Here is a 57,671-nt window from a genome sequence, read left to right as displayed (position 1 = left end):
GAGTCCCGCGGAAACAGCTGCAAGCGCCGTCGCGAAAACCAGAAAACCTCCGGCCGAATCACCAACGAAGACAACCTTTTCCGGCAAGGCTCCCTGTTCGAGAAGCCACCGGTACGCATCCAGGCAGTCGTCGACGGACCCGCTGATACTCGTCTTCGGCAACTGCCGATACGCGATGTGCAGGACCGGAAGGCCGGTTCGCTTGGCAATGCCGGCAACAACCGGCCGATGCGTGTTGAGCCCGCAGCACATGAACCCGCCGCCGTGCAGGTAGAGGACAACACCGTCGCGCAGATCAGCCGTCGAGCCTGCCGTCCGGACGAGTTCACCGTCGAAACCCGGAAAACGAATCGCCTCCCGATCGATCCCGGACGGAATGCGCACACCCGCGGCCGAGTCCAGAACTGCGGCGCGGCGCATCGCGCCAGGCGTCAGCGGGGCGATCCCGACCACGGGCCGAAGCATCCATCGGCACGCGTTGTAGAGGACCTGCGATTCGATACTCGGCCTGCCGTATCGAGTTCCGGTCCTGCGACTGACAGTCGGCAACAGAGACATCTGTCCAGATTAGAAGCGATCAGGCACCGAAGAGGTCGACTTCGTCGAGATCGTCGACGATCGTGACCTTTCGTTTCCGCCCGCCGATGACCTTGCCCAGACCGCGCAATCCGCCGGACTGAGCTTTCGGGGCGGGTTCTATGCGCTGAGGCGCAACTCTCGTTCGCGCTGCGCGCTGAACGGGCTTGGGTGCGGGAGCTACTGCCGGTGCCGCGGGTTCGGCAACCTCTGCGGGAGCCACGGGTTCGGGAATCTCTGCGGGAACCACCGCTTCCGGCTCCACAAAACCCTGAACAACCTGGGCCTCGGGGGTCGGCTCAGCGACTTCCTCCACCTGAACCGGTCCGTCGATCACCGGGATGTCCGACGCCCACCGGACCCGATACTCGAGGCCACGCGCCGCAAGTTCACGCGTGAGATCGCCATGCCAGACCCCGTCTTCGCCGTCGCCATATGCCCGTGCGTCGGAGCTGACCCAGATCACGTCGACGCCCGGGTTCCGGTCGGCGAGATCGAGCACGGTCAGCCAGTTCAGCGTCGCCGGATATCCGTCTCGCTTCTTCTTGTCGGTATAGGGCCGACGCAGCGAGATCGCCCTCTCGGCCACCTCGAGATGCGAAACGTCGACTGGATCGACCACTTCGACGCCGATCGCCACGAGGTCTTCGATCACGTCGTCGACGTAGCCGTCGGCCTTGTCGTGAGCCGCGTCGACAAACCTCGTGAGGTCGCGCCGCAATCCCAGTCGGTCGTACATGCGCGCCTGGACGCTCAGGGCCGCGATCATCTCCGCCGATTCCTCGCGGTAGCGACTCGCAACCTCGAGTACGACCAATCGCGGCACGACGACGCGGTGTCCGAGTGCGCGAGCGTCGGCGATTGCGGTGTCGAACCGTGCACCCCTGGTCAGGGCCGAAGAATCGAGAACGATGATCATGGGCTCGATTCTCTCTCGAGAAACCGGACGAATGCGCTAATCCACCCCGAACCGTTACTTGATCTTGAAGATCACTGCCCGCTGAACGATGAAGTTGATGACCGTCGCGGTGCCCTGCGCGATGATGAAGGCCAGCGGCATGCGCCACCACTCGTCGGCGAGCACATGCACCAACAGCGCATTGAGCCCGACCTGAACCGCAAAAGTGATCGCGTACAGCACGACGACAGCGATGAAGCGGGCGCGAGAAGGCTCGGCCTTGAACGTCCACCGCCGGTTGATCAGATACGCCGTCGTAGTGCCGGCGATAAAGCTGATCGACTTGGCCACGCTCAGATCGAGGCCGACGACCTTGAACAGGAATGCGTACAGCCCGTAGTCCACGACCGCCGACAGCCCACCCGTCGCGACGAACCGGACGATCTGCGTTTTCAGGTCCATCGCGTCGTCGGCGATGTCCGTCGTGACAGGAATCTCGACGGGCAGCGGGACGTGGGGTTCGTGCTGGTGACTTGCAGGTGTTTCGGGCACGACGACGAGAGTAACCACTCGAGTCGGAGCCGTCGGCACTACTCCCAGGTAACCTCTACCTTGATGTCCACGACAGCAGAAGAGACGCCGAAGCCGGCTCTCCACACCCAAGCCCGCACCCTCACCGGTTGGGGACGCACCGCCGCCACCACTGCACAGGTGCTGTCCACCCCCGACGTGGAAGTGATCGCGAACGCGGTCGCCCAGGTTGCGGAACAGAACGATTCCAAGCCCTCGCATCTGCGACGCGGCGTCATCGCGCGCGGCCTCGGCCGCTCGTACGGTGACCCAGCGCAGAACGCCGGCGGCCTGGTCATCGACATGAATGCACTCGACCGCATTCACCGCATCGATCGCGACACCGCTCTGGTGGACGTCGACGCCGGCGTGAATCTGGATCAGCTGATGAAGGCTGCTCTGCCGTTCGGCCTGTGGGTTCCGGTCCTGCCGGGTACTCGCCAGGTCACGATCGGCGGCGCCATCGGCTCGGATATCCACGGCAAGAACCACCACAGCGCGGGCAGCTTCGGCAACCACGTCGTGTCGTTGGATCTGCTGACGGCCGACGGCAAGGTGCGCACGCTCACCCCCAAGGGCGGACGCAACGACCCCAAAGCCGCGTTGTTCTGGGCCACGATCGGCGGCATGGGCCTGACGGGCATCATCTTGCGGGCGACCATCAAGATGACACCGACCGAGACGGCGTACTTCATCGCCGACGGCGACGTCACCAACAGCCTCGACGAGACCATCGCGCTGCACAGCGACGGCAGCGAAGCCAACTACGAGTACTCGAGCGCCTGGTTCGACGCGATTTCCGCGCCCCCGAAGCTCGGTCGTGCGGCAGTCTCACGCGGATCGTTGGCGAAGCTCGATCAGCTTCCGGCCAAGCTGCAGAAGAACCCGCTCGCGTTCGACGCACCGCAGTTGTTGACGTTCCCCGACGTCTTCCCGAACGGGCTGGCCAACAAGTTCAACTTCACCGCGATCGGTGAGGTCTGGTTCCGTAAGTCCGGCAAGTACCGCGGCAAGGTCCAGAATCTGACGCAGTTCTACCACCCGCTCGACATGTTCGGTGAGTGGAACCGCGCGTACGGATCCAACGGATTCCTTCAGTACCAGTTCGTGGTTCCACCGGAGGCCGTCGACGAGTTCAAGAAGATCATCGTCGACATCCAGCGCAGCGGGCACTACTCGTTCCTCAACGTGTTCAAGCTCTTCGGCGAGGGCAACCAGGCGCCGCTGAGCTTCCCGATCCCGGGCTGGAACATCTGCGTCGACTTCCGCATCAAGCCGGGCCTGAACGAGTTCGTCACCGAACTCGACAAGCGTGTCCTCGAATTCGGTGGGCGCCTGTACACGGCCAAGGATTCGCGGACGTCCGCGGAAACCTTCCACGCCATGTACCCACGCATCGACGAGTGGATCGCGACGCGCCGCAAGTACGACCCCACAGGCGTTTTCGCCTCCGATATGTCCAGAAGGCTGGAACTGTGATCAACGCTGTAGGTAACCCGCAAACCGTTTTGCTTCTCGGTGGAACCTCCGAGATCGGCCTCGCCATCTGTGAGGAGTACCTGAAGAAGGCGCCGTTGCGCGTCATTCTGGCGGCGCTCCCCGGCGATCCGGGACGCGAAGCTGCGGTCAAGCAACTTGAAGCCAAGGGCGCCACCTCGGTAGAGCTCATCGACTTCGACGCCGTTGATTTCGAGTCGCACCCGAAGGTGATCGACCAGGCGTTCTCGAACGGTGACGTCGACGTCGCCATCGTCGCGTTTGCGTTGGACGGTGACTCCGAAGAGCTGTGGCAGAACCAGCGCAAGGCTGTTCTGGTGGCAAACGTCAACTACACCGCTTCCGTCTCGGTCGGCGTTCTTCTCGGCGAGAAGATGAAGGCTCAGGGCTTCGGCAAGATCATCGCGATGTCGTCCGTAGCCGGGGAGCGCGTCAAGCGTGCCAACTTCGTCTACGGCTCCACCAAGGCAGGCCTCGACGGTTTCTACCTCGGGCTCGGCGAGGCTCTCGCGGAATTCGGACCGCAGGTGACCGTCGTTCGCCCCGGCATGGTGCGCACGCAGTTCAGTGCCCACGTCAAGGAAGCTCCGCTGACGGTCAACAAGGACATCGTCGCGAAGCTCGCTGTTGCCGCCTCGGACAAGGGCAAGGAAATCGTCTGGACTCCCGGCCCCTGGCGCTTCGTCATGATGGGCCTGCGCCACGTGCCGCGCCCGATCTTCCGGAAGTTGCCGGTTTAAGCTCCTCCCGTGCCAGAAACAACAACTGCTCCGAGTACAGACCTTTCGACCCCGTCGCCGTGGCGTAATGCCGCGGCGACGGTGGTGGAAATGGCCCTCGGAGCGCTGGTCGCCGCTGTTGTAGCTGCAGTCGGGCTCTTTGCTTTCGGCCGAGTGCAGTGGCCGGCGTTCACCTCTTCCAACGTCACGCAGGCAGTCACGACCGTGCTGCAGGTGCTCTGCATCGCAGTGGTCGGCGTTGCGGTTCTGATGTTCCGTGCCCGCAAGGCCGAGCGGGTCGCAAAACTCCTCTCGTGGGCCGGGCTCTCCGGCTTCGTCACCACGACGCTCGGGCTTCCCCTCGCCGCGACGAGTCTGTATCTGCACGGCGTCTCGGTCGATCAGCAGTTCCGGACCGAGTACCTGACCCGGCTGACGGATTCGGCTGCGCTGCAGGACATGACGTACGTGGATCTGCCGCCGTTCTACCCGGCCGGCTGGTTCTGGGTCGGTGGACGCGTCGCGAACCTGCTGGGTATGGACGGTTGGGAAGCGTTCAAGCCGTACGCGATCGGCTCCCTGGCGGTCGTCGCCGTCGTAGCACTCGTGTTGTGGACCAAACTGATTCGACGCGATTGGGCCGTCGTAGCAGCATTGGCCGTCACTGCCGTCGTGTTGGCGTACAACTCCCCCGAGGCATACGGCGCCGTCATCAACCTCCTGATCCCGCCGGTGCTGATCCTGGCGTGGGGTGCGCTCGATCGCCCGGGTGCTTCTCGATTTGCCGGAGCCGGCGCAATTCTCGGGACGGGCCTGTTCCTCGGTTTTGCCGCAACCGTCTACACGCTGTATCTCGGATTCGCCGCGTTCGCAGTGACTCTGATGGCCGTCGTTGCCGCAGTACTTGCCGCCCGCGCCCAGAACACGTGGAAAGCCGCACTGGGACCCCTCATTCGACTTGCAGCAATTGCAATCATCTCGGGTCTGGTTGCTCTGACCGTTTGGGCGCCGTACCTGCTGAAGGCACTCTCCGGTGCCACTGCAGAGTCCGGCACCGCAATGCACTACCTCCCAGATTCCGGTGCGGTGCTGCCCTTCCCGATGCTGAGTTTCTCGCTCGTCGGCGGCCTGTGCCTGCTCGGCACGGTCTGGCTGATTTCGCGGTTCCTGTTCTCCCGCCGCGCCCGAGCACTCGGTATCGGCGTCATCGCCGTGTACCTGTGGGCGCTGCTGTCCATGACGTTCACCGTTGCCGGCAGCACGCTCCTCGGATTCCGGCTCGAGCCGGTACTGATCGGACTTCTCGCGGCCGCCGGCGTGTTCGGTTTCTTCGAGTTCGCGGGCTGGATCGTGCTGGCCACCAGCGAGAATCCCCGAGTCAAAGCGGTACTCGTTGCACTCGGTGTCATCGGAGCCATCGCTTTCGCGCAGAACATCCCGCAGGTGCTGGCGCCGGATATCGCTGTGGCATACAGCGATACCGACGGCAACGGCGAGCGCGGCGACAAGCGGCCCCCGGGTGCCGAGGCCAATTACGCCGACATCGACCGGATCATCCGCGAGCAGTTGGGACGCGAACCCCGTGACACGGTGGTGCTCACCGCCGACATAGGCTTCCTGAGTTTCTACCCGTACTTCGGTTTCCAAGGGCTGACGTCGCACTACGCAAACCCCCTCGCCGATTTCCGTGCGCGCGCCGCGCTGATCGAGCAGTGGTCGGAACTGAAGACCCCTGACGAACTGATAGCTGCGCTGGACTCGGCGCCGTGGCGCAGCCCCGACGCCTTCGTCTTCCGCCAGGGCGCCGACGGGTACACACTGCGGTTGGCCGAGGACGTCTATCCCAACGACCCGAACGTCCGCCGCTACACGGTCACGTTCCCCAAGGAACTGTTCGACGATCCTCGTTTCACCGTCACAGAGCAGGGTCCGTTTGTGGTCGTTACCCGCTCTGACGCGAACTAACCAGGAGATACGTCACAAAAGGCTTACCGTCGGGGTCGTTGACGCGACCCCGACGCACCCCTAACTTCATACCGTGACCCGAACCGATGCCCGAGCGGCAATGATCGATGCAGCCGAGCGTCTGGTTGCCGAACGAGGCCTGGCCGCTCTGACGCTTCGTGACGTTCAGACCGAAGCCGGGCAGGCCAACAAGTCGGCCGCGCAGTATCACTTCGGTTCACGTGAAGGTTTGCTGGCGGCAGTCGTCGAGTCCAGAATGCGACCTGCCGCTGACCGTCGGCGTGAGTTTCTCGACATGATCGATCTCGACCCGAATCCGCCGACGATGCGTGCCCTCGTCGAGGCTCTCGTCCTGCCGTTGGCAGAACAGACCATCTACCGCGAGGGCACTTTGTACGCGCGGTTCCTGGTGCAGTCGATCTTCGACCCGGCAATGTCGTCGACCATCCGCGATCACATGCAGGCCGAGAGCTTCCGCGAAGTTCAGCGGCGGATCATCGCCGCATCTTCATTGCCGACAGACATCGCCGAACTTCGGGCGGGAACTCTGACCGTGCTCACCGTCGTCACGTTTGCCACGTGGGAGGGTCGCGTCGACAGCCGCGATCGGGCTCACGTGATCGCTGCTGACCTGATCGAAAGTTGCCTCGGAGCACTCTCGGCCCCGGCTGCGCAAATCTGACACGCCACCCGGCGAGTTTGTTTCCGAAACTGCCGGGGTACTCAGCCCCTCCAAGCGCAGTCGAGCAAACGGCCGCATCAACCACCGGCGGGGTAGGTGATGACAGTGAGCGAACTCGTTGCGCAAAGCCGCGAGCTAGTACCGCATCGTGCAGTTCTCGATTCCGCAGAGCATGTTCTGGTCATTGCACGCGGCAAACCGTTCGGGCGCGAGCAGGCCTTTCACGAAGTGTTGAGCGTCGCGATTCGCAACCGCATCGAAGTCCTCACTCTGGCAAGGGCTCTCATCGACGTTTCCGAGTCTCGCGATTACCGCACGATCCCGACCGACACCGCGCACACCGTTGCGGTGCTCGAATGGGGTGAGCTACTCGAGATCCCGACCGAACACCACGAGAGGTCCAAGGCTGAATCGGCCGGGGACATCGATGAATCGAGCGAACCCGACGATCCGGTCGAGCCCGAGTACCTGGTCGAGACCGATGTGGGCGGACGTGTCGTCTTTGTCGCCCTCGCGTTCACGGTCGGCGGGATAGTCGGATTCTTCGCGCACGACTGGGCACTCCTGCTTCTGATCACCGCCGTGTACCTCGTGTGGATCGCGGCACGGTTGGTCGCGAAACTCGTCAGTGTTTCCCGCAGTGCCCATTGGGCAGACGCTTCGCCTATACGCGGCACCGATTCGACCATACGCAAGGCGGAGAGCCCCCACCATCACGCTGTTGCAGCGTGACGGCGGGAGCACCCGCTTCCGCTAAAGCCTCTGCGGTACACCGTAAGTGACGACTGTATCGCCATTCGACGTGACTGCCTTCGCGTACGGTCTGATAGTCACCGGCCCGATTGCTCCCTGTACGTATCCGTGAATACCGGACAGGCGGACAGCGGCCTCGGGACCGTCGAATGTCTGATCCTCGAGTAGCGCGACGTCGGTGATACCGCCCGGCGCCAGATCGACATCGAGTTCCTGCGACGGAATGATGTCACCGCCGAGAATGAAGTGATTGGTGAAGTCCACGCCCAGCGCCGGGTCTGGTATGAGTCCGATGCCGATGTCGGTGCCACTGTCTATCGCCCAGTCCAGACCGGGACTGTTGAGAACGACCGTCGCGCCGGTCAACGCGATCGGGTAACCGATCTGATAGCCGATCGTCAGCTTGGTTCCGGTGAAACTTGCTGCATCCGGCCCGTCGATCTTCACGCCGGCAACCCCGTCGTGGAAGAACTCGACGCTCAGCGGCGAGCTGTCGAGTGGCGGAAAGACGTGGATAGCGGTATCAGCCTGGTAGACCTCTATCCGATTTCCTTTGACGTCGGTGATCGAACTGGTGTTGTCGACGCCTGCCGACGCCGTCCCACCCCCCAGGACAACGGCCAACAGGGCCACTGCTCCCACTGCGCTACTACGAACTGCTGTCTTCGACATGCACAAGCACCATCCCATCCGGTATAGGCCCCGGACGTAGGTTCCAACTCTTCGTCGAGGATGGGATTCGTCGGGGCTGCCTGAACAAACGCGAGCAAGATCCTTGTTGCGATACCCCGGTCACGAACCCGTCAAACGATGCACGAAAACATTACTTTCCGGACAAGTCGGGCGGACCGGTTTGTCTCGCTGACTGCGCCCGCTCGCGGACGCGAACCGTTTTGTTCGTTACTCTGACAGTGGAAGTTATCGAATCGAGACCTAAGTAGGCCACCCCGAACTTCTGAGAACGCCACTTCAGGGATGGGCGCCAGAACCGAAAGGCACCGACTGCATGACCGAGACCCTGCCCGACGTCCAACTGCTCGAAGAAGCACGTCCAGGGCGAGTCCGTTCAGCAATCAGACGCTCGGTCGTCCAGCGCGGCCGTCTGGTCGATCTCGCGATCATGGTGACGTTCACCGTCGCGGCGATCTACGTGATGTCGAACCTGTGGAGCGATCTGCAGTCCGGCTACCTGTTCAACGCGGGCCGCGACCAGGCGATGTGGGAATGGTTCTTCGCCGACACCGCCCACGCGCTCGCCCAGTTCCGCAGCCCGCTGTTCAGTGACCTGCAGAACTACCCGCTCGGCGTGAACCTGATGGCCAATACCGCCATGTTCGGCATAAGCATCCCGCTGGCCCCGATCACGCTGATCTTCGGACCCACGGCCACTTATGCGATCGGGCTGACTGCCGGCCTCGGCGGCACCGCTATCGCCTGGTACTGGGCATTCTCGCGGCACGTACTGACCGGCGTCTCGGTCCGCTCCAAGGTCGCCGCCGCCGTCGGCGCGGGGTTCTGCGGATTTGCACCGGCCATGATCTCGCATGCCAACGGCCATCCGAACTTCGTCGCGTTCTTCGTGCTTCCGTTCATCTTCTTGCAGGTAGTGCGCATCTCGAACGGCAAGCGTCCGGTTCGCGACGGAATCGTTCTCGGCCTGCTCGTCGCGTGGCAGATCTTCCTCGGCGAAGAACCGCTCCTCATCTTCACGATGTCGGCGATGGTGTTCGGCGCCGCGTATGCCCTGCCCGACCTGGCCAAGTCACGCGAGGCGATCAAGCGCGCGATGCCCGGCCTCGTGATCGGCGGCGCGGTCACACTCTTGATCACCGCAGTGCCGCTGTGGTCGCAGTTCTTCGGCCCAGCGAGCTACGACGGCGTCTCACACGGTCAGGCAGGCAACGACACCGCTGCCCTCACCACGTTCCCGACCGAATCCGTTGCAGGAGATCCCGAGGGCGCCGAGTTCCGGATGAACCCGACCGAGGAGAACGCGTACTTCGGGTGGCCGCTGGTGATCCTGCTCCTCGGTGCCACGGTGTGGTTGTGGCGCATCCGTCTGACCCGCGCTGCCGCCGCCGTGATCGTGGTCATGGGTGTGCTCTCGCTCGGTTCCGAACTGATCATCGACGGCGACAGGACCGGCATCACCCTGCCGTGGAAACTTCTCGCCGACCTGCCGCTGTTCGAATCGGTGCTCGAATCCCGTTTCGCCATGGGCGCGATTCCGGCGATCGGACTGCTGCTCACCCTCGGCACCTACCGCGCTTTCGTCGAACTTCGTGGACCGCGCCGCACTGCTGCCGGTGTCTGGCTGGTGACACTCGCCGTCGCCATGATTCCTCTCATCCCGACACCCATCGACGCCGATCAACGATCTGCGACGCCCGAATTCATCACCAGCGGCTCGTGGGAGAACTACGTCAGCGACGGCACCCTGGTGACGGTCCCCGTCGCGAGCGCGGAAGACGCCCGCGCACTGAGCTGGCAGGTCGACGCCGACTTCGGGTTCCCGATTGCCGGCGGATACTTCGTCGGCCCGGATTCGAAGACCCGCGCCGGAATCTACGGCGCCGAGTCCCGACCCACCTCGACCCTGCTGGTCAATACCAAACAAACCGGCAAGGTCCCGTTGATCGACGTGGGCACCAGGGCGAACGCACTGACCGACCTGCGGTACTGGCACGCCGACGTACTAGTGCTTCCGCGATTCAAAGGTGACGACGCGCTGCGTCACACGGTCGACGAACTGGTCGGCTTCGATGCCAAGCGCGTCGACGACGTGTGGGTGTGGGACGTACGAGACCTCGTGAGCGGCAAGACCTCGAACCAGGGTTAGCCAGAAGGAGGTTAGTCAGCGGGTCATGATCACCGGACCGTCTTCGGTGATCGCGACCGTGTGCTCACTGTGCGCAGCCCTGGCGCCCGAAACGGTACGAAGGGTCCACCCGTCGGCGTCGTGCCGGTAGTCGTCGGTTCCGTCGGCGATGAGCATCGGTTCGATGGCGATGACCAGGCCGGGACGCAGCCGGAAGCCTTTGCCTGCTCGACCTTCGTTGGGCACGTCCGGCCCTTCGTGCATCTCACGGCCGATGCCGTGACCACCGTGATCGGCGAGCATGCCGTATCCGAGGCCGCGCGCGTACTGTCCGATCGCGGCTCCGATGTCGCCCAATCGGTTTCCGGGCTGGGCGGCGGCGATGCCGCGGGCAAGTGCCTGATCGGTCGCGTCGATCAGTGCCTGATCCCCACTGCTCCCCTGCCCGACAGTGAAGCTGATGGCAGAGTCACCGCACCATCCGTCGAGTCTCGCACCGCAGTCGATGCTGACCAGGTCACCGTCACGGAGTCGGTACCCATTCGGGATACCGTGCACCACAGCATCGTTCACGCTCGCACAGATGACACCGGGGAACGGTGTCGGCGCCGTTGCCGGCCGGTAGTTCAAGAACAGTGCCGAGGCACCGGCCGCCGAAATAACCTCCGCGGCAACGGCGTCCAATTCGAGCAACGTCACCCCGACGCTCGCCGCCTCACGCGCTGCAGCCAGAGCCTGCGCCGTGATTCTTCCCGCCGCCGCCATCGCGTCGATTTCGCCTGCGGTCTTGATTTCGACCATCTCGAACACCTTCCTTGTCGAATAACTATACCGGTATTACTATAAGCACATGGTGCGCGTACCGCTGACGGCGGAAGAACTCGAACGAGGACTACGACTGGGTGAACTCCTGCGATCGGCGCGGGGAGACCGAAGCATGGTTCAGGTAGCGCTCGACGCCGGCATCTCGGTCGAAACGCTGCGCAAGATCGAAACCGGCCGCATCGCGACACCCGCCTTCTTCACCATCAGCGCGGTCGCGGAAGTGTTGGGTATTTCACTCGACACCATCGCCCGAACACTTGAAACACCACAATCCGAACAGGAAGTTGCATCCTGAGTAGTTCTCTCAGGATGTGCGGGCCCACACTCGCCTAACATCGTTCCTTGTGCCGTCTGAAGTAGTAGTGCCCCCGAAACCCGTGCCCACTGGCCCCGAAGCTCCCCGAGAATCGGATTCCCAGAGAGTCCGGACGGCACGACTCATCGCGATAGTCACCGGCCTTCTGGGCCTGCTTCTCGCACTGGCAACGCCGTTCCTGCCCGTCAAGCAGGAAGCCGCAAGCATCGACTGGCCGCAGGGTGGGACCGTCAACAGCGTTTCGTCGCCGCTGATCTCCTACTCGCCCACATCGCTCGACATCACCATCCCGTGTTCGACCCTCGGCCAGTTGGGCGGCAGCGGCGGCACACTGCTCTCGACCATGCCGAACGGGGCGCCGGACCGAAACGCCCGCGGCCTCACCGTCCGCACCACTGCCGACCGCCTCGAAGCACTCACTCGCGATTCGGTTCTGATCTCGGTTCCGCTCGATCAACTCGGCGGATGCACCGCGCTCACCATCACGACCAACTCCGAGCAGACCGTCGCGGCCGTCACCGGTGTCGACGGCGTCGGCACCACCCTGACCGGCGACTACCGCCCACAGGTTGTCGGCATCTTCACCGACTTGCAGGGCGCAGCGCCCGCCGGACTGTCCGCCCACATGGACGTCGACTCCCGGTTCTCGTCCAGCCCCACACTTCTCAAACTGTTCGCGATGATCGTCGCGGCACTCTCGACCATCGTCTCGCTGTACGCACTGCACCGGATCGACGGCGTCGACGGCCGTCGTGCACGACGCTTCCTGCCGGCGCGATGGTGGAAGTTCACCGGCATCGACGCCCTGGTGATCGGCACGCTGGCACTGTGGCATGTGTTCGGCGCCAACACTTCCGACGACGGTTACCTGCTCGGCATGGCCCGAGTCTCGGAGCACTCCGGGTACATGGCCAATTACTTCCGCTGGTTCGGCGTCCCCGAAGCGCCGTTCGGTTGGTACTACGACGTGCTGGCCCTGTTCGCGAAGGTCAGCACCGCGAGCATGTGGATGCGCCTGCCCGCGTTGATCGCCGGCATCCTGTGCTGGATGGTCATCAGCCGCGAGGTGATACCGCGACTCGGTGTTGCGGTGCGCCGCAACAAGGTTGCCATCTGGACCGGCGGGCTCGTGTTCCTGGCCTTCTGGTTGCCGTACAACAACGGCCTGCGTCCCGAGCCCATCATCGCCCTCGGCGCTCTGCTCACGTGGTGCTCCATCGAACGCGCCATCGCCACCGGACGTCTGTTGCCCGCCGCGATGGCCGTGCTGATCGCCGCATTCTCGTTGGCCGCCGGGCCTTCCGGTCTGATCGCGATCGGCGCGTTGATCGCCGGCGCCCGGCCGATCCTGCAGATCCTGATCGCCCGCGGCAAGCGTGTCGGCTTCCTGTCCCAGATCATGCCGATCCTCGCGGCCGGAACCGTGGTTCTCGTCGCGGTCTTCGCAGATCAAACCCTCGCGACAGTTCTCGAGTCGACGAGGGTGCGAACGGCCGTCGGGCCGAACGTTCCGTGGTTCGAGGAACGGTTGCGTTGGGACGCATTGATGACCATCTCCCCCGACGGTTCGTTGGCGCGCCGCTTCGGCATGTTCGTCATGATCGTCGGGCTCGTCTTCTGCGTCATGATGATCCTGCGCAAGGGCCGGATCCCGGGCACCGCGATCGGGCCGTCGCGCCGGATCCTCGGCATCGTGTTCGCGTCACTGCTCCTGATGCAGTTCACCCCCACCAAGTGGACTCACCACTTCGGTGTGTACGCCGGTCTGGCCGCCACGGTTGCCGTGCTCGCCGCCGTCGGCGTGAGTGCGTCGAGCATGCGTTCGAAACGAAACCGCGCGCTGTTCGCCGCGGGCATCCTGTTCATCCTCGCTGTGGCGTTCACCAGCTCCAACGGCTGGTGGTACGTCTCGAGTTACGGCGTCCCGTGGTGGGACAAGCCGCCGTCAATCGCCGGCAAGGGATTCTCGACGGCCTTCCTCGGTCTGACAATCCTCGCGCTGCTGTTGGCCGCGTGGTACCACGTCATGGAGCCGCGCGAGCGAAACGGCGCGGAAGACAGCGTCAAGAAGACCAGGCGACTTCGCCTTCTCGCCCCGTCACCGTTGACCATCGCCGCCGGAGCGGTAGTGCTGTTCGAGGTGCTGTCCCTACTCAAGGGCGCGGTTGCTCAGTACCCCGCGTATTCGATCGGCAAGTCCAACATCGAATCGGTCTTCGGCGGAAGCTGCGGTCTCGCGGGCGAGGTACTCGTGGAGTCCGATCCGAACGCCGGCGTTCTGCAATTGACGGATCGGCCCACCGATCTCGCCGGCGCGGGTGCGTTCGGCGCGAGTGAGTCGACCGGATTCTCGCCGGACGGAGTCGCCGGCGACCTCACGGCCGACGCCGAAGATTCGACGGCAGGCAGTGCAAACAGCCTCGACACCTCGACCTCGCAGTCCGGCACCACCACGCCGGGAACCGGATCCGGCACCGCCGGTGGCTCGCAGTCGACGGCAGGCGTCAACGGCAGCAATGTCGCGCTCCCGTTCGGGCTCGACCCCGCAAAAACCCCGGTGCTCGGTAGTTACGGGGCGGCGCAGGCCGCTGCGCTGACCACCGGTTGGTACTCACTGCCCGAGCGCAACGACGCCGCACCGCTCCTGACCGTCGCGGCCGCCGGACGCATCCGCTACGTCAACTCCGACGGCATCGTCACCCCCGGTGCGGTCCTGCAGGTCGAGTACGGCAAGAAGCAGGCAGACGGGAGCGTCGACGCCCTGGGACGTGTCGATCCGATCGACATCGGCCCGTCGCCGTCGTGGCGCAACCTGCGCGTTCCGATGGATCAACTGCCCGCCGACGCCGACACCGTGCGTCTGGTGGCCAGTGACACCGACATCAGTGCAGATCAGTGGTTGGCGGTGACACCGCCGCGAGTGCCGACCATGCGCACGCTGCAGGACGTCGTCGGATCCACCGATCCGGTGCTGATGGACTGGGCTGTCGGCCTGGCCTTCCCGTGCCAGCGCCCGGTGGATCACCTGTACGGCGTCGCCGAGATCCCCGAGTGGCGCATCCTGCCCGACCGGATCGGCGCGGAGTCCACCAACGCCTGGCAGGACCACTACGGCGGCGGACCGCTCGGCTGGACCACCGAACTGCTCTCGGCCAGGGCATTGCCGACCTACCTGGACAACGACTGGGATCGGGACTGGGGTTCGCTCGAGCAGTATGCACCGCTCGATTCGGATGCAGTTCCCGCGCAAATGAACGTCACCACCGAGACGCGTTCGGGCACCTGGACGCCGGGCCCGATTCGTTACCAGTCGTAACTGTTACGCGTGGACCTACCAACCACCTGGGCACGGTAGGTCCACGCTCAGCCCTGACATACCATCGGTAGCCGTGCCCGACGCAGTGACAGCTTCACCTCAGACTTCGAGTTCGCCGCCTCCTGCTGGTCAGGATGCCCGCGAGCGTTTCCATCGCACTCGATGGGTAGCGATCATCGCCGGCTTGCTCGGCTTCGTGCTCGCACTGGCAACTCCGCTGCTTCCCGTCGTGCAGACGACGGCGTCGATCAACTGGCCGCAGAACGGCGTGATCGGCGACGTCGAGGCACCTCTGATGGCGCAGGTTCCCATCGACGTCAACGCGTCGATCCCCTGCACCGCGGTCAGCTCGCTGCCCGAGGGTGGCGGCATCCTGCTGTCGACGGCACCAGCGCAGGGCGACGGCGCGGCACTCTCGTCGATGTTCGTCCGGGTGTCCGCGACCAGCGTCGACGTGCTCGATCGCAACGTCGTCGTCGCTTCGGCGGCGCGCGAGGACGTCGAGTCGAGTCGCTGCGGCGCCATCGCGTTCAGTTCTGACGTCAACCGGACCACGGCAGAGTTCGTCGGTCTGACCTATCCCGACGGCAATCCGATTCGTGGTCAGCTCGACGGTGACTTCCGCCCGCAGGTGGTCGGCGTCTTCAGCGACCTGCCCGACGGCGCTGCTCCCGAGGGCCTCGGCTTCTCGATGACGATCGACTCACGTTTCTCGTCGAGCCCCAGCGTCTTGAAGCTGGTCGCGATGATCGTGGCCGTCCTCTCGACCATCGTCGCTCTGGTCGCCCTTGCCCGCCTCGACGGCACCGACGGCCGCAAGCACCGACGCTTCCTTCCCGAACGCTGGTGGAAGTTCTCCGGCATCGACGGTGTTGTGGTCGGAACGCTGGTCGTCTGGCACTTCATCGGCGCGAACACCGCCGACGACGGTTATCTCCTCACCATGGCCCGAGTCTCGCCGGACGCGGGATACATGGCCAACTACTTCCGTTGGTTCGGTGTTCCCGAGGCCCCGTTCGGTTGGTACTACGAAGTGCTGGCCGTGATGGCGAAGATCTCGACCGCGAGCCCGTTCATGCGTCTGCCCGCTCTGCTCGCCGGAATCCTCTGCTGGATGGTCATAAGCCGCGAGGTCGTCCCGCGTCTCGGCCGGGCGGTTCGCCGGAGCAACGTCGCCCTCTGGACCGGCGGGCTGGTGTTCCTGTCCTTCTGGTTGGCGTACAACAACGGTCTTCGCCCCGAGCCCATCGTGGCTCTCGGCGCACTGCTCACCTGGTGCTCCATCGAGCGCGCCATCGCCACCGGACGCCTTTTCCCTGCGGCGACCGCGATCTTGATCGGCGCCTTCACTCTTGCCGCGGCGCCCACCGGATTGATGTGTATCGCAGCCCTTCTCGCCGGTGTGCGCCCATTGGTGCGCATCGTCGTCAAGCGTCACCGGCTGGTCGGCACACTGCCGCTTCTCGCTCCGATCGCCGCCGCCGGAACCATCGTGCTGGTGGTCATCTTCGCCGATCAGACCTTCGCCGGCGTCATGGAAGCCACCCGCGTCCGAACGATCATCGGCCCCAATCTCGAGTGGTACCAGGACTTCCTGCGCTACTACTACCTCTTCGTCCAGACGGTCGACGGCTCGGTTGCCCGACGCTTCGCGTTCTTGACAATGATCCTGTGCCTCTTCACGACACTCTTCGTGTTGCTGCGCCGCGGCCGCGTCCCCGGCGCCGCGACAGGTCCGTCGTGGCGCCTCGTCGGCGTCGTCTTCGGCACGATGTTCCTGATGATGTTCAACCCCACCAAGTGGACTCACCACTTCGGTGCGTACGCGGGCATCGCCGGTTCTCTCGCCGCGCTGACCGCGGTCGCCGTGTCCGCGTCGGCCCTGCGCTCGCGTCGTAACCGATCGGTGTTCGTGGCCGGACTGCTCCTGATGCTGGCGTTGACGTTCGCCGGCATCAACGGCTACTGGTACGTCTCGAGTTACGGCGTGCCGTGGTTCGACAAGACCATCTCCTACGACGGCCGTGAATCCAACACACTGTTCCTCGCACTCTTTGCTCTCGCCTTGGCTTTTGCCGCATGGCAGTACCTGCGTGAGGGATTTGCAGCCCCGCCCGAAAAGCCGAACACGGCCAAGGGCAGACGAATTCGCAAGTTCGCGGCCGCCCCGCTCACCGTGATTGCCGGTCTGATGGTCCTCTTCGAGGTGCTCTCCCTACTCAAGGGCGCAGTGTCGCAGTACCCGGCGTACTCGCTGGGTCGAAGCAACATCGAGGCACTCGCGGGCAAGACCTGCGGCATGGCCGAGGACGTACTGGTGGAGACCGACGTCAATTCCGGGAATCTACGACCCCTGACCGCACCCGGATTCAACGCCGAGGATCCTCTGTCCGGAGTTGATTCGAAGGGCTTCTCCCCCAATGGAGTTCCCAGCGATTTGACTGCGGATTACATCGAGGTCAAGCAGGGCATGGGTAACACCGACAACCAGAGTGTCGGCCCCAGCTTCGCCACCGGCTCCGGCGCCGGGACCAGCGGCGGCACCGGCAACGTCGGCGTCAACGGCAGCACGGCCAAGCTCCCCTTCGGTCTCGATCCTTCGAAGACGCCGGTCATGGGCAGCTACCAGCCCGGCGTACAGGAACCCGCTTCCCTCATCTCGAGTTGGTACGGATTGCCCACTCGCAGTGAGGAATCACCGCTGGTGGTCATGTCCGTCGCCGGGCGCGTGTGGTCCGTCGACAACACCGGTGCCATCACGTACGGCCAGTCGCTGCTGGTCGAGTACGGCAAGACTCAGCCCGACGGAACCGTGCAGGTCCAGGGTTCGTACATGCCGCGAGACATCGGACCCGCACCGTCGTGGCGCAACGTCCGTATCCCCATCGACGAACTCGCGCCGGACGCCGACGCCGTTCGGGTGGTCGCGTTCGATCCCAACCTCACGGGCGATCAGTGGATGGCATTCACGCCACCTCGCGTGCCCAAGCTCGAGTCCCTGAACTCGTACATCGGCAACGAGCAGCCGGTTCTCCTGGACTGGGCTGTCGGCCTTCAGTTCCCGTGCCAACGTCCGTTCACACATCAGAACGGTGTGGCCGAGATGCCGAACTTCCGCATCCTCCCGGACCGTCCTCTGGCCGTCAGCTCCACCGACACCTGGCAGTCCGCGGACAACGGCGGCCCGCTCGGGTTCACCGAGGTCATCGCCGGTGCGACGACGGTTCCGACGTACCTGAAGGACGACTGGGCACGGGACTGGGGATCGCTCGAGCGCTACGACCGGTACTTCCCGAATGCTGTTCCGGCAGAGGTGGAGACGGGGACCGCAACCCGCTCGGGCATGTGGATGCCCGGCGAGATGCGGGTGCACTAGCCGGCACTACCTACTCGGGTGACTGCTCGGGTGCGACGTACGGAGACGGCCGAGACTGCTCCGACAACGACGACGCACCCGAGTAGCTGCCCGATACCGGGCCGTTCGCCGAGCAGCACAACCGCCAGCAGTACGGCGAGGACCGGTTGCATGAGCAGGAGCGTCGCGCCCACCTCGGCGGGAAGTCGAGGGAGCGAGTGCCCCATCAGCATCCAGCCGAACACCTGGCCGACCAGCGCCAGTGCCGCGAGCCAGCCGAATGCTTCCCAACCCGGGACGAAATCGATCCGGCCCCAGAGTGATCCGATGATGGACCCGGCGATGCCCGCGGACGTCGTGGAGATCAACACCTGGCTCGCTGCCCGATCCGCCTCGCCCGTACGGCCGACAACGAAGATGTAGCCGCCGTAGGCGATTCCGGAGACGAGCGAGAGCGCCGTTCCCCACAGCACGTCGTCGCCGGTTTCCCCACCTCCGAACACGCCGCCCGCCAAGGCAATTCCCGTGAACATGAACGGTAGGGCAAAAACGAAGCGCATCGGAACCCGATTACCGAACACCAACCAGGACAGTGCAGGCACCACGATCACCTGCACGTTCACGACGACGCTCGCCATCCCCGCGCCGATCATGAGAATCGACTGCGACCACAACGCAAAATCCAGCCCGAGCAGCAGGCCGCCGAACACCTGCAGAACGACCGCCCGCCGGCTCGGCTTGCCCACCCGGCGGTATTCCCGCCACGCCAACCACGCCAGTGGCGGCAGGGCCAGGAAGCAACGGAAGAAAACGGCCGTCGAGGGCCCGACATCGGCCAGCTTGATGAGGAGCGAACTGATCGAGATCGCGGCCGCGCCTCCGACGACCAGCAATCGAGGGTCGATACGCCCCCGAGGAATTCGGGTGGGTGTCGGTGTCTGCGCAGTCGCGGAGGTCAGAGTGGTCACCCGACAATGTTCCTGCCGCTAACTATTCAGCACAAGCAAATGTTCAGACCGTATATTCGGTAGCATCACTACTGTGTTGAATCTCGAGAGACTCCGCGCCCTGCACGCTGTCGCCGAGAACGGATCAGTGGCGGCAGCTGCCCGCACCTTGCATGTCACACCGTCCGGAATTTCGCAGCAGTTGAACAAACTCGAGCGCGAAGTCGGTGTTCCGCTCCTCGAACCACAGGGCCGCGGTGTGCGACTCACCGAAGCCGGCCGGATCCTCGCGCGCCGAACCGCAGAGGTTCTCTCGACGCTCGCCCAGGCCGAGGCGGAAATCGCGTCGCTGCAGAGCGAGGTGACGGGCCGGGTGCGTATCGGCGCCCTGGTCTCCCCCAGCAGGACGGTGCTGCCGCGAGCCATCGCCGAGATCAGGCATGCGCACCCCCAACTCGAAATCACCTTCAACGAAGGCGAATCCGAAGAACTGCTCCCCGCACTGATTCGCCGCGACCTCGACGTCGTGGTGGTCGACAGTTGGAGCACTCTGCCCGTCGAACTTCCCGACGGACTCTCCTTCACTCCCGTGTACGACGACGTGGCTCTGCTCGCTCTCCCCGCGTCGCATCCGCTGGCGGAGAACAAGGTTGTCGCGCTCAGCGAGCTGTCCGAGCACGCCTGGGCGACGTGGACGCGGGGAACGGACTTTCACACCTTCACCGTCAGGACCCTGCGCGCGCAGGGGTTCGACCCTCGAATCGAGTACGAGGTCGCCGAGTTTCCCACCCAGGTCGAATTCGTCGCTCAGGGCCTCGCGGTCGCCCTGATCCCGCGACTGGCGAGAGTTGTACCACCGGAAGGTGTTCGAATGCTCGACACTGTTCCGCCGCTCAGCCGAGACATCTACCTCGCCTGGCGGACCGACAGCGAGAGGCCCGCCGTCCTGGCGACGATAGAAGCGCTACGCCGCCAGTTCGACGCCCTCGGTGACAAGAAGAATTAGAGCGGCATCAAGTTGTGCTTGCGCGGGTTCTTGAAGATCGTCTTGTCCTTGAGCAACCTCAGAGCCTTGCGGATTTCGAGACGCGTCTGCGAAGGCTCGATCACCGCGTCGATGTATCCGCGCTCAGCCGCGATGTACGGCGTCGCGACGAACTCGTTGTAGAAGTTGATCAACTGAGCACGCACCGCGGGTGCGTTCTCGCCCGCCTCGGCGAGCTGACGACGTCCCATGATGTTGACGGCACCCTCGGCGCCCATCACGGCGATACGTGCGGTCGGCCACGCGAGGTTGATGTCGGCACCGAGCTGCTTGCAACCCATGACGGCATAACCGCCGCCGTACGCCTTGCGAACCACCACCGTCACCTTCGGGACAGTGGCTTCGATGTACGCGAACAGGAAACGCCCGCCACGCTTGATGACGCCGACCTTTTCCTGATCGACGCCGGGAAGGAAGCCCGGTGTGTCGACGACAAAAACGAGCGGGATGCTGAAGGCGTCGCACAGGCGCACAAAATGGGCGGCCTTGTCGGAGCTGTCTGCATCGAGGGCGCCACTGAGGTACGTGGGCTGGTTGGCCACGACACCGACGGGCAGGCCGTCGACGCGGGAGAACCCGGTGATCACGTTGTGCGCGACCTGAGCTCCGATTTCGTGGAAGGTTCCGTCGTCGAAGATCCGCAGAATGATGTCGTGCATGTCGTAGCCGGCGTTGTCGGCATCCGGCATGAAGGCGTTGAGTTCGAGATCCGACTCGGTGATCTCGGGTTCGAGGCCCGGGTTGATCAGCGGCGCCTTCTCCGTGCACGAGGACGGCATGAAGCTCAGGTACTCACGGACCCAGTCGAATGCAGCCTTCTCGTCGGGAGCGACGTGATGGATGTTTCCGTACTCCGCCTGCTTGCGCGCTCCGCCCAGATCCTCGAGGCTGACCTCTTCGCCGGTGACCGACTTGATGACGTCGGGTCCGGTGACGAACATGTACGACTCTTCGGTCGCGACCACGACGTCGGTGTTGATCGGTGCGTACACGGCACCGCCGGCGCACTTACCGAGGATGACCGAGATCTGCGGGCAGACGCCGGACAAGGGCTCCTGACGTGAACCCATGTTGGCGTACCAGGCCAATGAGGAAACGGCATCCTGGATTCGAGCTCCACCGGAATCGTTGATACCGACGACCGGGCAACCAACCTTCAGCGCAAAATCGTTGACAGCTGCGACCTTACGGCCGAACATCTCTCCGGCGGCACCGCCGAACACAGTCTGATCGTGCGCGAACACGGCAACCGGCCGCCCCTCGACGGTTCCGTGACCGGTCATGACGCCGTCGCTGTACGGATTGTCCTCGCCCGCCATCTTCACCAGGGCGCCGACCTCGACGAAGCTACCGGGATCGAGCAACATGTCGATGCGCTGGCGCGGCGTACTGTGCCCTGCTGCATCGCGCTTGGCAATGGCCCGAGCCGAGCCGGGTTCCTTTGCCTTCTCCAACTTTTCGCGGAGTTCAGCGAGCTTCTCCGCGGTGGTTGTCGTCACTTCTGAACTCCGGTTTCCGATGCTTTGGTCTGGGCTGTCTCGATCTGGGCCAGCTTTGTGGTGAGGTCTGCCGCGACCTTCGCGATGTACGGCTCGTCGACGATCTGCAGGTGATCCCCACCGATGTAGACGACCTCGAGGTTCTTCACGTAGTCACCCCAACCACCGTCTGCCTTGCGGGTCTTGAATGCAGGCTCGAGCGTCATCAGCTCGTCGTGGTACTTGTCGGCCATGTAGAGCACGACGTCTCCGTCGTAGCTGCTGAACGCGGCAGTCTGGATGGCGCGGTTGTCCAACCAGGACGTCCGCTGATGCTCGATGATTCCGCCGGGAATCTTTGCGCCGCTCATCTTGATCATGTCCATCAAGATCTGGATCTGATCCTCGTCGGCTTCGGTGGAGGCCAGAACGTCAAGCGGCAGCGGAACATCGAGGTTGTAGGTGCGCTTGGCGAACTTGCCGTAGCGCTCCCAACGCTTGCGACGTTCCTCCTCGGTGTCCGGCACGACCTCGCCGGCCATCACGGTGTCGAGAAGTCCGACCACACGCACGTCGGCGCCCTGCTCGCGCAGCAACTTCGCGACCGCATACGACATCACGCCGCCGAACGACCAGCCGCACAGCACGTACGGCCCGTCACCCTGGATCTCACGAAGCAGCGGAACGTAGGCAGCAGCACGGGTTTCGATCGAGCCCTCGACCCGCTCGAACCCGTACATCGGCGTGCCGGCGGGCAGGCGCTTGAGCAAAGGCTCGTACGTCACCGTCGAACCACCGGCAGCGTGGAAGACGAATACCGGTACGGCCGTGGAACCTTCAGGACGGGCACGCAGAGTACGAACGAGTCCGTCGATCTTTCCGTCGTCCTCGAGGTACTGGCGAACGACGTCCGCAAGCTCTTCGATGGTGGTGGAGTCGAGAACGTCGTCGAGAGTGATCTCGCCGCCCGCACGCTCGGAAAGCCGAGCAGCAAGCTTCTCGGCGACCTCGTCACCGACGATCGGCAGATCGTTGAAGATGCCCTTGGCCGACTTCCCGGTGACGACGGCCCACGTCGCAAACGTCAAGCGCTCGGCCGCATCTCGCGGCGGAACGTCGGAGCCGGCGTCGTCGGCAGTTCCGGCACGCGAAGGATCGGCGGGCGCGGCTGCCGGTACAGCCGCCGCAACGGGAGCAGTGGCAGGTAGTTCCACCGCCACCTCGGTGGGAGCAGCGTCCTCGTCGTCAGCAGCATCGGCCGCCAACTTCTCCGCGGCCTGCTTGTCGGCCATCGCCTGAACCTCTTCGCGATTGTCGATCGCGTAACGCAGGTACTTGTTGACCTCGTTGAGGCTCGCGTCCTTGACTGCCTGGAGCTGGAGCTGCGGAATGTCGAACTCGTACTCGACGCGGTTCTTGATACGCATCGCCATGAGCGAATCGAGACCCAGTTCGATGAGCGGAACCTCGGCCGGAAGATCCTCCGGCGAGTACCCCATCGACTCGGCCACAACGATCTTGAGGCGGTCGTCGAGGCTCTGCGAACCGTTCGGATCCCACTTGTCTCCGGCGTCTTCGACGACCTCGGCCAGGGTTTCCATCGGCGCGCTGGTCTTGACCGGCGCGCTGACGACCAGCTCGGGCAGCGGCTCACCGGACGTGACGACGGCGTCGAACAGCAGACGGAACGTAGCGCCCTCACGAGCGTGCACCTGCACCGACGCTCCACCCGGGTGCGGGTTGAGTGTCGTGGTCAGGGTCGCAGCACCGGCCAGCTCACCGTGCGGAACAGCAGCGGTCAGAGAGACATCCGAGAGCACCTGTCCGGCAGCGGCGCTCACGAGCACCGCCAGGTCGGTGACGGCGGATGCGTCGACCTCCCACACGTGGCGGCCGTCGGGCAGGGCGACGTGCGAACCGGGAACGCGAGCCGAACCACCGGCACTGACGCGAATGTCGAGCCAGTACGGCTTGCGCACGAACGCGGTACGAGGAACCGAAGCGAAATCGCCTGCGGGAAGCAGAGACTCGAGGTTCACGGCATGGCCGTGAACGTACAGCTGCGCGAGAGCGGCAAGCACACCTGCGGACTCGTCTTCCTTACGCTTGAGCGTCTGGATGAGCTCCATGTCGTGCAGGCCCGAATCGAAAGCGGTGGCTGCCACCGACATCAGCGTCACCGGGTTGGGTGCAAGCTCGACAAAAGTGGTGTGGCCGTGGGCAACTGCACCGCGCACCGCATTGGTGAAGTACACGCTGTGGCGAAGACCCTTGACCCAGTACGCCTCTTGATGGATCGGCTCGTGACCGGGACGGTAGAAGGTGTCCTTGTCGACGGACGAGTAGACACCGAGCTTCAACGTGGCCGGCTCGATACCGGCCAACTCCGCGGCGAGTTCGCCGAGCAACGGATCTACCTGCGAAGTATGGCTGGCGCCCTTGGTCTGCAGGACACGCGCCATCTTGCCGTCGGCCTCGGCGGCAGCGACGATCGCCTCGATGTCCGGCTGCGGTCCACCGATCACCGTGTGCGTCGGAGCTGCGTAGACGCAGACCTCGAGCTTGGGGTACGTGGGCAGCAGCGCCTCGATCTCGGATGCGCTGTACTCGAGCAGTGCCATCAGACGGATGTCGTCACCGACAAGTGCGCCCTCGGCCTCACCCATCAGCCGTGAACGTGAACAGATCACGCGGACAGCGTCTTCCAGGTTCAGACCGCCGGAAACGTACGCGGCCGCGGCCTCACCCATCGAGTGCGGAACCACGGCTTCGGCTTCGGCGCCGTGGTGGCGCAGCAACGCAGCCAGACCGACCTGGATGGTGAAGATTCCCACCTGTGCGGTCTCGACGTTGTACTCGATCGAATCGTCGAGGAACATCTCGACCATCGAGTAACCGGCCTCGTCCTGGATCAGCGCGTCGACCTCGTCGACGGCTGCCTTGAAGGCCGCGTTCTCCGTGTACAACTGCTTGGCCATCTTGCGGTGCTGCGAGCCGAAGCCCGAGAACACCCACACCGCACCCTTGGGCGACGGCGAGTCGGCCGAGAAGACGCCCTGGGCCGGCTTGCCCGCGGCGACGGCGCGCAGCGAGCTGATGGCCTCGGACCGCGTCTTCGCCACAACAGCGGCGCGCGAGCGTCCGTGGTTGCGACGCGAAAGTGTGCGGGCGACGTCGGCGAGGGGCGTCTTGCTTCCCTCTTCGGTTTCGAGCCAGTCGGCCAGATCGGCAGCTGCGCGGCGACGACGCGAAGGCAGCGCGCCGGACACGGCCAGCACAACCGTGATCTCGTCCTCTGCTGCCGGTTCATCCACGACTGGGACATCCACAACCGGTTCTTCGACTACGGCGTCGGCAGGCACGTATTCCTTGACCACGACGTGGGCGTTGGTTCCGCCGAAACCGAAGCCGGAAACACCGGCGACGGCCTTGCCGGTGTAACGCGGCCAGTCGGTGGCCTCGGGCGTCACCTGCAGGTGCGCCTTCTCGAAGTCGATGTGCGGGTTGGGGCCCAGGTAGTTGATCGTCGCGGGAATCTTGTTTTCCTGCATCGCCAGAACGACCTTGATCAGGCCGGCGGCGCCTGCAGCTGCTTCCAGGTGTCCGAAGTTGGTCTTCGCGCTACCGAGCAGTGCCGGCTTGTCGTCGTCACGGCCGCGACCGACGACCCGGCTGAGAGCGTCTGCCTCGATGGGATCACCGAGATCGGTGCCCGTTCCGTGGGCCTCGATGTAGTCGACGGTGGTCGGCACGATGCCGGCGTCGCGGTACGCGAAACGCAACACGTCGGCCTGGGCATCGGGGTTGGGTGCGAGCAGACCGTTGGAACGGCCGTCCTGGTTGATCGCGGATCCGGCGATCACCGCGAGGATGGAATCGCCGTCACGCTCGGCGTCTTCGAGGCGCTTGAGCACAACGAGTCCACCACCCTCGCTGCGAACGATTCCCTGAGCCTGAGCGGAGAAGGCACGCAGTTTGCCGTCGGGAGCGAGCATCCCGGTCTGATCGAAACCGAGAGTCCCGGGAGGGGCCAGCAGCATGTTGACGCCACCGGCCAGCGCGATGTTGGAATCGCCGCTGCGCAGCGAGCGCACAGCCTCGTGAACGGCAACCAGCGAAGACGAGCACGCGGTGTCCAGAGCGATGGACGGTCCGCGGAAGTCGAAGAAGTACGAGACCCGGTTCGCGACGATGGCCGTCGACGTTCCGGTCAGCGCATACGGGTGCGCCGTCGTCGGATCACTGACCGCGAGCAGCTGGTAGTCGTTGGCGGAACTGCCGATGAAAACACCGACCTGCTTGCCCTTGAGCCCACTTGCCGGAATGCGAGCGTGCTCGAGTGCTTCCCACGCGAGTTCGAGAGCGAGGCGCTGCTGCGGATCTACGTTGACGACCTCGAGCGGAGACATCGCGAAGAACTCGGCATCGAAGCCCTTGACGTCGTCGAGGTACCCGCCCTTGGTGTTGGCGTTCTCGACCGCGGCCTTGATGGCGGGGTCGGACATGAACTCGGCCCAGCGGTCCTCGGGGAGGTCGCTGATGCCGTCGCGTCCGGCCGCCAGCATTTCCCACATGTCCGAAGGCGTGTGCCCGGCACCGGGGAATCGTGTGGAGAGTCCGACGATGGCGATGTCGTGAGCGTCCGTCGCGGCGCCTGAGACGTAGTACGACGCGTCGATGGTCTCCTCCGGCGCCTCGGGCTCACCTTCGATGATCCGAGTCGCCAGCGAAGCGATGGTGGGGTGTTGGTAGGCAACCGTGGCGGTCAGCGTGACGCCGAGCAGATCCTCGATGTCGCCGCTCAGCGCAACTGCGTCGCGTGAAGCGAGCCCGAACTCTTCCATCGGGCGGTCGTCCGTGATCGTCGACACCGGCTGACCGGTCGCGTTGGCGATCCAGTTGCGAAGCCACTCACGCAACTGCGCGACACTCATCTCGCTCACAACGTCTTTGCTCTGCGCACCATCTTGTTCAACCATCAACTCACCAAGCCACCGATCATGAAGGGACTGCTCCTCAAACGCTATCGGGGAATGCGGTCTGCTGATAGCCGCCTCGCAACGTTCCCTCGATATAGCTCGCTTTACACGCGCGGCGAGCGATCTTGCCGCTGGACGTACGCGGAATCGAACCGGCAGGAACGAGCAAGATGTCTCGGGCCGTGACGCCGTGACGGGAAGAAATCGCCGCACGCACGGTGTCCGCGATCGGCTGCGGATCCGCCTTGCCTGCACCGGGAGCACGCTCGGCCACGATGACCAGCTGCTCCGAGGAATCGTCGTCGTCGAACTTCAGACCCGAATGCGTGTTGGAGAACACGACAGAAGGCAACTGGTTGGCCGGTACGGCAAACGCAGCGATGAATCCGGGACGCAGAGCCGGGCTGGCTTCCTGAGCCGAAGACTCGAGGTCCTGCGGGTAGTGATTGCGGCCGTCGACGATCACGAGGTCCTTGACGCGACCGGTGATGTACAGCTCGCCGTCGACGTAGACGCCGAAGTCGCCGGTTCGCATCCAGTTGGCATCCGCCGGTGTGCCCTCGGTGTGGCTGTCTTCGCTCAGCCGGTTGTTCAGCTTGTTGTGGAAGGTCTCGGCCGTCTCGTCGGGGCGTCCCCAGTAGCCGATGCCGATGTTCTCGCCGTGCAACCAGATCTCGCCGACGTGATTGTCGGGGACCTCGGTCAGCGTCTCGGGATCGACGATCGCCGCCCACTGACTGCGCGAGACGTACCCACAGGAGACCTGCGCGATCGCGTTCTCGGAGTACTGGTCGACGATGACCATGCGGCCCTTGTTGAGTTCCGTGCGGTCGACGTAGATGACCTTGGCCTCGTCGGAATGCTTGGTCGAGGAGACGAAGAGCGTCGCTTCGGCCATGCCGTACGACGGCTTGATCGCAGTCTTGGGCAGACCGTACTGAGCAAAAGCCTCGTTGAACTTGCGCATCGACGACGTCGTGACCGGCTCACTGCCGTTGATCAGTCCGATGACGTTGCTCAGGTCGAGTGTCTCGCCGTCCTTCGGCAGGCCGCGCGCGGCGGCGTGCTCGAACGCGAAGTTGGGAGCAGCAGCAAAAGTGCCGGCACCGTCGGACACCGCAGCAAGTTCCTTGATCCACCGGTACGGCCGCTGCACGAAAGCGCGCGGGCTCATGATGGTGATGTACTTGCCGCCCAGAGCAGGCAGGATGACCGTCAGCAGGCCCATGTCGTGGAACAGCGGCAGCCACGTGACGCCGCGTGAGTCCTCGTTGAGCTCGATGGAATCGACCATCTGGAGCGCGTTCGTTCCCACAGCGCGGTGGGTGATCTCCACTCCGGCGGGAACTCGGGTCGAACCGGAGGTGTACTGCAGGTACGCGATGTCGTCTAGCTCGATGTCGGGGCGAACCCACGTTTCACCGACGGTGTCGGGAATCGCATCGACGGCAATGATGCGCGGTCGCTCGGCAGCGGGAAGCGAGCGGAACAACTGACGAACACCGGCTGCCGACGATGCGGCAGTCAGAATCGCGGTCGGCTTGCAGTCACCGAGAACAGCGTGGAGACGGTCGCTGTGACCGGGCTCGTCCGGATCGAAGAGCGGCACCGCGATGGAACCGGCCTGAATGGCCGCGAAGAACGAAATGACGTAGTCGAGCCCCTGCGGCGCAAGAATCGCAACACGGTCCCCGCGCTTGGTGACCTGCTGCAGACGGGCTGCAACAGCCCGCAGACGCACACCGAACTGCTCCCAGGTCAGCTCCAGGGCTTCACCGTCACGCTCGCGTGAGTAATCGATGTACCGATACGCGAGCTCGTCCGCGTTGACACGCGAGTGTTGCTCGACGTAGTCGACCAGCGTGAAGCCTGGTTGCAGGCGGATCTGGCCCTTCTCGTCGAGAAAGCCATCGAACAGCGCGTTCATTCCATCTCCTCCGAAGCGATCACACAAGCACTGTCCTTCATGCCTGCGCCCCAGACTTCCTTCGCTCTCTCGGGTCCATCTTCGATCAATCGAATCGCACTTTGTGCGCAACTCACCTGAATCACTTCATCGATCCCAAACCATCGATATGTTACAGATTCGCATCGTCCGTATTCTCCGGCCTACTCGCCCGCCAGTAACGGGATGATCGGGGCGAACGCTTCCATCTGCGTCGGGAAGACCCCGACGTACGACATCGACGTCTTTTCGCGGACCAGTCGAATCTGGTCTGCGATTTCCTCGAAAGTGCCCACAGCCAGGTAGGGAGAGTTCAGCAACTCCTCCACGCTCAGCTTACGATCCACTTCGATGTTCGGCGGAAAACCTTGGTCCAGAGCGGCGATTGCCATCTCGGCAGCCTGCTCTCGATCGTCGGTGATCATGATCATGGTGATGGTCCAGTTGAGTTCGATCTCATCGAAACGCTCGCCGGCGGCTTCGCGGATCCGCTCGACACGTTCGATGGTCTTTTCCATCGTGATTCCGGAGAGCAGAAGGCGCCCGTCACGGTTGGTCGGTGTGGCGACCGAGATGATGTCCGCGTACTCCGCCGCGAGAGCTAGCATCTTCGGGCCGCCGCCGCCCACGATGATCGGTGGCCGCGGGCCCTGCCGCGGTCGGGGGCTGCCCTTGAGGCCGCGCACCTGATAGTGCTTGCCTTCGAAAGTGCATTCCTGCCCGCGCAGCAGAACGTCGAGAATCTGCAGAGACTCCTCGAGCTTCTCGATACGAACGCCCGGGCTCTCGTAGGCGATGCCGCCCTTGTCGAACTCTTCCTTCATCCAGCCCGCACCGATGCCGAGTTCGAGTCGGCCGCCGGACAGCACGTCGATCGTCGCCGCGTCCTTCGCCAGTACAGCTGGATGGCGGAAGCCGTTGGCCAACACGGCGGTGCCGAGACGGATCTTGTCCGTGGCCACCGCGAGCGCTCCGAGAGCGGCGATCGGGCCGACCTGATTACCCAGGTGATCCGGAATCATGAACGAGTCGTAGCCGAGTTCCTCGGCCTTCTGCGCAAGCTTGACGAAACGTCGCGCACCACCCTCTTCGGCGTTGCCCTCGCCACCGGCCGCAAACCGGAATTTGCGTCGGGCATCGCTGCCGTGGGTGGAACTCATATATCGATCTCCTGTGATGGACACGTACGTCGTACTCGAACTACAAACTCGGACAAACCGAACCTACTCGCCAGTCACTTACGTGACAGCACTGTAGAGGAAGCCCCCGGACCGTGCAGCACTCTACCGGGACCAAACGAGCAGATTACCCGCGAGCGAACTCCCGAGACGCCCGATTGTGACGAATCAACAGTGCGGCGGTGACTCAACTGTGGGGCGGGTCAACTGTGAGGCGGGGTCGGCGCGGCGTCGATCTTCTCCGCAGCCCACTGTGCCATCCACTGGGTGGCCGTCGTGCCGTTCGGATCAACTTGGAAGGAGTTGTACATCGCGTGCACAGGATTGTTGTAGTACTCGAGCAGTCGCGGTGCCGAACTCAACCAGTTCGTCGGATTGAGAGCAGCGGCCGGAGCGTCGCAGATACCGTCACTGGGCGCACAGATCTGATAGGTCCGGTCGTTGAGGTCACCGAAACCGCCAGGCCTCGGGCCGGTCATCGTGAGACCGGGAAGCTTCAGCCCGTTCAGCGACAACTCGGCGCCGACACCGGCAACGCTTGGGCCAACGGTGTTTCCGAACGCCGGATCGCGCCGACCGTCGGCAATCAAGCCGACGCCCAGAACCAGATCGGCAGGCACCGCGCCGCTGCCGTCGCCGATACTCGCTGCGACGTCACCCGCGATCACCGCTCCCTGGGAGAATCCGGTCAGGACGTAGCTCGTGAGCGGGCACTCGGCGTGCCGCTTCATCAGAAAGTCGTTAGTGGCAGCAGTTCCCGCGGCCCGACTGTTGTTGTAGGACTGCTGTCCGTCCGGCGGGATCGCAACCGGATTCGAAAACTGTGCGACATACGGGACGGTGTAGACGTCGGCCCGTGAAGCATCGAACTTCTCCTGCAGAGGACGGGTCACGTTCAGCATCAACGACGCCGGATTGGCCGTCGGGTTGTACGGGTCGTCAGTAGCACTCGACTCCCACGTACCCGGTATGGCTACTACCTGGACATCGGGGCAACTGGCCGGCTGAGACACCGGCGGCTCCGGGCTCGGCGGGATCGGAGTCGGCGACGGCACCCGCCCGGCCAGGATGTACCAACCGCCGATCACGACCGCTGCGACCACAAGAATGATCAGCAGCGGGATCAGGCACCCACGACGCTTTCCAGACCTCGCCATTTCCCGCTCCTACTTGCAGTAGGTGGCGTTGGCGACGTCGATGTAGATCTGAGCGTTCGCACCTGCCTGCTCGGGAGTGATCTGCTTGCCTTCCGCCGACGCTTCCTGGCCGACGAAGGCGGTCACGAAGGTCAGGACCTCGTCGTCGGTCTGAGGACCGGCAGCGCAGATGTAATTGGCCGTGTTGACGGCGATGCTGCCGTCACCGGCCGGGGTGATGCCCTTCGCCTTCAGTCCGTCGAGGAATTTCTGTGCCTCGGGGCTGACCTCGACGACTGTGGGACCCGGGAAGCCCTCGATGCTCTGCGGCTGTTCCGGCGGCGCGGTGGCCGCGGCTCCCGGACTGGTGGGCGCGGCCGATGCCGTCGTGGTCGCCGAGGCGGACGCAGACGCCGATCCGCTCGAGGACGAAGCCGCAGCGGACGTCGTGGTGACCGGATTGGAGGTTGCAGTGGAGTCGTCACTACCGCACGCGACAAGTGCGCCACCGGTGGCGAGCGCCAGGGCGCCGACCGCGATCGCGCGTGCACAAGTGTTTCGGTTACCCGAGAAAAGCGACATCAATGTCCGTCCTTGCCTTCAGTCGAAAGTCCATCAACAGGTTACGCAACGCACGCGGGCGGGCACCGATCCGTGATCGGGCCCGCCCGTCGTGCACCACTGTGAGTTAGTGAACTTCTGTCTTGTCACCGATCACCGTGATGTAGCCGAACTGGAAGTTCTGCTGGACACCACCGGGAATGTCGAACTTGTCACTGATCGGGAATCCGAGTCGTCCACCTTCGTAGCCAACACTCTTCCAACCGTCGAAGAGCGGGCCGTTCTCGACGGACCAGGCACCGGTGCCGGGGCTCCAGTAGATGTTGCCGCCCTCGAACTCGGTGAAGCGTCCGTTGTCCTTGATCGGAACCTCGTTCGACTTCGGGAATCCGAGCCAGCCGTTCTCCCAGCCGAGTTCGCCGTACTTGCCCATGATCATTCCGAGAACCGCGTGAGTTCCGTTGGCGCTGCTGTACATCGCGCCGATCTCGAATCCCTGGACCTTGCCGGGCTTGCCGGGGGTCGCGATCTCGTCGGCGGTCGGGTAGCCGAGCGGGCCACCTTCCCATCCCTGTGCGGACCACTCGGCGAGGATGTCGCCGCTGACGGGGTGAGCGCCGGTCTGAGGGGTCCAGTAGATGGAGCCGTTCTGGAAGTGGTTGAAGCGTCCGCGTCCGTCGGGCGTACCGAGTTCGGGTGTACGCGGGAAGCCGAGCGGGCCGGCCGCTGCTCCGGTGTTCATGTACGCGCCGGCGATACGACCGGCGACAGGCTGAGCGCCCGTTCCACTGGTGAAGTAGATGCGACCGTTGCGGAAGTCCTGCGCCAGGCCACCCGCGACGCTGTACTCGGGCGTGATGCAGTCGCCGATCCAACCGTTGGCTGCAGCCGTCGCACCGATTTCACCCGACGTGCCGCACGCCGGCTTCTCGACCTCGACGCCGATGGCGTTGGCCAACTGCGGCCACAGCTGATGAAGCTCGAACTGCCAGTACGGCCACGAGTGGGTACCGGACGGGCGGTAGTTGACCTGCGCGGGGATTCCCAACTGGTTCAACTTGGTCGCGAAGGTCTGCGAGGTCAGGCGAGCGAGGATCTCGAGGCCCATGCCTGCGTAGTTGGTGCTGACACCGGGAATTCCCGACGGCTGGTCGTACGGGCCGGTCGTACCGCTACCGCTGGAGACGTACAGGCTGACGCCCTTGAGCTTCTCGGCGAGCGCGTACGGATCGTGTGCAGCCCACTGCGCGTTGGACGGCGGTCCCCACATCGCGGCGGAGTTGTATCCACCGGCGTCGGTCATCGCGAACTGGATTGCCTGAGGCATGCCGAGCGACGTGGTGGTGAGGATGCCGGACAGCGAAGCCGCGAACTTGAAGAAGCCGGGGTTACGCGCCGTGAGGAACATCGCGGACGTTCCGCCCATCGACAGTCCGACGACTCCGCGCGTCTGCGTGGTGCGCCAGTCCTTTTCGAGGATGGAGGGCAGTTCCTTGGTCAGGAACGTCTCCCACTGGTAGTTCTTGCCGTTGTCGGGCGCGAGCCAGTCGGAGTAGAAGCTGGATTGACCGCCGACGGGAAGAATGACGTTGACGTTCTTGTCGGCGTAGAAGGACTCTGCGTCGGTTTCGTAAGTCCAGGCGTTCTCGTTGTCGGTCGCGCGAAGACCGTCGAGCATCCAGACAGAGGGGAAGCTGGCCGACGGATTGACGTTCCAATCGCGGGCCAAGAGGATCTGCACCTGAATCGGGATGCCCATCGCGGGAGAGTTCACCCACAGCGCGACGCGACGCTCACTGAGCCAGTCGACCTTCGTGACCGCTGCGCCGGTGGGGTTCTGGGTAGCGGCGGGTGCGGCCTGAGCAGGTGCCGGCGCGGCTGCCGCGGTTCCGGCCGTCGTCAAGCCCGCGGCGATCGGCAGAACCAGCATCGCTGCCAGTGCGCCGACGACCTTTGTCCGGAAGGTTGCCCGGGACCGGCGACGGTCCTCCGTGGCAAGGCCTACTCGCATGAGCTCACTCTCTTTCCTTACGTTCGGTCCGCGCGTCGATCGTGGAGCCGCCTGAGCAGCCAGACCCCCGTTGAAACTATTTCTACACGCAAACGATCCCCGCTTGGGGTAGCCGCGCTGTTACTGGTGGTGCAATTGTTACTGACATCCGGCGCTCGTGCAGCACCTGAATACACAAGTGCCGTCCCGGTTCTCCTTCGAGGAGTCCGGAACGGCACTGGTGAAGTGACTAGGTCACGGGATCGCGCACGATCACCAAGCGTTCATGGTGTCGAGGATCTGGCCGCGAGCCTTCCACAGCTCTGCCGACCAGTACGGCCACGAGTGCGTGCCGTTGGATGGGAAGCTGTAGGTGGCCGGGATACCCAGCGAGTTCATGCGGATCTGGAATGCACGGGTATTGACCAGGGCGAGAGCTTCGAGGCCCATGCCGTTAGCCGTGTTGTAGTAGTCGATCGGTGCGCGCGGGTGGTCGTATTCACCGGGCAGACCGCTTGCCGACGAGATGTACATCGACAGGCCCTGCAGACGCGGCGCGAAGACGAACGGGTCGTTGCGCAGCCAGGACGGGCTCCACGGCGGTCCCCACATGGAGTCGACGTTGAAGCGACCGGCATCGAGCATTGCGACGCGGATTGCCTCGCGCATGCCGGGAGCCGAGATGTTCAGGTAGCCCGACAGCGAGCCGGCGAACTTGAACTGGTCACGGTGATAAGCAGCCAGCGTCAGAGCAGCGCTGCCACCCATCGAGAGGCCGAGAACCGCGTTGTTGGTGGGCGAAACGCCGTAGTTCGCGAGGAAGTTGGGGAGTTCCTGCGTGAGGAACGTTTCCCACTTGTACGTGATCTGCTGGCCGTTGAAGTTCGACGGTGCGTACCAGTCGCTGTAGAAGCTGGACTCGCCACCGACGGGCATCACGAGGGTGATGTTGTCGTTCTTGTACTGGTCCATCGCATTGGTCTCGAAGCTCCACGCGTTGGCGTCGTTACGCGCACGCAGGCCGTCGAGGAGGTAGAGGGCAGCGTTTCCGCCGCGAGCGGCCCACTGGACCTGGACCTTGATGTTGCCCATCGAGGAGGGCACCCACAGCTCGTCGTATCCGCCCGACTGGACGGTGCGGCTGGGAGCAGTGTGCGCGGGCGCAGCAGAGGCGACAGCACTACCGGCAACACCTGCAGCAAGGGGAAGCACAAGTGCTGCGGCACCGATGGCCAACGCTCGGTGCTTGAGGCGCTGGGTCAGCCTCTTTCTGGCAAAACGCATGGATACTGCTCTCTCTCTTCGTCTGCGGCACCCACTCGGTGAGTGGTTCCGGCGGATTCCGTCGGGGAACAGGCTTTTCTGCCAGCCTGAACGAGTTCAGGTCGGCAGCGGACCTCTTCCAAGTCACACTGCGCTCGCTGGACTTTATGTCACAGGTTCAGCTGTGACAAATAGACAGACCGTTACGTCCCAGTCCGCGAGCGACACCGTCGTCACCCCTGGGGGGCGATTCAGGTTAGGTGAATCGTCTTCGAGTACATCGTGGCCAATCGATTCGGTGTTACTGAATCGAAATATTCAAACCTTCAACCGTCGGTGATGCTGATCACATCACCTGGGTGACTCAGGTGGCACGAGCCCGCAGCGTTCCAATTCGTAGGCCGGAACCCGGTCGAATCGGTACTTCGCGAAGTCGAATGCCTGCTGAAAGTTCTGTTTGAATCGGGCCCAGGTCAGCTCGGAGCGGTACGACGTCAGCAGCTCCTGCGTTTCCGGGCAGGTGATGGCCAGCTTCGCGTCCGCAACCCAGTCCTCGTCGAGGAAGAACGGCAGCCACGGGCGAACGTCGATCATTCCCGTGTCCGCGACCACCCAGTCCGGATAGAGATTCTTGTCGTGCCCGATCCGGCCGTCCTCGAGTCGCTCGGTGTGAGCTGCCAGCGGGTACGCCAGCCCCATCTGATCGAGCACGCGGACGTCCAGGCCGACGTTCATGCTCGTCATTCCGAGGTTGAGGAAGAAGACGACGTGCTCGGCCGGCTCTTCGAGCGGTCCGGGCGGTGGGACGACGAACCAGGAGTCGTAGCTCGCCGACGGCAGCAGCAGCCCACCCTCGGGGGTGCGCGCGATGGTCTCGACCATGGCACGCATCCGCGGATAGTCGAGGTAGTCCTCGGCGAGGATCGGGTGCTTGTGACCGGTGTTGAGTGCGTAGAACGCGCGCTCGTCGACGATTCCCGAGCGACCCACCACGGAGCCTTCCGGCATCCCCGTCGTGTTGGCGGCGAAGAAAGCCCAGATGATCGTGCCGATCCACAGCACCGCCGAGACACCGAAGATTGCGGTGTCTCGGTTACTGCCGAACGCTGACCGGGCGGGCACCCGCAACGGAATGACCGCGACCGGGATGAGCAGACAGAACAGCACCGGCAACAGGACGCGGCCGTGCATGAAGTCGCCGCCGACGCGCAGCGAGTAGATCCCGAGGATCAGCCCACTGCCGAGAATGAAGGTGACAATCGCTCGCGGGGTGCGCAGAAACTGCTGAAAGCGCTTCCACAGTGGGCGTGCTGGTTGATCGGTGGCGGTGGCAGGTGCATCCGCTCGGCTTCGCCACACGAGCAGCAGCGCACCGATGAGCAGGAACAGCAACGGCAACCAGAGCAGGTACGGCCCGACGAGGTTCCACAGGTACGCGAAGCCCTGCGCCCACTTCGCGCCACCGGCGTCCTTCGACACCGCGGTGTTCGGGTACGGCAAGGCGTAGTAGCCCATTCGCCAGATCTGATAGGCCACCGGGACAAGTCCGGCGACGACCACGATCAGTGTGCGAATCTTCCAGGTCAAGCCGGCGGAAAGAACGATCATCATCAACGCGGCAGCACCGGGAATCGCCATCTCGGGTCGAACCAGTGGTCCGAGACCGGCAACGAACGAGAGAGTCAGGATCGACGCCGTGGACGGTGTCGAGGCCTGAGCCCACCGAACGAGCAGTAGCCACAGGAGCGCGATCCAGAAGATCACCAGGCACGTTTCGAGCCCGGACGTGGCGAAATCTCTCGCAGGCGGGACCGCGATGTAGACGAGAACACCTGCCGGGACCAGCAGGATCGTTCCGCCCGCCGACGGCCGAACGCCGCGGTACAGACGACCGGTGCCGAGCATCGCCAGCACGACGGCGGCCGTCGAGAGCACGAGCGCGATCGTCAGGACGACGTATTCGAGGCGGATCTGTGTGAGCCAACTGAACGCGTAGACGATGTACGTCCACGCGGTACTCGTGTTCGCCTCGACACGCTCACCCGCATTGAAGACCGGGCCGTTTCCCGCCAGCAGATTGCGGACGGTTCGTAAGACGATCAGTCCGTCGTCGGCGATCCAGCGACGCTCCCACGCACCCCAGAACATGAGGGCAGCAGCAAGCACCACCCCGCCGAGAAAAACTCCTCGACTGAGGGTGGTGCGATTCGCCGCAGTGTCGACGTGCGGGTCGGCCTCGGTGCGTGGCTCAGACGAGGTAGACAGCGACACCCACTACTCCGATCCACGCAATCGCGAGGAGTTGCAGCACCCGGTCACCGAGCGCGATCTCCTCAGGCTCTCCGGCTTCGCCGCCGTCGACGTCCACCGCGTATCGCAGCACCGCGATGGTGAACGGCACCATCGAGATGGCGTACCAGTTGGTGCCCTTGATGGCGTCCTGTTGGAACGCCCACAGTCCATAGCAGAGGACCAGCGTCGTCGCTGCCATCGTCCACACGAAACGCAGGTACGTCATCGTGTAGCTCTCGAGGGACTTACGGATCTTCGCGCCGGTCTTCTCGGCCAACTGCAGCTCGGCGTAGCGCTTGCCTGCGGCCATGAAGAGCGAACCGAACGCCATCATCAGCAGGAACCACTGCGAGAGATCGATCTCGGCGGCAACGCCACCGGCGATCGCTCGGAGCAGGAAGCCGGACGAGACGATGCAGATGTCGATGACGGCTTGATGCTTCAGACCGAAGCAGTACGCGAGCTGGATGACGATGTACACGCCCATAACCACGGCGAGTTGCCAGTTGGCCAAGAACGAGAGACCGATCGCGCCGGCCAGCAGTACGACTGCCATGCCGTAGGCGATATTGACGGGCAGAACTCCGGCCGCAATGGGACGGAACCTCTTCGTGGGGTGTGCTCGGTCGGCTTCGACGTCCATCGCGTCGTTGACGAGGTAGATGCCCGATGCCGCCATACAGAACACGACGAACGCCAGCGCGACGGGCAGGAGCACGTCGGCTTCGGTGGCGGTTCCGGCCGCGATGGGCGCTGCCAGCACAAGGACGTTCTTGACCCACTGACGTGGGCGAAGCGCCTTGACGATGCCGGCGGGCAGCGACTTCGGGGGTCCGCTGACCGTAGCCGGTTCCTCGCTCATTTATCTCCACATTTCTGTTCGGCTCTGGCTTCTTCGACCCGGCGAACTACCGCCGCGGATGCGGCTCCCAGTGCCGCTCCGGCGAGTACGTCGGTCGGGTAGTGAACTCCCAGGACCAGACGCGAGAGCATCATCGGGGGCACCAGCAACGCCGGTAAGGGTAGCCCGGTGAGTCGACCGATCAGCACAGCCGCTGCCGTCGTCGACGTCGCGTGTGAAGACGGGAAGCTGAGCTTGCTCGGTGTCGAGACGTTGACCTGCACCGACGGATCTGAAGGCCGCTTGCGCCGGACGACTCGTTTGATCACCACGGAGGCGGCGTGTGCACCGAATGCTCCGACAGCTGCTCCGGCCCATTCGCGTCGACGCGGCTTGTCCACGGCAGCTCCGACGGCAGCGATCGCGATCCACCCGAGGGAGTGCTCACCGAAGTGAGACATACCGCGGGCGACCTTGACAGCTCCGGGCAGTTGCCCGACGGTCGATTGAATTCCGGCCAGAATCTGTACTTCAGGAGATACCGAAGACACGTTCCCACCTTTCCGTGCTGGTCAGTGAAGGAACGGCGTCCTGGTACTGCTTCTTGAGCTCAGGGAAACGTGCGGCGAGCTCGCGCCGCAAACGCATGGCTTCCTTGAGCAGTTCGAGGGCCTGCTTGGGGTTGCGCTTGCGGTAGACGACGCCGCGGCCGTCGGCGGTGGTGACGGTGACGCCGTCGACCTGTGAGAGCAGGTACCACCTTGCGTCGATGGTCGGCACGTTGAGCTGAGGACGCTCGTGATGCTCCGGGTGCGCAGGCTTGAGGTTGTGTACCACGGCCTTGCCGACGCGGACGATCTTCGCGACCGGGTTGGTCGGCGCGCTCACGTCCCCGACCTCGGCGCCGGAGGGCAGCGGTAGCGCGGTCGCGGAGGGCACCACGACGGCGTCGGGGTACTCCTTGCGCTGCGCGTGGACCTCACCGAGTGCCGTCGGCAGCATGTTCGCGACGTGTTCCGGTCCGGCGAGGAAGTCCGCGATTGCCTTGTTCTGGATCGCGACGGTGGAGTACTCGAGGCACAGCAGGTGCTTGAGAGTCGCCTTCACCGTGTTGACGACAAGGCCGCGGCCGTTGCCCGGCATGTGGAGCGCGGCCACCACCAGACGGTTACGGAGGTGGAAGTACGCCTGCCAATCGATGGCGTCGTCCTTGTCGCTCCAGGCCATGTGCCAGATCGCGGCACCGGGCAACGTGACGGTCGGGTATCCGGCTTCCTTTGCGCGCAAACCGTATTCGCAGTCGTCCCACTTGATGAACAGAGGCAGCGGCTGCTTGAGTTCTTCCGCGACCTGGCGCGGGATCATGCACATCCACCAGCCGTTGAAGTCGACGTCGATGCGGCGGTGCAGCAGTTTCGAATCTCGCAGCGAATTCTTGGAGAAATCGTGGTCGTATTCGACGTTCGGCGCGGCAGACCACATGAAGATCCCGCGGTTGACCACTTCACCCATCACGTGGAGGTGGCTGCGTTCCTGCAGGTTGAGCATTTGCCCACCCACCAGCATCGGCGACTTCGCGAAGCGCGAGAAAGCGAGCGCGCGAAGGATCGAGTCGGGTTCGATCTCGATGTCGTCGTCCATGAACAGGATGTGCTGGCACTGCGTGGTCTTGAGTGCCTCGTACATGATTCGGCTGTATCCGCCGGAGCCGCCGAGGTTGCCCTGATCGTGAATGGCGAGCCGATCACCAAGTGCTGCAGCAGCTTCGGCGAACCCGGGTTCGTCGCGCACCTTGCGGGTGCCCTGGTCCGGCATGATGACGGCCTTGATCACGTCCGACACCAGCGGATCCGAAGACAGCGCAGCCAGAGCCTTGACTGCGTCGGTCGGGCGATTGAACGTCGGAATACCAACGGCGACCGTCGCTTCGCCGGGAGCCTCGACGGGCGCGTACCAGCCACCACTTTCTACGACTACGGCTGTATCAGTGGTGATGTCGAACCAGATCCAGCCGCCGTCCTCGAACGGTGCCAGTTCCACCTCGAGTTCGACCGCGGCATCGCCGTCGGCAAATTCCTTGCCTTCCACGTGAATTCGCGAGGAGTCCGCCTTGGAACGGTAGACATCGACGCGGCCGTGTCCGGACAGTTCGAGCCGAAGGACCACCGATTTCAGGATGGACCAGCGACGCCAGTAGCTGGCGGGGAACGCGTTGAAGTACGTGGCGAAGGAGACCTCTGTCTCGGCTCCGAGCGCGACGGACGTACGCGAGGTGGAGTGCGCCCGACGACTGTTGGTCGAGGCTTCCTCCAGGTACAGCGTGCGAACGTCGAGTGGTTCGCCGGCGCGGGGAAGGATGATCCGAGAGAGCAGGGACTTGCCGAGGTAGGTCACCTCGTCGCCGGTGACGGCGTCTTCGCCTTCGAGTAGATGACGTGCGTTCATTCGTTCTCCCCTGCCAATTCCGCACCCGTTTCGAGATGCGGGCGCAGGGTGTTCTCGAACATGGTCAGCGCGCTGGCGATTGCCATGTGCATGTCCAGGTACTGGTAGGTGCCGAGACGTCCACCGAAGAGGACCTTGTTCTCCGCGGTCTCCTTCTTGGCGCGTGAGCGGTACGCGGAGAGCTTCTCGCGATCCTCGGGCGTGTTGATCGGGTAGTACGGCTCGTCCTTCGCCTCCGCGGCACGTGAGAACTCACGCATGATGACGGTCTTGTCGGCCGGGTACTCGCGCTCCGGGTGGAAGTGACGGAACTCGTGGATGCGGGTGAACGGGACGTCCGCGTCGTTGTAGTTCATGACGGGGGTGCCCTGGAAGTCCCCGGTGGGCAGAACCTCGGTCTCGAAGTCGAGGGTGCGCCATCCGAGCGAACCTTCGGAGTAGTCGAAGTAGCGGTCGAGCGGGCCCGTGTAGATGACAGGTGCGTCGGGGCTGGCGGTGCGAAGTTCGTCGCGGACGTCGAAGTAATCGGTGTCGAGGCGGACCTCGATCTTCGGATCCTTTGCCATGTTCTCGAGCCACGCCGTGTAGCCGTCGACGGGCAGACCCTCGTACGTGTCGTTGAAGTAGCGGTTGTCGAAGTTGTAGCGGACCGGCAGGCGGCTGATGTTCGCCGCGGGCAGCTCGGTGGGGTCGGTCTGCCACTGCTTTGCGGTGTAGTCACGCACGAATGCTTCGTAGAGCGGGCGTCCGATCAGGGAGATCGCCTTCTCTTCGAGGTTGGAGGCATCCTTCGAGTCGATCTCGCTGGACTGCTCGGCGATGAGGGCGCGTGCTTCTTCGGGCGTGAAGTACCGACCGAAGAACTGCGACACGAGGCCGAGTCCCATCGGGAACTGGTACGCCTGTCCCTTGTGCAGCGCGAAGACGCGGTGCTGGTAGTTCGTGAACTCCGTGAACTGGGTGACGTAGTCCCAGACCTTCTTGTTGGAGGTGTGGAACAGGTGGGCACCGTACTTGTGGACCTCGATGCCGGTCTCCGGCTCTGCCTCCGAGTATGCGTTTCCCCCCAGGTGGTGACGGCGATCCAGCACCAGCACGCGCTTACCCAGTTGGGTAGCGGCACGCTCGGCGATGGTCAGCCCGAAGAATCCCGAACCGACGACGATCAGGTCGTACTGGGCACGGGCGGTCTCTGAATTTGCAGCGGTCACGATGAACCAGGGTATCGGACCTGTTCGGAAGCCGAGGGTTGGATGCGTCACCAGGGCCGATGCGGCAAGTCAGGACGCTGCGAGACCGATCAGACCCACGGCACTCGGCACACCCGTCGCATCGAAACCGATGGTGATCGGTTCGTCGACCGGAAAGTGCGCGGGAAGAAGAAGGAGTCCCTCCGACGCGCAGCGTTCGAGAAGTGCTCGGCGGGTGTCCCTGGCGATGTCGGGGTCAGCGTCACCGCCCTGGCTGAGGTCCGGGTACAGAAACTGAATCGGATGGTGGATCACGTCGCCGGAGATGACGGCGCCACCGTCGGCGGTGCGAATCTCGATCACGATGTGACCCGGCGTGTGACCGGGCGCGCTGCGCACGACGACGCTTGTGCCTTCGGACTCGGCCAGGACATGGCCGTCGTCGACTGCCGCCCACTTCGCCCCGTCCAGAACGGGACGGACGCTGTCCTCGAAGGTCTGCGCGAGATCCGAGACCACTCCTTCGTGTGGACCGTCGGCGGCCAGTTGTTGGAGCGCGGCCAGTTCGGTGCGGTCGAAAATGTAGGTCGCGCGGGGAAAGGTGGGCCGCCAGGTTTCGGCGTCGAGGTTGGTGTTCCAACCACAGTGGTCGGGGTGCAGATGTGTGCTGACCACCAGATCCACGTCGTCCACGGCAACGCCGGTGGCTGCGAAGCGCGAGAGGTAGTCGGTGCCGAACATGTGATGCGGCAAGAGGTTCGGCCGGTGCTTGCTGTTGCCGTTGCCGGTGTCGACGACGATCGCCTTGCCGCCGATCTCCACCAGGTAGGTGTGGATGGCAAGCACGAGGTCACCACTACCCTCGTCGAAGAACTCCGGTGTCAGCCGCGCCGACGCTTCACTGATCTCGGCCTCACTCGCCTGGGGAAAGAGCTCTCGCGGCGGAAACGGCCAGTGCGCCAGCTCTGTCAGTTGGGTGACGCGTGCCGACCCGACGTCGATGGTGAAGCTCATCAGTGTTTGCCTTCCGAACAGCTCGATACCGCTTGTGGGCACACACAAAGGCACCCACCGAAAATGCTCGGTGGGTGCCTGGTCGGTGTCAATGGTTTTCGACGCCGGTGATCAAAGACTCTTCGCGATGATGCCCTTCATCACTTCGTTGGCGCCGGCGTAGATCTTCTGGACGCGGGAGTCCTCGTACATGCGCGCGATCGGGTATTCACGCATGTAGCCGTATCCGCCGTAGAGCTGCACGCACCGGTCGACGACGGCGCATTGCTGCTCGGTGAGCCAGTACTTGACCATCGCGGCGTCTGCGCCGTCCAGCTCGCCGTTGAGGTGATCCTCGATGCAGTTGTCGAGGAAGACACGGCAGGTGCGTGCGATCGTCTGGCACTCGGCCAGCTCGAAGGCGGTGTTCTGGAACTCGAAGAGACTGTGCCCGAACGCTTGACGCGCCTTGGTGTATGCGACGGTCTCCTCGACCGCACGCTCGATGGTGCCGATGGCCTGCGCGCCGATGATGAGGCGTTCCTGCACCAACTGCGCCATCAGTTGACCGAAACCGAGACCCTCGGACTCGCCGAGGAGATTCGAGACCGGAACGCGAACGTCGGTGAAGGACAGCTCGGACGTATCGGCGCCGTGCTGACCGACTTTGTCGAGCACGCGGCCGACGGCAAAGCCTTCGCAGTCACGAAGATCCACGATCAAGAGCGAGACTCCCTTGGCCCCGGCCTTGGGATCGGTCTTGACGGCGAGCACGATCATGTCGGCGCTGCCACCGTTGGTGATGAAGGTCTTCGACCCGTTCACTACGTAGTGGTCACCGTCGCGGATCGCGGAGGTGGTGATGGCCTTGAGGTCGGAACCTGTTCCGGGTTCGGTCATTCCGATGGCGCCGAGGATTTCACCCGTGGCCATGCCAGGCAGCCAGGCCTTCTTCTGCTCTTCGTTGCCGTACTCGAGGACGTAGTGGGCGACGATGCCACTGTGCACCGAGTTGCCGAGTGCGTAGTCACCGCAATAGCCCTGCGCCTCGAAGACAGCGAGATCGTGCGCGAAAGTTCCACCGCCCCCGCCGTATTCCTCGGGAATCGAGCAGCACAGCAGGCCGAGCTTGCCGGCTTCGAGCCACACGGATCGGTCGACGCGATGCTGAGCGTCCCACTGCTCACGCTTGGCGATCAGTTCACGATCGAAGAAACCACGGGCCAGTTCGGCTACTGCGGTGATCTCGTCGTCGTGCCACGACGGCTTGCGCTTGGTCGCCATGATCAGACCCGCTTCAGCAGGGCTGCGAGTGCCTGTCCGCCGCCGATGCACATGGTGACGATGCCGAATTCGAGGTCGCGCCGGACCATGTCGCGGGCCGCGCGCAGGGTCAGGATGGCTCCGGTGGCGCCGACCGGGTGTCCGAGGGCGATTGCTCCGCCGTACGGGTTGGTCTTCTCCGGATCCAGGCCACTGTCACGGATGACGGCGATGGCCTGCGAAGCGAACGCCTCGTTGACCTCGGCGGTGCCGATGTCGGAGGGCTTCAATCCTGTTTGCGCAAAGAGCTTTTCGAGAGCGAGCACGGGAGCGTAGCCCATCAGGCCGGGCTCCATGGCTGCTGTCGTGACTGTTTCGAGCGTGACCAGTCCGGTGAGGCCGCGCTTGGCTGCCTCGGTGCCCGTCGCGAGGACGAGTGCGCCGGCGCCGTCGTTGATGCCCGACGCGTTACCGGCAGTGACGGATCCGCCCTCTTCGAATGCGGGGCGCAACTTGGCGAGGGTTTCGACGGTGGTTCCGGGCTTGGGATGCTCGTCCTCGGTGACTGTGACGGAGCGCCGACCACTGGTCTCGACGGGAGTGATTTCCTCGGCGAATGCTGCCTTCGCTGCGTCGGTAGCGGCGCGGCGCTGCGATTCGACGGCGAACTCGTCCTGCTGCTCGCGGCTGACGCCGTACTTGCGGGCGACGGCTTCGGCGGTGCGGCCCATGTGGGCTTTGCTGAACGGGTCGGTGAGCATGGCGACGGTGCCGTCGACGAGGCTGCGATCGCCGAGCTTGTAGCCGGATCGGGCAGCGAAGTCGTAGAACGGCATGCGGGACATGCTCTCGTCGCCGCCGGCGAGGGTGATGGCAGCTGCGCCCCAGCGCATCTGCATCGCCGCAGACCACACGGCCTGCAGGCCGCTGCCACAGAGGCGGTTGACGGTGTAGGCGGGGACGTTCTCGGGCAGCCCGGCGGCGATGCCCACGCGTCGTGCGTTGTAGGCGTCGGGGCCGACCTGGCCGATGCAGCCCATGACGACCTCGTCGATGTCTTCGGGTGCAACGCCGGCGCGGCTCAGCGCGGCCTTGGCTGCTGCGGCGCCCAGCTCGTGTGCGGGGACGTCCTTGAAGACGCCGCCGAAGCTACCGACGGGGGTCCTGGCCCCGTCGACGATGACGATCGGTTCGGGTGTGGTCATGATTGTCCCCATCTGCTGTGCTCACGTCGATTTCTTCGTCCGTGGCCGATACTAGGACATCGAAGTATCTCGCAGATGGGGACGTTGGTGTCAGGGTGTGGGAGCGCTCTCGGCCACCGGTACGACCTCGGTCTCAGTGGCTTCGGCGTCTTCGGGGTCTTTGTCGTTCCGATAGCGGTAAAGCCCGATACCCACGAGGATCGCTGCGAGTCCCAGGGAAACGAACATCTGACTGCGAGTCGAGTCCAGAGTGAGCATGCCGATGCAGAGCGCGATGATGGCTGCGATCGTGGCGTAGGTCAGGTACGGGAAGAACCACATCTTCAGCTCCAGCTCCTGGCCCGACGCTTCGAGCTTGCGGCGAGTGCGCAGCTGGGACACCGAGATGACGAGCCAGACGAACAGCGCGATCGCACCGGAGGAGTTGACCAGGAACAGGAAGACCTTGTCCGGGGAGAGGTAGTTCATGCCGACGGTCAGGAAGCCGACGATCGTCGAGACCAGAACCGCGCGCATGGGTACGCCGGTCTTCTCGATACGTGAGAGCGACTTGGGGGCGTCGCCGCGGCCGGCGAGGGAGAAGATCATGCGGCTCGCGGTGTAGAGACCGGAGTTGAGGCAGGACAGAACCGACGTGAGGACGACGACGTCCATGATGTTGCCTGCGGCCGGAATGCCGTACGAGTCCATGACGGCGACGTACGGGCTGAGCGCGACGGACGCGCTGTCCCAGGGAAGCAGCGTGACGACAACGGCGATCGAGCCGATGTAGAAGATGAGGATTCGCCAGACGACGGATTTGACGGCTGCGCGAACGGCTTCGAGCGGGTTGGCCGATTCACCGGCGGCGATGGTCGCGATTTCGGCGCCGAAGAACGAGAACACGACCACAAGGACTGCGGCGAGCATGGCTCCTGTTCCGTTCGGCAGGAAACCGCCGTGACCGGTCAGGTTGGTCATTCCCGGTGCTTCGACGCCCGGCATCCATCCGCAGATCGCCACGACACCCATGCCGAGGAACGCGATGATGGCGACGACCTTGATGGACGCGAACCAGAACTCGAACTCACCGAAGGACTTGACCGAGATGATGTTGGTCAGCGTCAGCACGATCATCAGAATCAATGCCCAGGTCCACTGGGGAACGCCGGGAACCCAGCGATTCATGATGAGGGCACCGGCGGTGGCCTCGATGCCGAGCACGATGATCCAGAACCACGCGTACAGCCAGCCGATCGAGAAGCCCGCCCAGCGGCCGATGGCCTTGTCGGCGCACGACGAGAACGAACCGGTTTCCGGCGACGCTGCCGACATCTCACCGAGCATGCGCATCACGAGGATGACGACGACGCCGGCGAGTGCGTAGGAAATCAGGACGCCTGGGCCCGTCTCCTGGATCGCCACACCGGAGCCGACGAACAGTCCGGCGCCGATGACGCCCGCGATCGCAATCATCGACAGATGCCGCTTCTTCAGCGTGTGCTGAAGTGCGGGCGGTTCTGTACTGGACATCAGTACTCCTCGTTGGCTGTTCGGGACGTGGATCTCGGTGACGCTCTGCTGGAGCGCAATTTCGATAGCGCCAGTGTCGGACCTTCGGCAAGCTCGCGTCAGGCTCCACTTTGTACAAACGTGACCGCAGGCACTACAAAGTGGCGGGTTCGGGGTGCCAGACTGGACCCATGCCCATCACGCTCCGTCAACTCTGTGCGACCGAACAGTTCGGCCTTCGCGTCCTGGCTGGGCACGACCAGCTCGATCGCACCCTGACCTGGGCACATGTCTCCGAACTTCCCGATCCGACGCCTTTCCTCGACGGCGGTGAACTACTGCTCATCACCGGGGTGTCACTACCGACGACGGCCGCGGAAACGACCCGATTCGTACGAACCCTGGTTGCGGCCGGAATTGCCGGAATCGGTTTCGGAACCGGCCTCGGATACGAGCAGGCGCCGCAGACTCTGGTGGATGCGGCCACCCGTTTCAGTGTGCCCCTACTCGACGTCCCGTTGCGAACTCCTTTCATCGCCCTGACCAAAGCGGTGTCGAAGGCGCAATCCGACGACGACATGAAAGCGCTGCGCAGCAACTACCAGAGCCTGCGGCGACTACTTCAAGCTGCGGTGACGGTCAACGGCACCCGGGCGGTCGTACGACGGGTGGCGGAATTGATCGGCGGATGGGCGGCTCTGCTGGACTCGGCCGGACATACCGTCGAGATCTCACACACCGCCGCGGCCGCCGGAATCGAGCGAACGGCCCCTGAGCGCGATGCTCGCCCGATGGAGGTCAGCTTCCTCACGAGTGAGAACGAGGACGTCATCTCCCATCCCCTGCTGACGTCGAGGGGAAAGCTGATGGGATACCTCGTCGCCGGTTGCCCTGGCGCCGTCGGTTCGCTGAATCAGGGCATCGTCATCGCAGCCGCATCTCTGCTCACCTTGATGACGGCTCGGACCCGAGATGCGCAGTTGACGATGAACCACTTGCGCACCGTTGCGATGCATCAACTGTTCGAAGGCCAGAATGCGCTCGCCCGCAACATCTCCGGTGAACTGTGGGGAGGATTTCCGGTCGAACCTTTCCAGGTCTTCCACGTAGCGGGTCCCAGCGGCCTGCTCGAGAGCGTGTCCGTCTCACTGCTCGACGGCCTCAGCCGCGATCTGGCCTTCGGCATCACCGACGGCGCACTGATCGCCGTAGTCTCGGCCACGGACAGTGGACGAATTCTCGCTCGTGTCAATGAGATCGACGTAACCGTCGGCGTGTCGGACATGTTGTGGTGGGACGATCTTTCGCGCGCCAGACGCCAAGCAGCGCAAGCAGCAGCCGAGGCCGGCGCCCGCAACCTGCCCTCGATGCGGTTCGCAGAACTCTCGGAGAGTGGATTGTCCGCGTTTCTCGATCAGGATCGCTCGACGGCATTCGCGGCGGCACACTTGCGCCCGCTTCTGGAAGCGAAGGGCGGTAGCGATCTCTACCGGACCCTGGCCATGTGGCTGGCACACAACGGGGTGGGCGACGCCGCAGCAACAGCGCTGAATATTCATCGACATACGTTGCGCAGCAGACTCGCTCGGATCGAGAGCCTTCTTCAGCTCGATCTCGGCTCCCCCACGGAACGCGCGGAGTTGTGGCTCGAGTACCGTCTGCTCGGCGACGCTCCGACCATCTGACAAGTCGACCGATATCCCCTGAAGCGACCTGAAGGGCCCCCACCGGATTGCGGCGGAGACCCTTCAGAGTCGATACGTGCGAGTCGCTACCGACCGACCTTCCCCTAGCTTCCGCCCGTCGGTATCCACTCGCGGAGCACGTTGGCATCAACTACCTGCGCACCCAAAACCTTTGTCCAGATGATGGTTCCGTTTTCGTAGACACGGAAAGTGCCTGCTTCGGAGGGCAACTGCATCTCCGGGCCGACAGGAGCACCGAGAGAGCCGGTTTCACCGCCGAGCTCCCGATACTTCTTCTCGATCTGCGTCTCCGTAACCGTACCCGATGGATCCTCGGATGGCGAATTGGATTCCGGCACTGTTGATTCCGAATCCGGTGCCACTACCACACCCGCACCGTCACCGATGGTGAACCAGTCCGATTTCAGGCCGAGTTTCTGACGGAACTGCATTCCGGTCGCGCCGACCGTGCCGCTTGTACCGACTACCTCGACTGCCGTCACTCGTCCACCGTCGGTGCCGAATCCGTTGCGCGAGAGAATCTTGAGCGATTGCAGCTCGCCGACCCCGAAGGCGTCCGCAATCTGCCCTGCGGTCAGATTCACGGTCCAATCGTGATTGGGAGACAGCGCGTCGCCAAGATCTTCGACGGCTGGGAACTCACCGCCGGAGCTGTAACCTCCTGTAGACGAAGAGAATTCAGTGGCCACGATCTTGCCGTCACGTGACAGAACGGCGCCGGCGGTGGAGCGAACCGCTTCGGTGGTGCGGGGATCTTCCTTGCCCGCCCCGCCGTACACCTGGCAGTCCTGCGTGTCGCAGGTGTCGGCGTACGAGGACCGATGTTCGGTTGCAGCATACGAGCGCGCTGCCACGGCTTGAGCCCGGAGCGCTTCGGCCCCACCGGAATCCGCCCATTCCGCCTTTGCCTCCACCGGCACTACGCCGAGCAGGTAATCCTCCATGTCGAGAAGATTCACCGTCCGCGCCGAGCCGTTGTCGAGCACTACGCCGAGGGCACCACGATAGGGCGCGTCGTTGTCGCACAGCTTCAGGAACTGGTCGGCGGGTCGATCAGGACCGAGATCCACCGGGTCCACCCACGGATGATCGGTGACCGCTTCCCAGACGACCCCACCACCACATCCACTGGTGACGACCACCTGTGCACCGCCACCGGGCAGTGCAGTGAGGTGGGCAGCCTCGCCGGGCGCGGTGCGCTGGCCGTTGACCACCAGGCCGGCGTCGGAGTAGACGTCGAGCGTCGAGTTGTCCTGGGCCGTGAGCCGCACACTCATCTGCGCGGGCGGAATGGAGTCCAGGACAGTTCCGCCGTAGTAGTGACTGAGGATTCGCTCGCCGGACCACCCGTCATTCTTGGCGTAGCCGTAAGCGCCCCACTGACCCATTCCCCGGCCATGTCCGTTGCCGTGACCGGAGAGCGTGAATTGTGTATCGGCGGCGACGGCGTGCAAAATCGACGGCTCGTCAGCGCGGATTTGCGTGAAACCTCCGATCGCGACGCCGAGTGCGAGAGCTGGAACGAGCCCGAGGACCGAGACCCGCATCAGTGAGGTTCGCCTCCCGGGTCCGCCCACCAGAAAGCGACCTGCGCGACCGGACACAGGCTTCTTACCTGCAGTTCCGCTTCTTCCGCTTCTCGCCATCAATGCTCTCCTCATCGCTACCGGCCTCACGAGTCCGCGAAGTCGGTACTCCGCGCGCAGGCCAGTCCACAACGATTTAACTAAAGTCTCACCCTAAGGTTGAGCGTTATGGACTTTTGTGACTAGTGTGGCAAGAGTGTTTGGAGTTAGCAACACCAGTCACACGAGTCACACCAGCATCACGAGTTGCAGACGTACGCGTCCGAAAACTGGAGTTCAACCCCAGAACATGGCATCCGACCTGCTCGGATCCGGTTTTGAAGGATTCCGTTCACGGCCGTCATCGGCCCTGAAGTTCGCTCGCAAGTAACTACAACCGAGGAGTAATCCCTTGCCACACCGTCGACCGAAGCCCTCGCTCGTACTCGGGGCTGTAGCCGCAGTGGCTGTCGCAAGTCCTTTTGCGGTCTACGGCTTCACGAGCACTACGTCCGATGTACGTTCCGCGAACGAAACGACGTCAGTAGCAGTGCCGACCCAGATCGCAGAGGTGCTCCTCGCGTCGGTGCCCGACATCATCATTCCGGTCAAGGAGCTGACCGGTCTCGATCTCCCCGACATCAACCTCGGTGATCTGAGAAACCTCAAGCTCCCGACCGAAATCCCGCTACCTCCCGGAATCACGCTGCCGACCGAGCTGTTCCCGGCACCCGCTGTTCCCGGCGGCCCGACCGAGACCACTCCGGTTCCTTCCCTGGAAGAGCCAGGCGCTGTGGTCAAGGAAGTCACCCGCGACTCTCCGTTCAGCATGGTCGCGTTGACCTCGGACACGATCGCCTCGGCGCAGTCCAAGGTCCGCGCCCTCGCCGAAGACGGCACCTGGGGCCCGTGGTTCACCCCTGATGCCATCGACTCCGCCAGCTCGGATCAGGCCACCAACTCCGGTACCGCCACCGAACCGGTCTTCGTCGGCGCCACCAAGTCCATCCAGATCCTCACCCCGCAGGGTGCCGCTGCCCCCGCAGCCGAGGCTGTGCCGGTTCCGGCTCCGGAAGCAGCACCCGTGCCGGAAGCCGCACCGGCTCCGGAAGCCGCACCCGCTGAGGCGCCTGCGCCTGCTGAAGCACCCTCAGCCACCGGCGAACTCGGGTACACCCCAGCTTCGGTGTCCAAGCCGCTTCGCCAGGTGACGACGGCAGCAGATGCCGTCACCGCCGTGTTGATCGACCCGGGTGCCAGCGAGGCAGACAGCAATCTGCAGGCCGTCGCAGCGCCGCTCGGCGGCAGCGGACCGTCCGTCATCACCCGCGCACAGTGGGGCGCAGACGAGTCACTTCGGTGCGACTCCCCCACGTACGACGACTTCATCGGCGGCGCGACCGTTCACCACACCGCGGGTAGCAACAACTACACCAAGGAAGAATCGGCCGGCATCGTCCGCTCGATCTACGCCTACCACGCACGGACTCTCGGCTGGTGCGACGTCGGATACAACGTCCTCGTCGACAAGTACGGTCAGACCTTCGAAGGCCGCGCAGGCGGACTCGACAAGGCAGTGCAGGGCGCACACGCCGGCGGCTTCAACGAGAACACCACCGGTATCGCGATGATGGGTGACTACTCCACCGTCGAGCCTTCGCAGGCGACGCTCAACGCCGTCGGCAAGTTCCTCGGTTGGAAGCTCGGCATGGCTGGACTCGATCCCAAGGGCCGAACGACGATGTACTCCGAGGGCACCGAGTTCACGCCGTACCCGCAAGGCGCAGCAGTCGATCTGCCGATCATCTTCGCCCACCGCGACGTCGGAAACACGGCTTGCCCTGGCGATGCCGCATACGCACACATGAACGACATCCGGAACATCGCGGCCGCGAACATCGGGGGATCGTTGAACCCGTCGAACCCCTCCAATCCGTCGACGCCTGCGCCCAAGCCGACCACGCCGGTCGACACGGTCACCGGTGGCACCGGATCGTCGATCCCGGATCTGGTCACCCAGATTCTGAAGATCACTGACAATTCACCGCTCGCGCAGAAGTGGATCGCCGAAGGTGGTGACCTCGGACGCCTCGGCCAGGCGCTGTCCGGAATCCTGCAGGCGAAACTCGGCAACCAGGGTGCGTTGTTCCAGAACGGCGCTGTTTACACCTCACCCAACGGCGGAGTGTTCACCGTGCTCGGCGAGATCTTCAAGTCGTGGCAGAGCTTCGGTTCCGACGCTGGTGAACTCGGATTGCCGATCTCGGACGAGTACTCGATCCCGGACGGCCTGCGCAGCGACTTCGAGAACGGTTCGCTGATCTTCAACCAGATCACCGGCATGGTCACCAAGGTCCTCAAGACCTACAACGAAACCTTTGCCCAGGAAATGGCCAACAGCGCGCCTGTCGGCTGACAGCCGAGCAGTACACGTCCTCGGGCGCCGGTGGGTTCTACGACCACCAGCGCTCGAGGACTTTTGCGACCCCGTTCTCCGAATTGGTGTCCGTGACCTCGTCCGCTGCGGCTTTGGCTTCGGGGTGAGCGTTCCCCATAGCCACGCCGAGGCGTGCCATCCCCAGCATCGGGATGTCGTTGGGCATGTCCCCGAAGGCAACCAGACCCGACAGGTCGAAACCGAACCGCTCCGCGGCGGCAACCAGTCCCGATGCCTTCGTGATTCCCGGCGCCGAAAGTTCGATCAGTCCGTTCTCGGTGGAGTACGTCATGTCGGCGAGCGCACCGACGTGTGGGGCGAGCGTGTCGTACATCGCCGTGCTGGTCATGCCCGGACGACGAATCAGGAGTTTGACGGCAGGCGCCGCAAGCACTTCGTCCTCGGACATCTCGGTGTTGTCCGGATTGAGCCAGGCGTGTTCGTAATCCGGTGAGCTGACGAACTGCGGAGTGGCGGCGTCATGTGCGCTCTCCCCCACCCGTTCCGCGGCCAAACCCGACCCGGGGAGTGTGATCAAAGCCAGTTCGGAGAGTTCGGTGAGTGCGTCAACCGACAAGGTCGCGGCACTGAGGACGCGGTCGGCGTAGCTGTCGTACACAACGGCTCCGTTGGCGCAGACGGCGAGTGGCGCGTATCCCAAGCCTTCGACGACGGGCGAAATCCAACGCGGAGGACGCCCGGTTGCCAGTAGGAACGGCGTGCCGGATTCGACGACGGCATGCACGGCGGCGCGGGTGCGGGCGCTGACCAACTCGTCGTGATCGATGAGGGTGCCGTCGACATCGGAGGCGACCAAGGTCGGGCGGTCAGGGCTGATACGACGGTCTGGGCTCACACCGCCATTGTGCCCGTCCGGTACGACGGTCTCGTTCAGCGCGCCCGCTTCGCGCGTCCGCACCGCACCGGACATCGCGAAACCTCGAGAGATTCGCACAAATCGCATTTCAGTCCGACCGGTCTGGTATCTATTGCGGGAGAACACGACTTTCACAAAGGGAGAAACGCCCATGTCCGTGCCGCCCGATCTGCCCCCGCCGCCCTACGGGAACTCCCAGCCCTATGGGAACCCCCAGCCTTACGGGAACTCGCAGCCTCAATTCCAGGTGCCTCCGCCGCAACCGCAACCTGAGAAGAAGTCGAGGAAGTGGCCGTGGATTGCCGGTGCGGTCGTCGTGTTGCTCGTCGTCGCAGGCCTCCTCGGTGGACGCGACAAGGACGACTCGAAGTCCACCGCTGCACCGACCACCACCGCTGCACCGACTACCACCGCTGCACCGACTACCACTGCTTCTACGACGCCTGCAGCTGTCGCACCGATCGTCAGTGCGCCGCCCGCTGCTCCCGCCCCGCCGTCCAGCAAGGTGGCAGCGCCCACGACGACCACTTACCAGGCGCCTGCACCGGTGGTCACTCCGACAGTTGCGCCTGCCCCGGCCAGGCCGCAGGTCAGTTCCGGTCAGCGAAACGCCGTCCGATCTGCCCAGCAGTACATCGACATGACTGCCTTCTCCCGCAGCGGACTGATCGAACAGCTCGAGTACGAAGGGTTCTCCACCGAGGATGCGACGTACGCGGTGGATAATTTGAACGCGGACTGGAACAAGCAGGCTGCACTGAGCGCCGAGCAATATCTCGAGATGACGTCGTTCTCCAGGTCCGGACTGATCGAGCAGCTCGAATACGAAGGCTTCACGAGTGCGCAGGCCGAGTACGGAGCTGACGCCGTGTACTGACGCATCAGCGCACCGCGCCCTTCTCTCAGCGCACCGCGCCCTTCTCTCAGCGCACCGCGCCCTTCTCTCAGCGCACCGCGCCCTTCTCTCAGCGCGCCCGCTTCGCTCGTTCCTGTGCGTCCATTGCGGCGGCTTCCTCCGGTGTGGGTGCACCACCGCCGAGTCGACGAGGCACCCAGTAAGCCCCGGGCTCGTGCACGAACCCGTCCTGCACGTGGCGCAGGATTGCATCCATCTCGATGCGCAGGATCTCGCTCAAGGCTTCGGCGGGTTCGACCGGATCGATCGGTGCGCCCACTTCCACCGAGATCGGGAAGTGATTGCGGCCCAGATTCTTCGGTCCGCCCTTGGTGACGATCCGCTGGGCGCCCCAGACGATCAGCGGAATGATCGGAACACCGGCGTCGATGGCCATCCGAGCTGCCCCGGATTTCATTTCCTTGATCTCGAAGCTCCGGCTGATCGTCGCCTCCGGGTAGACGCCCACCAACTCGCCCCGCTTCAGGGCGTCGACTCCGGCTCGATACGCCTGCGCTCCGGCAGAGCGATCGACTTCGATGACTCCGCATCCACGCATGAGGAAGCCGAGTACCTTGTTGTCCGCCAACTCGGCCTTGGCCATCACCCTGAGCTTGCGTTTTGCAGTGCCGACCGCCAGAGCGGCCGGGATGAAATCGAGGTAGCTCGTGTGGTTGATCGCGATGACGGCGCCACCGGACACCAGGACGTTCTCAGTCCCGGTGCGGGTGACCTTCACACCCTGGAAACCGCTCAGACCACGCGCGACTACCTCGACGGCGGTGTAAACGGGTTCGAAGGACATCGGTCAGCCTTCGGACTTCCGCGCCTCGCGTGCTTTGGCTTTTGCCGCGGCTTCGTCGGCGTCCATCTTGTCCGCCTGCTCGAGCGTCGGCGCGCTGCCACCGAGGCGGGCCGGCACCCAGTACTCACCTGCCGGATGGTCGTAGTTCTTCTGCAGATCGAGCAGCAACTCCTGCATTGTCGAGTGCAGCTTCGCCGTCAGCTCACTCGCCGGCTCGAAGGGCGCGATCGGCTCGCCGACGGCAATGGAGATAGGAGTGTTGGTGCGGCCCAAACGCTTCGGATAACCCTTCGTCCAGACGCGCTGAGCGCCCCAGATGACGACGGGAACGATCGGGACGCCGGCCTCGATCGCCATCCGGGCGGCGCCGGACTTGAATTCCTTGATTTCGAAGCTCCGACTGATCGTGGCTTCGGGGTACACACCCACCAATTCGCCGCGCTTGAGGAAATCGACGGCTGCCTTGTAGGAGTCGGCGCCCGCGCCGCGGTCGACCGGGATGTGCTTGAGGGCCCGCATGATCGGTCCGGAGATCTTGTTGTCGAAGACTTCCTTCTTCGCCATGAACCTGATGTAGCGCTTCGGGGTCCGCGCCGGCAGTCCCGCATATGTGAAGTCCATGTATCCGGTGTGGTTGATCGCGATCACGGCGCCACCGGACGCCGGGATGTTCTGCTCTCCCTTGACGGAGAACTTCAGGCCCTCGAAAGCGAAGACGGTACGGGCGATGCCGATGACTGTTCTGTAAACGGGATCCACAGTTCGCTAGCGTAGACGGGAATCCGTGATCTGACCCGCAGCAGTTATGGGGTGGATGTTGGTCAGAATGTCGCAAAAGGGGCGTACGAACGAATGAAGTCGGCAGGACGAGCGGCAGTGGGGGCAGTCGCACTCGCCATGACGTTGGCGATAACCGCATGTGAGGACGACGGACGGACGGGAATCCTGACCGACGAACCGTCTCCGCCCACGACTGAAACCACGACGACAACCACTCTCGCGCCCACGACGACTATTGCGCCCGCCGCGCCGGTCGCGCCACCGCCGGTTGGTGACGTACCCGGCAATCCGGCCGCTGCGCCGGCCTTGGCAGCCTGGGCAACGGACCTGGTGTCTTTGGACGTGGACGCGCTCACCAACGCGTGCTGGACGATGCCGCCCACCACGGTCGCCGACCGATACTCGGACATACCCGCCATCCTGACGGCCATCTCAGCACCAGGTATCGACGGCCAGTACGCGGTCACCTGGAGTGGCGGCGGACTCTCCGTCGCCGCCAAGCGCTCGGAGATCGCCTCCGGATATGCGTGCCCGTTCGTCTTCCCTGCGGGGCAATCCAATTTCTACACCCCGGCTGACGCATCCCATGCAGTCGTCAGGTTTCTCTCGCGCGCAACCGGACGGCCTGTCAACACCCGTGACGTCGAGACGTTCTATCCGCTGATCTGCCCCGGCAACGGTCCGTGGGATCCGGACGGCACCGGGGCCACCGGACAACCGCCGCTCAAGCTCGACCCGAATCAGCTGGCCGGTATCAAGTATTTTGATGCCGAAGCTGCAACAGTCACTCCGGTTCGCGGCGACTACGTCCGTGTCACCCTACCCGTCACTGACGGAACCGGTAACTCACGCTCGATGCAGTTCACCCTGTCGATCGGCCCCGAGGGATATTGCCTCGGGGCCGCGACCTGAACTGCTTCGGTCAGGAACCGAACGGAAGGAAATCGCTCGAACCAGCACTGCCGGAACCGAGACTGCCTGAGCCACCGCCGGTTGCAGCCTTGATCTGAATTGCGTGGGCAGTCGAGGTCGAGCCCGTGAATCCGGCTGCGCCGCTGTAAATTGCCGTGATCGAGTGCGTGCCAGTTGTCGTGAAGGTGTGGTTGAGCGCCGCGATCCCGTTGACCACCGCAACAGCGTCACCGATCGGGGTGTCCCCATCCATGAACTGCACGGTTCCACCGTTCTGCACCGAACTGACAGCCGCCGACAGGGTCACCGACTTGTTCACGACGGCATCGGCAGGCACCGTCACCACAGTTTCCGTGGTGACATCCGAAGGCGCAGGAGCCGTCACATTCACCGTTCGAGCCTGCGCCGAAGACCCGATTACACCGGCTCCGCCCGAGTACACCGCCGTGATGCTGTGTGCACCAGCAGAATTAAATGTATGCGATAGACCAGCAACTCCGGCCGTCACCGCTGAAGGACCGCCGATTGCAACGCCACCGTCGTAGAACTGCACGGTACCGACACCGACAGCGTCATCTGACGACGTCCGGACGGCTGCCCACAAGTCCTTCGCCACACCAGTTTTGGCGTCGGTGGGGACATTCAGTTCAACTACGGATTCCTGGTCGGCAACGCTGACCTGAACAGACTTCGCACTCGCAACCGAGTTCTTGAATCCGGCGCCGGCGGTGAAGTCAGCGGTAACGCTCTGCGCGCCAGCGGTATCGAACGTATGCGACAGCGTCGCAACACCCGAAGCAACTGCAACCGGAGAACCGATCGCAACACCATTCGACTTGAACTGCACCGTACCGACAGCGTTCGAGGGAGCCACGGTAGCGGTCAGATCAACCGCCGTACCCGTGATCGCCGTAGCCAGAACCGACAGTGACGTCGTCGTCTCGACATCAACCGGAGCCGGATCGGAGACAGTGACGGTCTGAGCCGACGCCGAGGAACTGACAAACCCCGCGCCGGCGGTGAAGTCAGCGGTAACGCTCTGCGCACCAGCAGCATCGAACGTATGCGACAGCGTCGCAACACCCGACGCAACTGCAACCGGCGAACCGATCGCCGCACCGTTCGACTTGAACTGCACCGAACCGACAGCAGTGCTCGGAGC

At 63.9% G+C, this 57,671-nt stretch carries 42 protein-coding genes (1 of these 42 running past the window's edge); 14 read left to right on the top strand and 28 right to left on the bottom strand.

From position 1 onward, the window contains the following. The 3 genes in view from ACFQ6Y_RS14525 to ACFQ6Y_RS14515 are tightly spaced (at most 54 nt apart) and all read right to left on the bottom strand, a layout consistent with a single transcriptional unit that may run on beyond the window. Positions 1-558: the 5' portion of an alpha/beta hydrolase gene (locus ACFQ6Y_RS14525; RefSeq protein ID WP_378633696.1), read on the bottom strand. 414 nt of this gene lie to the left of the window's left edge; the window shows 558 of its 972 coding nt (coding positions 1-558); the start codon lies at positions 556-558; its stop codon lies off the left edge, out of view. A 19-nt stretch (positions 559-577) separates the two neighbouring features. Beyond that, positions 578-1,495 carry a PIN domain-containing protein gene (locus ACFQ6Y_RS14520; RefSeq protein ID WP_378633692.1) on the bottom strand — a complete coding sequence of 306 codons (918 nt, stop codon included), beginning with the start codon at positions 1,493-1,495 and terminating at the stop codon, positions 578-580. 54 nt (positions 1,496-1,549) lie between these two features. Beyond that, positions 1,550-2,026, bottom strand: coding sequence for a GtrA family protein (locus tag ACFQ6Y_RS14515; protein WP_378633689.1), 477 nt, complete (start codon positions 2,024-2,026; stop codon positions 1,550-1,552). A 63-nt stretch (positions 2,027-2,089) separates the two neighbouring features. Here ACFQ6Y_RS14515 and ACFQ6Y_RS14510 point away from each other — a divergent pair, with 63 nt between their 5' ends. The 5 genes from ACFQ6Y_RS14510 to ACFQ6Y_RS14490 all read left to right on the top strand — a co-directional run bounded on the left by ACFQ6Y_RS14510 (position 2,090) and on the right by ACFQ6Y_RS14490 (position 7,639). Beyond that, positions 2,090-3,523: an FAD-binding oxidoreductase gene (locus ACFQ6Y_RS14510; protein WP_230817627.1), complete on the top strand. Its 1,434-nt coding sequence runs from the start codon at positions 2,090-2,092 to the stop codon at positions 3,521-3,523. Further along, positions 3,520-4,281, top strand: coding sequence for a decaprenylphospho-beta-D-erythro-pentofuranosid-2-ulose 2-reductase (locus ACFQ6Y_RS14505; protein ID WP_019746424.1), 762 nt, complete (start codon positions 3,520-3,522; stop codon positions 4,279-4,281). Before ACFQ6Y_RS14510 ends, ACFQ6Y_RS14505 begins: the two co-directional genes overlap by 4 nt. Positions 4,282-4,371: 90 nt before the next feature. Beyond that, positions 4,372-6,225, top strand: coding sequence for a galactan 5-O-arabinofuranosyltransferase (locus tag ACFQ6Y_RS14500; RefSeq protein ID WP_378634357.1), 1,854 nt, complete (start codon positions 4,372-4,374; stop codon positions 6,223-6,225). A gap of 73 nt (positions 6,226-6,298) precedes the next feature. Then, complete coding sequence (locus ACFQ6Y_RS14495; protein ID WP_378536559.1) at positions 6,299-6,907, top strand: TetR family transcriptional regulator; 609 nt, start codon at positions 6,299-6,301, stop codon at positions 6,905-6,907. A 99-nt stretch (positions 6,908-7,006) separates the two neighbouring features. Continuing rightward, entirely contained in the window at positions 7,007-7,639 is a 633-nt protein-coding gene (locus ACFQ6Y_RS14490) for a hypothetical protein (protein ID WP_378536557.1), read from the top strand. Positions 7,640-7,660: 21 nt separating this feature from the next. On the opposite strand, the gene ACFQ6Y_RS14485 is transcribed toward ACFQ6Y_RS14490, so the two are convergent. Then, positions 7,661-8,350: an MspA family porin gene (locus ACFQ6Y_RS14485; protein WP_378536555.1), complete on the bottom strand. Its 690-nt coding sequence runs from the start codon at positions 8,348-8,350 to the stop codon at positions 7,661-7,663. A gap of 316 nt (positions 8,351-8,666) precedes the next feature. Here ACFQ6Y_RS14485 and ACFQ6Y_RS14480 point away from each other — a divergent pair, with 316 nt between their 5' ends. Next, on the top strand, positions 8,667-10,499 hold the full coding sequence (locus ACFQ6Y_RS14480; protein WP_378633685.1) for a glycosyl transferase: 1,833 nt from the start codon (positions 8,667-8,669) through the stop codon (positions 10,497-10,499). Between the two features lie 15 nt (positions 10,500-10,514). On the opposite strand, the gene map is transcribed toward ACFQ6Y_RS14480, so the two are convergent. Continuing rightward, a complete protein-coding gene (gene map / locus ACFQ6Y_RS14475; RefSeq protein WP_378633680.1) occupies positions 10,515-11,279 on the bottom strand; it encodes a type I methionyl aminopeptidase in 765 nt (254 codons plus the stop codon). A 49-nt stretch (positions 11,280-11,328) separates the two neighbouring features. Between map and ACFQ6Y_RS14470 the strand changes: the two genes are divergently transcribed. The 3 genes from ACFQ6Y_RS14470 (at position 11,329) to ACFQ6Y_RS14460 (ending at position 18,311) form a co-directional block, all read left to right on the top strand. After that, the gene (locus ACFQ6Y_RS14470; RefSeq protein ID WP_003943854.1) at positions 11,329-11,598 is read left to right on the top strand and encodes a helix-turn-helix domain-containing protein; all 270 of its coding nucleotides are present in this window, start codon (positions 11,329-11,331) and stop codon (positions 11,596-11,598) included. 82 nt (positions 11,599-11,680) lie between these two features. Further along, positions 11,681-14,935 carry an arabinosyltransferase domain-containing protein gene (locus tag ACFQ6Y_RS14465; protein WP_378634354.1) on the top strand — a complete coding sequence of 1,085 codons (3,255 nt, stop codon included), beginning with the start codon at positions 11,681-11,683 and terminating at the stop codon, positions 14,933-14,935. A 73-nt stretch (positions 14,936-15,008) separates the two neighbouring features. Further along, positions 15,009-18,311: an arabinosyltransferase domain-containing protein gene (locus ACFQ6Y_RS14460; RefSeq protein WP_378633675.1), complete on the top strand. Its 3,303-nt coding sequence runs from the start codon at positions 15,009-15,011 to the stop codon at positions 18,309-18,311. Here the strand turns inward: ACFQ6Y_RS14460 and ACFQ6Y_RS14455 are convergent. After that, the gene (locus tag ACFQ6Y_RS14455; RefSeq protein ID WP_378633670.1) at positions 18,308-19,258 is read right to left on the bottom strand and encodes a DMT family transporter; all 951 of its coding nucleotides are present in this window, start codon (positions 19,256-19,258) and stop codon (positions 18,308-18,310) included. The genes ACFQ6Y_RS14460 and ACFQ6Y_RS14455 overlap by 4 nt on opposite strands. Positions 19,259-19,331: 73 nt before the next feature. On the opposite strand from ACFQ6Y_RS14455, the gene ACFQ6Y_RS14450 reads away from it, so the two are divergent. Then, entirely contained in the window at positions 19,332-20,243 is a 912-nt protein-coding gene (locus ACFQ6Y_RS14450; protein ID WP_378540787.1) for a LysR family transcriptional regulator, read from the top strand. On the opposite strand, the gene ACFQ6Y_RS14445 is transcribed toward ACFQ6Y_RS14450, so the two are convergent. The 17 genes from ACFQ6Y_RS14445 to ACFQ6Y_RS14365 all read right to left on the bottom strand — a co-directional run bounded on the left by ACFQ6Y_RS14445 (position 20,240) and on the right by ACFQ6Y_RS14365 (position 46,553). After that, complete coding sequence (locus ACFQ6Y_RS14445; protein ID WP_378633665.1) at positions 20,240-21,781, bottom strand: acyl-CoA carboxylase subunit beta; 1,542 nt, start codon at positions 21,779-21,781, stop codon at positions 20,240-20,242. The two genes, ACFQ6Y_RS14450 and ACFQ6Y_RS14445, sit on opposite strands and share 4 nt — an antisense overlap. Further along, positions 21,778-26,739: a polyketide synthase Pks13 gene (gene pks13, locus ACFQ6Y_RS14440; RefSeq protein WP_378633661.1), complete on the bottom strand. Its 4,962-nt coding sequence runs from the start codon at positions 26,737-26,739 to the stop codon at positions 21,778-21,780. The genes ACFQ6Y_RS14445 and pks13 overlap by 4 nt, the downstream gene beginning before the upstream one ends. Positions 26,740-26,776: 37 nt before the next feature. After that, positions 26,777-28,666: a long-chain-fatty-acid--AMP ligase FadD32 gene (gene fadD32, locus ACFQ6Y_RS14435; protein WP_378633657.1), complete on the bottom strand. Its 1,890-nt coding sequence runs from the start codon at positions 28,664-28,666 to the stop codon at positions 26,777-26,779. 182 nt (positions 28,667-28,848) lie between these two features. Next, on the bottom strand, positions 28,849-29,844 hold the full coding sequence (locus ACFQ6Y_RS14430) for an LLM class F420-dependent oxidoreductase (protein WP_378633653.1): 996 nt from the start codon (positions 29,842-29,844) through the stop codon (positions 28,849-28,851). Positions 29,845-30,065: 221 nt separating this feature from the next. After that, the gene (locus ACFQ6Y_RS14425) at positions 30,066-31,019 is read right to left on the bottom strand and encodes a cutinase family protein (protein WP_378633648.1); all 954 of its coding nucleotides are present in this window, start codon (positions 31,017-31,019) and stop codon (positions 30,066-30,068) included. Positions 31,020-31,028: 9 nt separating this feature from the next. Further along, positions 31,029-31,580: a DUF732 domain-containing protein gene (locus ACFQ6Y_RS14420; RefSeq protein ID WP_003943980.1), complete on the bottom strand. Its 552-nt coding sequence runs from the start codon at positions 31,578-31,580 to the stop codon at positions 31,029-31,031. Between the two features lie 106 nt (positions 31,581-31,686). Next, entirely contained in the window at positions 31,687-33,570 is a 1,884-nt protein-coding gene (locus ACFQ6Y_RS14415) for an alpha/beta hydrolase-fold protein (RefSeq protein WP_378633644.1), read from the bottom strand. 252 nt (positions 33,571-33,822) lie between these two features. Continuing rightward, positions 33,823-34,833 carry an alpha/beta hydrolase gene (locus tag ACFQ6Y_RS14410; protein ID WP_378633639.1) on the bottom strand — a complete coding sequence of 337 codons (1,011 nt, stop codon included), beginning with the start codon at positions 34,831-34,833 and terminating at the stop codon, positions 33,823-33,825. 330 nt (positions 34,834-35,163) lie between these two features. Beyond that, a complete protein-coding gene (gene zomB, locus ACFQ6Y_RS14405) occupies positions 35,164-37,083 on the bottom strand; it encodes a flagellar motor control protein ZomB (protein WP_378633635.1) in 1,920 nt (639 codons plus the stop codon). Continuing rightward, positions 37,061-37,966, bottom strand: coding sequence for a decaprenyl-phosphate phosphoribosyltransferase (locus tag ACFQ6Y_RS14400; protein ID WP_003943808.1), 906 nt, complete (start codon positions 37,964-37,966; stop codon positions 37,061-37,063). The genes zomB and ACFQ6Y_RS14400 overlap by 23 nt, the downstream gene beginning before the upstream one ends. Beyond that, the gene (locus ACFQ6Y_RS14395) at positions 37,963-38,496 is read right to left on the bottom strand and encodes a phosphatase PAP2 family protein (RefSeq protein WP_378540801.1); all 534 of its coding nucleotides are present in this window, start codon (positions 38,494-38,496) and stop codon (positions 37,963-37,965) included. The genes ACFQ6Y_RS14400 and ACFQ6Y_RS14395 overlap by 4 nt, the downstream gene beginning before the upstream one ends. Further along, positions 38,477-40,390 carry a glycosyltransferase gene (locus ACFQ6Y_RS14390; RefSeq protein WP_003943981.1) on the bottom strand — a complete coding sequence of 638 codons (1,914 nt, stop codon included), beginning with the start codon at positions 40,388-40,390 and terminating at the stop codon, positions 38,477-38,479. The genes ACFQ6Y_RS14395 and ACFQ6Y_RS14390 overlap by 20 nt, the downstream gene beginning before the upstream one ends. Beyond that, positions 40,387-41,601, bottom strand: a complete 1,215-nt coding sequence (glf, locus tag ACFQ6Y_RS14385) for a UDP-galactopyranose mutase (RefSeq protein ID WP_378536524.1) — start codon at positions 41,599-41,601, stop codon at positions 40,387-40,389. The genes ACFQ6Y_RS14390 and glf overlap by 4 nt, the downstream gene beginning before the upstream one ends. A 69-nt stretch (positions 41,602-41,670) precedes the next feature. Next, positions 41,671-42,594 (bottom strand): MBL fold metallo-hydrolase, encoded by a 924-nt coding sequence (locus tag ACFQ6Y_RS14380; RefSeq protein ID WP_378540804.1) that lies wholly within the window; start codon positions 42,592-42,594, stop codon positions 41,671-41,673. 111 nt (positions 42,595-42,705) lie between these two features. Next, positions 42,706-43,857, bottom strand: coding sequence for an acyl-CoA dehydrogenase family protein (locus ACFQ6Y_RS14375; protein WP_283306458.1), 1,152 nt, complete (start codon positions 43,855-43,857; stop codon positions 42,706-42,708). Between the two features lie 2 nt (positions 43,858-43,859). Next, positions 43,860-45,041: a thiolase family protein gene (locus tag ACFQ6Y_RS14370; RefSeq protein WP_378633632.1), complete on the bottom strand. Its 1,182-nt coding sequence runs from the start codon at positions 45,039-45,041 to the stop codon at positions 43,860-43,862. Positions 45,042-45,131: 90 nt separating this feature from the next. Further along, complete coding sequence (locus ACFQ6Y_RS14365) at positions 45,132-46,553, bottom strand: amino acid permease (protein ID WP_378633629.1); 1,422 nt, start codon at positions 46,551-46,553, stop codon at positions 45,132-45,134. 170 nt (positions 46,554-46,723) lie between these two features. Here ACFQ6Y_RS14365 and ACFQ6Y_RS14360 point away from each other — a divergent pair, with 170 nt between their 5' ends. Next, on the top strand, positions 46,724-48,217 hold the full coding sequence (locus tag ACFQ6Y_RS14360; protein WP_003943944.1) for a PucR family transcriptional regulator: 1,494 nt from the start codon (positions 46,724-46,726) through the stop codon (positions 48,215-48,217). Positions 48,218-48,321: 104 nt separating this feature from the next. Here the strand turns inward: ACFQ6Y_RS14360 and ACFQ6Y_RS14355 are convergent, their stop codons facing one another. Next, positions 48,322-49,884, bottom strand: a complete 1,563-nt coding sequence (locus tag ACFQ6Y_RS14355) for a SpoIID/LytB domain-containing protein (RefSeq protein ID WP_378445539.1) — start codon at positions 49,882-49,884, stop codon at positions 48,322-48,324. Between the two features lie 331 nt (positions 49,885-50,215). On the opposite strand from ACFQ6Y_RS14355, the gene ACFQ6Y_RS14350 reads away from it, so the two are divergent. Continuing rightward, positions 50,216-52,219 carry an N-acetylmuramoyl-L-alanine amidase gene (locus tag ACFQ6Y_RS14350; protein WP_378633626.1) on the top strand — a complete coding sequence of 668 codons (2,004 nt, stop codon included), beginning with the start codon at positions 50,216-50,218 and terminating at the stop codon, positions 52,217-52,219. Between the two features lie 37 nt (positions 52,220-52,256). Here ACFQ6Y_RS14350 and ACFQ6Y_RS14345 read toward each other — a convergent pair whose 3' ends face one another. After that, entirely contained in the window at positions 52,257-53,078 is an 822-nt protein-coding gene (locus ACFQ6Y_RS14345) for an HAD family hydrolase (RefSeq protein ID WP_378634350.1), read from the bottom strand. A gap of 190 nt (positions 53,079-53,268) precedes the next feature. Here ACFQ6Y_RS14345 and ACFQ6Y_RS14340 point away from each other — a divergent pair, with 190 nt between their 5' ends. Continuing rightward, positions 53,269-53,994 carry an Ltp family lipoprotein gene (locus ACFQ6Y_RS14340; RefSeq protein ID WP_378633624.1) on the top strand — a complete coding sequence of 242 codons (726 nt, stop codon included), beginning with the start codon at positions 53,269-53,271 and terminating at the stop codon, positions 53,992-53,994. A gap of 88 nt (positions 53,995-54,082) precedes the next feature. On the opposite strand, the gene ACFQ6Y_RS14335 is transcribed toward ACFQ6Y_RS14340, so the two are convergent. Together ACFQ6Y_RS14335 and ACFQ6Y_RS14330 are read right to left on the bottom strand one after the other, a co-directional pair. After that, positions 54,083-54,817 carry a lysophospholipid acyltransferase family protein gene (locus tag ACFQ6Y_RS14335; protein WP_378633622.1) on the bottom strand — a complete coding sequence of 245 codons (735 nt, stop codon included), beginning with the start codon at positions 54,815-54,817 and terminating at the stop codon, positions 54,083-54,085. Positions 54,818-54,820: 3 nt separating this feature from the next. Continuing rightward, positions 54,821-55,576, bottom strand: coding sequence for a 1-acyl-sn-glycerol-3-phosphate acyltransferase (locus ACFQ6Y_RS14330; RefSeq protein ID WP_230817678.1), 756 nt, complete (start codon positions 55,574-55,576; stop codon positions 54,821-54,823). A 93-nt stretch (positions 55,577-55,669) separates the two neighbouring features. Between ACFQ6Y_RS14330 and ACFQ6Y_RS14325 the strand changes: the two genes are divergently transcribed. Continuing rightward, on the top strand, positions 55,670-56,509 hold the full coding sequence (locus tag ACFQ6Y_RS14325) for a hypothetical protein (RefSeq protein WP_378633619.1): 840 nt from the start codon (positions 55,670-55,672) through the stop codon (positions 56,507-56,509). Positions 56,510-56,519: 10 nt separating this feature from the next. On the opposite strand, the gene ACFQ6Y_RS14320 is transcribed toward ACFQ6Y_RS14325, so the two are convergent. Next, the coding region (locus ACFQ6Y_RS14320) for an Ig-like domain-containing protein (protein WP_378633616.1) at positions 56,520-57,671 on the bottom strand (1,152 nt) is incomplete at its 5' end.

The sequence above is a fragment of the Rhodococcus sp. NPDC056516 genome (assembly GCF_042794655.1).
In the GTDB taxonomy this organism is placed as follows: Bacteria; Actinomycetota; Actinomycetes; order Mycobacteriales; family Mycobacteriaceae; genus Rhodococcus_F.
The sequence above is the reverse complement of the archived record's forward strand: the minus strand, read 5'-3'. Positions and strand labels throughout refer to the sequence as shown.

Bases quoted from the DNA above. Each gene is read 5' to 3' on its own strand.
- ACFQ6Y_RS14375 (WP_283306458.1), bottom strand. From the start codon at position 43,857: ATGGCGACCAAGCGCAAGCCGTCGTGGCACGACGACGAGATCACCGCA.
- ACFQ6Y_RS14415 (WP_378633644.1), bottom strand. From the start codon at position 33,570: ATGCGAGTAGGCCTTGCCACGGAGGACCGTCGCCGGTCCCGGGCAACC.
- ACFQ6Y_RS14425 (WP_378633648.1), bottom strand. From the start codon at position 31,019: ATGGCGAGGTCTGGAAAGCGTCGTGGGTGCCTGATCCCGCTGCTGATC.
- ACFQ6Y_RS14490 (WP_378536557.1), top strand. From the start codon at position 7,007: ATGACAGTGAGCGAACTCGTTGCGCAAAGCCGCGAGCTAGTACCGCAT.
- map (WP_378633680.1), bottom strand. From the start codon at position 11,279: ATGGTCGAAATCAAGACCGCAGGCGAAATCGACGCGATGGCGGCGGCG.
- ACFQ6Y_RS14340 (WP_378633624.1), top strand. From the start codon at position 53,269: ATGTCCGTGCCGCCCGATCTGCCCCCGCCGCCCTACGGGAACTCCCAG.
- ACFQ6Y_RS14365 (WP_378633629.1), bottom strand. From the start codon at position 46,553: ATGTCCAGTACAGAACCGCCCGCACTTCAGCACACGCTGAAGAAGCGG.
- ACFQ6Y_RS14410 (WP_378633639.1), bottom strand. From the start codon at position 34,833: ATGCGTTTTGCCAGAAAGAGGCTGACCCAGCGCCTCAAGCACCGAGCG.
- ACFQ6Y_RS14520 (WP_378633692.1), bottom strand. From the start codon at position 1,495: ATGATCATCGTTCTCGATTCTTCGGCCCTGACCAGGGGTGCACGGTTC.
- ACFQ6Y_RS14470 (WP_003943854.1), top strand. From the start codon at position 11,329: ATGGTGCGCGTACCGCTGACGGCGGAAGAACTCGAACGAGGACTACGA.
- ACFQ6Y_RS14390 (WP_003943981.1), bottom strand. From the start codon at position 40,390: ATGAACGCACGTCATCTACTCGAAGGCGAAGACGCCGTCACCGGCGAC.
- ACFQ6Y_RS14510 (WP_230817627.1), top strand. From the start codon at position 2,090: ATGTCCACGACAGCAGAAGAGACGCCGAAGCCGGCTCTCCACACCCAA.
- pks13 (WP_378633661.1), bottom strand. From the start codon at position 26,739: ATGGTTGAACAAGATGGTGCGCAGAGCAAAGACGTTGTGAGCGAGATG.
- ACFQ6Y_RS14380 (WP_378540804.1), bottom strand. From the start codon at position 42,594: ATGAGCTTCACCATCGACGTCGGGTCGGCACGCGTCACCCAACTGACA.
- ACFQ6Y_RS14420 (WP_003943980.1), bottom strand. From the start codon at position 31,580: ATGTCGCTTTTCTCGGGTAACCGAAACACTTGTGCACGCGCGATCGCG.
- ACFQ6Y_RS14400 (WP_003943808.1), bottom strand. From the start codon at position 37,966: ATGAGCGAGGAACCGGCTACGGTCAGCGGACCCCCGAAGTCGCTGCCC.
- ACFQ6Y_RS14370 (WP_378633632.1), bottom strand. From the start codon at position 45,041: ATGACCACACCCGAACCGATCGTCATCGTCGACGGGGCCAGGACCCCC.
- ACFQ6Y_RS14480 (WP_378633685.1), top strand. From the start codon at position 8,667: ATGACCGAGACCCTGCCCGACGTCCAACTGCTCGAAGAAGCACGTCCA.
- ACFQ6Y_RS14325 (WP_378633619.1), top strand. From the start codon at position 55,670: ATGAAGTCGGCAGGACGAGCGGCAGTGGGGGCAGTCGCACTCGCCATG.
- fadD32 (WP_378633657.1), bottom strand. From the start codon at position 28,666: ATGAACGCGCTGTTCGATGGCTTTCTCGACGAGAAGGGCCAGATCCGC.
- ACFQ6Y_RS14335 (WP_378633622.1), bottom strand. From the start codon at position 54,817: ATGTCCTTCGAACCCGTTTACACCGCCGTCGAGGTAGTCGCGCGTGGT.
- ACFQ6Y_RS14485 (WP_378536555.1), bottom strand. From the start codon at position 8,350: ATGGGATGGTGCTTGTGCATGTCGAAGACAGCAGTTCGTAGTAGCGCA.
- ACFQ6Y_RS14355 (WP_378445539.1), bottom strand. From the start codon at position 49,884: ATGGCGAGAAGCGGAAGAAGCGGAACTGCAGGTAAGAAGCCTGTGTCC.
- ACFQ6Y_RS14360 (WP_003943944.1), top strand. From the start codon at position 46,724: ATGCCCATCACGCTCCGTCAACTCTGTGCGACCGAACAGTTCGGCCTT.
- ACFQ6Y_RS14430 (WP_378633653.1), bottom strand. From the start codon at position 29,844: ATGAGTTCCACCCACGGCAGCGATGCCCGACGCAAATTCCGGTTTGCG.
- ACFQ6Y_RS14500 (WP_378634357.1), top strand. From the start codon at position 4,372: ATGGCCCTCGGAGCGCTGGTCGCCGCTGTTGTAGCTGCAGTCGGGCTC.